Consider the following 57,283-nt stretch of genomic DNA (forward strand, 5'->3'; position numbering starts at 1 on the left):
CCTGGACGGTGTGCACCGGCTGGCCAAGGCGCACTTCCTCCGCCGCCGCTGGATCGAAGCCACCATCGCCACCGCGACCCAGCTGCAGTCCTGCGCTATTTGACAGGATGGGGCCCATGGAAAGCGTGGAGCGTGAGGTGTACGTCGAGGCTCGGCCGGAGGAGGTCTGGGCCATGGTGACGCAGCCCGACGGTCTCGCCCACTGGTACGCGTTCGGCGGTGCGGAGCTCGACCTGCGGCCGGGCGGGCGGCTCGTGCTGCGCTGGGACGAACACGGCGAGTTCCTCGGCTTCGTCGAGAAGGTCGAACCGGGCCGCCGCTTCGCGTACCGGTACGCCGTCGCGCCGGGCGTCGAGCCCGCGCCGGGCAACGCGAACCTGGTCGAATTCACCCTGACCCCCGAAGGCGAAGGCACCCGCCTGCTCGTCGTCGAGTCCGGCTTCGATCGTCTCGACCTGACCCCGGAACAGCAGACCGAGCACGCCGAGGTGTCCGCACAGGCCTGGGAGAACTCCCTCGGCCTCCTGACCAGCTCCGCGACACGCGGCGGTTGGTGATGGTGACGTGTCACCTTACGATTGGTGACATGACATCGAACACTGACGACGAATATGCGCCGAGCACGGCCGGCTGGGTCCGTGATCAGGTGGAGAAGGTCACCGAAGCCGGGACCACTGCCGCGGTCGACATCATGGGGATGCGCGTGGTGCTGCTGACGATGCGCGGCGCCAAGTCCGGCAAGATCCGCAAGGTCCCGCTGATGCGGGTGGAGCACAACGGCGTGTACGCCGCGGTCGCGTCACTCGGCGGCGCCCCGAAGAACCCCGTCTGGTACTACAACTTGAAGGCCGACCCGAAGCTCACCCTGCAGGACGGTGAGACCACGAAGGAGTACGTCGCCCGCGAGATCGAGGGCGCGGAGTACGACGAGTGGTGGCCCCGGGCCGTCGAGGCGTACCCGCCGTACGCCGAGTACCAGACCAAGACCACCCGCAAGATCCCGCTCTTCCTGCTGGACCCGGTCAACTAAGTCCTTGCAAAGATCCGGCGTGGGATGACGGGCGGTGACCGTCGCCGGACCAGGCTTGTGAGACGCTGGCGACGGCTGGGTTCACCTTGACCCGGCCCGGCGCTGCTGCGTCGCTTGAGTTCTGGGAGTCGTCCTGACCACACACGACGCGGTGCAGGAACCGTTCGTCGGGTCGACGCGGTTGCGTCTGGCCGGACTTGCACTGCATGCCTATACCGCGAGCGGAACGGTGCTCGCGTTGCTGATCGTGATCGCCGCCATCGACGGCGACGCGGTCCGCGCCCTCTGGCTCGGACTGGCGGCCCTGGTGATCGACGGGACCGACGGAATGCTCGCGCGTCGGCTGCGGGTGAAGGAAACCATCCCGTGGTTCGACGGCGCGATGCTCGACAACATCGTCGACTACCTGACCTACGCGTTCGCCCCGATCGTCCTCCTGTGGACCGGCGGCTACCTGCCGGCCGGCACCTGGGGCGCGATCCTCGGGGCGCTGCCGTTGCTTGCCTCCAGCTACCAGTTCTGCCGGGTCGACGCCAAGACCGAGGACCATTTCTTCCTCGGCTTCCCCAGCTACTGGAACGTGGTCGCGTTCTACGTCGTGGTGCTCAGCCTGAGCCCGGTCACCACCGGCATCATCCTGGTCGTCTGCTCGATCCTGGTCTTCATCCCGGTGAAGTACGTGTATCCGTCGCGGACGAAGGCGTTCCGCTCGGTGAACCTGCTGACGACCGCGATCTGGCTCGCGTCGTACGCCGTACTCCTCGCGCAGATGCCGAACCCGAACGCGATCGTGGTCGCGGTCTCGCTGTCGTACCTGGTCTATTACGGCGTACTGAGTCTGTACCTCACCTGGCGTCGCAGGGCTGTCGCGTAGATGGTTCTCGGTCTTGGCGCGGCTCTGGGGGCCGCGGTGCTGTTCGGTGTCGGCGCGATCATGCAGGCGGTCGGTTCGCGGAAGGTGCCGACCGAGTCGGAGCTGAGTCCGCGGCGGTTCGGCGGGTTCGTGGTCGCGCTGCTCAAGCAGCCCGCGTTCCTGGGTGCACTCGCGCTGAACCTGGCCGGCTTTGGCCTGCACTTCGTCGCGCTGCGGCTACTCCCGCTGTACTTGGCGCAGGCGGGTATCGCGGTCAGCCTGGTCGTCACCGCTTTGCTCGCGACGCGGTTGATGTCGGATCAGCTGAGCGCGCTCGAATGGTCCGCCGTGGCCGCGGTCTGCGTCGGCCTCGGCGTGCTCGCGGTCTCTGCCGGAGACGCCGGCGCGAACGTGCAGCATCACGGCCTCACGATCGGCATCATCGTCGGCCTCATCACGATCGCCGTACTCGGCGCCACCGCCAGCCGCTCGCAGCACGGTGTCTCGACCGCACTGCTCGGAATGCTGGCCGGTCTCGGGTACGCCGGTGTTGCCATCTCCGCCCGGCTGCTCCAGGACGGCTCGATCTCCGAGCTCTTCCACAGCCCCACGCTCTACACGCTCCCGATCAGTGGAGCGCTCGCTTTCATCCTGTACTCGTTGGCGCTGCAGCGTGGCTCGGTGACGTTGGCAACGACGCCGATGATCGCGCTGCAGACGATCACTCCGGCCGCCGTCGGCGTCTTCGTCCTCAACGACGCCGTTCGCGCCGGTTGGTGGCCCGCAGCGATCATCGGCTTCGCCCTCTCGGCGGCCGGCTCGGTGATCCTGGTCCGCTTCGAGTCGGTCAAGCACTGAGGTCAGCGCGAGGGCCACTTCCAGGGTGGTTCGTCGAGAGGGCCCTGGCCGTCGATGGTGGTGGCGCCGCGGTCTTTGACCAGCTCGATGGTGTGCAGGTCGGGGGAGAGGGCTTGCAGTGAGGAGATGAACGGGCGCGAGTGGGTGACCACGATGACCTGTGCCTCCTTGGCCGCGGTGACGACGAGGTTTGCCAGGGCGGGCAGGAGATCGGGATGCAGGCTGGTCTCGGGCTCGTTGAGGACCAGGAGCTCTGGCGGTCTCGGAGTCAGCAGAGCGGCGACCCACAGGAGATAGCGGAGCGTGCCGTCGGACAGCTCGGCGCCGGACAGCGGCCTGAGGAGACCGTGCTGGTGGAACGCAACCTCGAAGCGCCCATCGGTGTTCACGACGTCGACACGGCTGCCGGGGAAGCCCAGCTCGATGGCCTCGTCGAGCGCGCCGTGCGGGCCGAGCTCACGGATCGTCTGCAGGGCGGCCGCAACGTCCCCGCCGTCCTGGGACAGGACGGGCGTTCGCGTCCCGATCTGCACTCGCCGGGCCGGCGCGTCGGCGTCGGTGCGGAAGTGGTCGTAGAACCGCCAGCCCCGCAGCCTGTCCCGCACCAGCATGAGCTCCGGCGCGCGTTCCGGATCCGCGAACTCGCTGAGCATGCTGTCGAACGTCTGCAGCTGATGACCCGCGCGTTCCCACTCGCCGCCGGACGAACGGATCCGCGCCTCGCGATTGCTCCGATCGACCAGCAGGGCAGCCGGTCGAAGGAACGGACCGGCCCACAACGCTTCCCGCTTGATCTCGGGATCCAGATTGAACTCGGAACGAATCGGCACGGGCAGCCCGAGGTCCATCAGATAGCCGTAGTCGTCACCCGCGAACCCCATCCGCAACGTCACCGGGCCGGTCCGGACCGTGCCCTGCACCGGCCGGTCCTTGCGGACCTGCTCCGGCCCTGCCCACAGCGTCGACTGCAGCCCACCCTCGCGGGCCAGGGCCGCGACGGCGCCGTTGCGCGAGGCATCGGCGAGCAACCGGAGCGCCCGGTACAGGCTGGATTTGCCTGATCCGTTCGCTCCGGTCACCACGTTCAAACCGCCGAGCGGCATGACGATCCGCCGCAGTGACCGGTAGTTCTCCACCGCCAGCGTCGTCAACATGCGCCCAACGTACTGGGGCCTACGGACAGAACTACGGCAGCCTGCGCCAGCGGACCGCGTCGGCGATCACAAACCCGTCGGCGTCGTCGCTGAGCTCCACGTAGCTGTCCAGCCCGGCGTCGAAGGTGAAGGTCCCGAGCGACACCCACTCACCAGTACGCGGATCAGGTACGCCGCGGACGCGCTGGTTGACCGTCACCGTCGTCGTACCGGCAGCGTGGTGTACGACGTACTTCGCGTTCGAAGCGCGGTTCGGATCGGCGGTGTACGACGTGAGGACCTCGTACTGACCGGTGCCGGGGATGGCGGGACGGAAACGGGCCAGGTTGGCGCCGGTGCCCTTGGCGTGGCTCAGGTAGTTGAAGCCGTAGTACCCGAGGATCCCGCGTGCGCTGGCCCACGTCCCGACGGTCTCGAAGCCGAGCCCGCCGTTGTCGACGGTCACCTCCTCGCGGACGTCCGGCGTGGCCGCTGCCTTGGCGAGGGTGAGCTGCTCGAGCGCGACCGCCGTACCGCCGCCTCGGCCTGCACCGGCCAAGGTGAAGCGGATGGAGTGCCGACCCGCCGTGAGCTGGCGACGGTCCAGCAGGACCATGTCGTAGCCCTCGCCGCGGAACGAGGTCAGGTCGAGGGCACTGACCCGCGGCGCGTCCCCGTCGACGGTCACCGTGACCAGTCCGCCGTCGGCCGAGCGGTAGTAGCGCAGCCAGAGCTCGTACGTGTCGGCGTGGTCCACGTGGATCGACTGGTCGACGTACGCGCCGACAGCGCCCGCTGGGAGCCGCGGGTAGTTCATCGGGTACGACGACGTCGAAAGGCCGGGCCCGGTGGCCAGACTGTCGCGTCCTTGGGTCAGCCACTCCAGGTTGAAGCGGGCGACTGCCACCCGGCGCGGGCTGCTGTCAATGTCGCCGTCGCACCCGTACAGCAGGACGATCGTGCCGTCGGACAGCCGAGCGAGGTCGGAGTAGTACCCGCGGAGCTGGCTGATCGATCGGCTGTAGCGGAACGACTTGCCCTCGTCATAGCTCACCGCGACCGTCATGTTCCAGCGCATCGGAGAGTCCGGCCGGCTGAGGAGTACGCGGTTGGCCTGGTCGGTGTACCTGAGGAAGCCCATGTCGCAGCCGTTGAACAGGCCCACGCTGAAGTCCATCACCGCACGCGACCAGCTCAGACCTTCGTCGGTGCTGATGGCGAAGTCACGCGGCCAGTCGTTGCCGGAGCCGGGCCGGCTGTTCATCACGATCGACCCGTCCTCCCGCTGCAGCAGCCTGGCCTCGCCAACCGTCGGCAGCCCCGTCCCGAGCGGTACTTCGCCACCGGCCTTCCAGGTGCGACCGTGGTCGTCGCTGTAGATCGTGGAGGCGCCGTAGTTGCGGTCTGCCGTCGGTACGCCGGTGATGATCGTCCGGTGCGACACGGTGAGCAGCAGTCGGCCGGACTGCAGCTGGATGCCGTGGCCGGGGCCAGGGCCGTGCATCTCCCAGTTGAACGGGAAGCTGTCGAACAGACCGTCCAGACTGTGCCGTTCGCCCCAGGTGGCGCCGTTGTCGATGCTGGAGCGGTAGTGCACGATGCCGGTGTCGGAGGAGCAGCTGGTGTTCTCGGGCAGCCGTGCGCAGAGGTTGTAGAACAGGAAGACCTCGCCGGTGTGGCCGTCGGCAACGAACGTCGGGTTGGCCCAGCTCTCACCGTTGACCGACGCCTCGACCGTCTGCGTCGGCAGCCAGGTCTGTCCGCGGTCCGTGCTGCGCCGGATGAGCAGATCGTGCGGACCGGCGTCACACACCTCGTGCCGGCCCTCGGTGCACGCGATGAGGGTGTCGCTACGCGTCGCGATCAACCCGTAGACGAAGTAGCTGGCCAGCGGGTCGACGGTGTTGTCCCACAACGTCGTCTCGGCGAAGACCGGCGCGGCCGGCTGGTGATGTCCGTGACCGCCGCCACCACGTGGTCCGGTGGCGTTGGCGGATGTCGGCAATGCAGCGGCGGCGGCTCCGGCCGCGATCCCGAGATTCAACGTACGACGACTGATCGGCATCCCACTCTCCTCACGACGGGTGGCAGGACCGTACCGGCCCGGTTCACCCGGGCGCTAGACGCTAATAGGTATTACTCCGGGAAGAAAAGCCAGCGGCCCGCAACCGGTGAGGTTGCGGGCCGCTGGTCGTACGACGGAACTCAGGCCAGTGATTCCTCCCAGGCCTGGTGCAGCCCGGCGTAGTGGCCGTCACGGGTGATGAGGTCGTCCGGTGAGCCGTCCTCGATGATCCGCCCGTGTTCCAGCACCAGCACCCGGTCCGCGGTCTCGACGGTGGACAACCGGTGGGCGATCACGATCGCCGTACGGTCGGCCAGGATCGTCCTCAGAGCCCGCTGGATCAGGCGCTCGCTGGGGATGTCCAGGCTGGACGTCGCCTCGTCCAGGATCAGTACGGCGGGGTCCGCCAGGAACGCCCGCGCGAACGCGACCAGCTGCCGCTGACCGGCCGACAGCCGGGAACCGCGCTTCTCCACCGCGGTCTCGTAGCCGTCCGGCAGCGCCATGATGAAGTCGTGCGCGCCGATCACCTTCGCGGCCTCGACGACCTCCTCCATCGTCGCGTCGGGCTTGCCGAAGCGGATGTTGTCGGCGACCGAGCCGGTGAACAGGAAGTTCTCCTGGGTCACCATGACCACCCGCTCGCGCAGGTCGTCCTCGGACAGGTCGCGCAGGTCCACACCGTCGAGCAGCAGGTGCCCGCCGGTCGGGTCGTAGAACCGTGCGACCAGTTTGGCGATCGTGGTCTTGCCGGCACCCGTCGTACCGACCAGGGCCAGGGTCTGACCGGCCGGCACGTCCAGTTGCAGACCGGGCAGCACGGGTACGCCGTCGACGTACTCGAACCGCACGTTCCGCAGCTCCAGGTGGCCGCGCGCCTTGCCCGGCTTGGCAGGCTCGATCGGCTCCGGAACGTCCGGAGTCTCGTTCAGTACGCCGGACAGCTTCTCCAGCGCCGCCGACGCGGACAGGAACGTGTTGTAGAACTGCGTGATGTCCTGCAGCGGCTCGAAGAACTGCCGCAGGTACAGCAGGAACGCCGTCAGGACGCCGACCGTCACGTGGCCGTGGTAGGCCTGGTAACCGCCGTACGCCAGGATCGCGACGATGGTGATGTTGCCGACGCCCTTGATCGCCGGCATGAACACCGCGTTCAGCCGGAACGACTCGAGGTTCGCCTTCCGGTAGCGGTCGTTGACCCCGTGGAAGATCTCCTCGTTCCGCGGCTCCCGGCGGAACGCCTGGACCGCGCGGATCCCGGTCATCGACTCGACGAAGTGCACGATGACCAGTACGACGGCCTCACGCGTCTGCCGGTACACGACCGCCGACCGCTTCCGGAACCACGCCGTCAGGACCAGCAGCGCCGGGAACGACAGCAGTGCGAGCAGACCGAGCTTGACGTCCAGCGTGAGCAGGATGATCGACGTACCGACCAGGGTCAGTACGGCGGTCACCAGGCTGTCGAACCCGCTCGCCAGCATCTCGTCGATGACCTGTACGTCGGACGTCAGCCGGGAGATCACCCGACCGGAGGTGAACCGGTCGTGGAACGCCGGGCTGAGCCGCTGGAAGTGGTCGAACACCCGCTTGCGCAGGCCGAGCAGGATGGTCTGACCGAGCCGGCCGGACCGCATCAGGAAGATCTGCCGCGCCCACGCCTGGATCAGCGCGGCCGCGAACACCGCGATCACGATCGTGATCAGCTGTTGCGAGCCCTCGCCCGCCAGGATCGGCGGGATGCCGTTGTCGATGCCCAGGTGGACCAGGTACGGCACCGCGAGCCGGGCGCCGTTCTCGACGATCACGATCGCGACCAGCAGCCAGATCAGCTTCTTGTACGGCCGGAGCAGCTCCCCGAGCAGCTTGCGGGAGTCCTCCTTCAGCCGGATCGTCGTCGCCCGGGAGATCTCCCGGTCCGGGTCCTCCTCGAACAGGCCCCGCCAGCTCTGCTCCTCCGGCGGCTGCTGTTCGCGTTCCTTCGCTCGAGGAGGTGTTTGCTGGGTCGTCGTCATGCGTGCACCTCCTCTTCTTCGGCTGCCAGCAGGTGCCGGTACTCCGGCACCGTCGCCAGCAGTTCTTGATGGGTTCCGACGTGGGTGATCGTGCCGCCCTGGAGCAGGGCGACCTTGTCGGCCAGCATCACGGTCGACGCGCGGTGCGCCACCACGATGCCGGTGGTGTCGGCGAGCACGTTCTGCAGCGCCTCCTCCACCAGGGCCTCGGTGTGTACGTCGAGCGCCGACAGCGTGTCGTCCAGCACCAGTACGGCCGGCTTGGCGAGCACTGCGCGGGCCAGTGCGAGCCGCTGCCGCTGTCCACCCGACAGCGACATGCCCTGCTCACCGACGCGGGTCTCCAGCCCCCACGGCAGCTCGTTGGCGAACTGCGCCTGCGCCACCTCCAGCGCCTGCTGTACGTCGGCGTCACTGGCGTCCGGGCGGCCGAGCGTCAGGTTCTCCCGGACGCTCATCGAGAACAGCGTCGGGTCGTCGAACGCGGACGCGACCGCGCTCCGCAGCGACACCAGGGACAGGTCCCGGATGTCGTGTCCGTCGATGGTGATCCGTCCGGCGGTCACGTCGTACAGCCGGGGGACCAGTGCGGTCAGAGTGGTCTTGCCGGACCCGGTCGCGCCGACCAGGGCCAGCGTCGTACCGGGGGTGAGGTCCAGGTTGATGTCGTGCAGCACCTCGGCGGAGTCGTCGGAGAACCGGAACCCGACGTGCTCGAACCGCAGGTGCCCACGCGCGTCGGTGAGCTCCTCCGGGCCGGACTTGATCACCGAGTAGGTGTCGAGGATCTCGCTGATCCGGTCCGCCGCGGTCATCGACTCCTGCGCCATCGCCAGGATCGCGCCGAGCGAGGTGACCGGCCAGACCAGGGACAGCATCAGCGTGATGAACGCGACCAGGGTGCCGAGCGTGATCGCCTGCCGGCCGGCCGCGAGCGCGCCGAGCAGCAGGACGATGACCAGGGTCAGGTTCGGGATGACGCCGAGGAAGCTCCAGAACCTCGACGCGAGCCGGACCTTCTCGACCTCGGTGTCGTACAGCGTGGTCGCCTCGTCGTCGAACTGGCGCTGGACGTGCGGCCGGCGGCCGAACGCCTTGATCACCCGGAAGCCGAGCGCCGACTCCTCGATCCGGGTGGCCAGGTCACCCTGCTGGTCCTGGACCTTGCGGGAGATCCGCAGGTACTTCTTCTCGAACTTCAGCGACACCATGACGACCGGTACGGCGGCCACCAGGACCACGAGACCGAGCGGCCAGTACAGCTGCAGCAGCAGGATCGTGACGACGACCAGTTGCAGGATGTTCATCACCAGGAACAGCAGACCGAAGCCCATGAACCGGCGGATCGTGGACAGGTCGGTGGTGACGCGGGACAGCAGCTGACCGCTCTGCCACCGGGTGTGGAACTCCATCGGCAGCGACTGGAGCCGGACGTACAGGTCGTGCCGGAGAGTCGCCTCCAAATCACTGACCGTTCGGGATTGCGCCCAGCGGCGCATCCACACCAAGATGACCTCGGCGATGCTCAGCCCGAGGGCCAGCAGCGCGAGCGGGACCAGCATGCTCAGCTCGTGGCGGGTGACCGGTCCGTCGATGATGGACCTGGTGACGAGTGGAACGGTGAGGCTGACACCGACGCCCAGCATGGCGGTGGAGAACATCACCGCGAGGCGCCATTTGTGTGGCTTCAGGTAAGGACGCAGTCGCCATAGGTTGCGGCTGCGTTCGGGGACACGGGTGGTAGGGGCAGCGATCGACGGCGCTGTGACAGCGTGCTCTGACGGCATCTGGACGGGCGCACTTCCCATCTACTTCGGTTCACAAGGGGCTTGGGCGACCAGAAAACGGCGCACTTTCCAGTATCGCCCAGTAGGTAAGCGCTTGTCCCGCCAATTCCATTCCCCCCGGATGAAACGCAATAACCCACCCCGGAGCCACGCGGGAGGCCGTCCGGACCTATCACGATCCACAATTAGTACTACGCCAGCGATCGCCCGGCCGGTTCCCCTTCGGGCAGTTCCCGCAGTCCGCGGAGCGGCGAGAAGACGCCGACCAGCAACCCCGCGAGCATGCCGGCGGCGGCGAGCAGCAGCGTCGGGCGGATGTGGAGGGCGGTGGCCAGGACGCCGGAGAGGGCTGCGCCGGCTGTCTGGCCGCCGATGACGAGGGTGCGCCAGGAGGCGGTGACCTGACCCAGGAGGTGGTCGGGGGCAAGGGCCTGGCGGAGCGTGCGCTGGGGGACGCCGAAGAGCGACATGCCCAGGCCGGCGAGGACCTGGCCGAGGAGGATGAGCGGCGTACGACCGGTGAAGAGCAGGACGCCGTTGAGTGAGGCAAGGAAGACGCCGGACAGGTACGAGCGGCCGAGGCCGACCCGTCGGCACCAGGGACCGGCCACGACGGTTCCGGCGACCGCGGCAGCGCCGAACGCGGTCAGCGTGAGTCCTACGAAGGCGGGGGACCGGTGGAGCTCGCGGATCAGGAACAGGACGACCAGTGGTCCCTGCATCGCTCCGGCCATGGCCGCAATACCTGCGGAGATGACCAGCGGCCTGAGCATCGGGTGACCGAAGAGCACGCGCAGTCCTGCCGACAGGCGTACTTCGGACCGCGGTCGTGGGGGCACGCGGTCCGGTTCGCGGATGAGGTACGACGCGACTGCGGACACGACGTACGACGCGGCGTCGATGACGATCGCGAACGGTGCTGTCAGGACCTGTACGAGGAAGCCGGCTACGGACGGTCCGAGGGTCGAGGCAAGGTTCAGGTTCAGCAGGGCGGCGCTGTTGGCCCGCATCAGGTTCTCACGTGGCACCAGTAGCGGGATCATCGTTTGGGAGGCGGTGTCGGACAGCAGTGTGAGCAGTCCGGTCAGTACGGCGACGACGTACAGCTGCTCGATCCGCAGTACGTCCATCGCCGCGGCTATCGGCACTGAGGCGAGCAGGAACAGCCGTCCGACGTCGGTCCAGATCAGCACGCGTCGGCGCGACCATCTGTCCACCCAGACGCCGGCCAGCAGGCCGAACACGAGATGCGGTGCGATCGAGATGGCCGACAGCGCACCCATCTCTACGGCCGAAGCCTGCAGGGTCACGACTGCTACCAGCGGCAGCGCGACAGTGGTGACTGCGCTGCCGGACGCTGACACCAGCTGTCCGATCCACAGCTTCCTGAATTCACCCGTCACGACCCATGCCATGCCTGTGAACCTGTCACCCAGGAGAGTCACTCGACTACATCTGTTCACTCAACGCGAAACACAGGACCCTTTGCAGTGAAGGGCAGCGAGGCACCGCGGGGGATCAGCCAAGCGTGCTCGCGCCGTACTCGGACGACGTCGCATTGACCGTCGGTGATCAGCAGGATCGGACCCTCCGCGGGGAAGTCCTTCGCCCGCTCGAGCAGGTCGACGCCGGGCTGTAGCACCGTCCCGCCACGACCACGGACCTGCACCCGGCCGGCGATGTCGTCCACGGGCACGTAGCCGGCGTCGTACGCCGCCGCGTCGCAGTACACGACCCGCGCGGCCGGTACGTCGCGTGCTCGCGAGTACGACGCGATCGCGCCGAGCGCCTTGCCCAGCAGTTCGCGGTCCATCGAGCCGGACGTGTCGAGCACCACGCCGTACGTCGGAAGTCGGTCGAGCTCGACCGGGCGGATCCAGCCTGGACGCGGGATGTCCGGCGTACCGGACTGGCGTCGGGAGGCACGGGCGTACGTGCGGGTCTTCTCGACGGCTGGCACGTGCTCCTCGAACCAGCGGGCCAGTTGTGCGTCCCAGGCCAGCGGCGGGTGGTCCAGTGCGCGGATCTCCTCGACCAGTCCGGCTGGGAGCGTGCCGCGGGCGGAGTCGTGGTACGCCAGTCCGGTGCTGAGCGCCCGTCGGTAGATGTCGTCCAGCCCGGCGCCGCGTGCGGCCTCGCCTGCGTGCGGTAGCGGGTGGCCCAGTACGTCGCCCAGTCCGACGCCACGCAGGGTCGCCAGCTTCCGGTAGCGACGCAGGTCCGTGGTGATGCGGTCGTAGACCTCCTCGGCAGACATGCCCTTGAGGACCGGGTCGTGCAGCGCGCCGTCCGGCGTGCTGCCCACGCCCATCTCCAGGAGCCAGCCGTTGATCACCAGGTCGGCGGCCACGTTCCACAGGTACGGGTCACGGCCGCCGACCCGCTCGCCATGGCGCAGGGCGGCGTGCAGCATCTCGTGGGCCATCACGAACCGCCACTCGCTCAGCGTCAGGCTGGTGAGCGGATTGACGTAGATCTCGCCGACGGACGCGTTGACCGCCGCCGTGTGGATGTCCCAGCCGCGGGCGAGCTCCACCTCGGCAACGATCGTCATGCTCGACGCGATCGCACCGAGCAGCGGGTACGACGAGACGAACCAGCCGAGCGCCAGGTCCCACTTGTCCCGCCCACGGCCGTTGCCGAGCGAGGAGCGTGCACCGCCGGCGACCTCGACAGCCGCTGCGGCCGCGGCGGACAGTCCGGCGGCGAACAGCTCGCTCCACTCGGGCTTCTTGCCCCAGCCGTTCCAGCGGGCCATCTCGAGGTCGGATCGCCGGCCTGCCACACCGAGTCCGTCGTACTCCGCCGGCACGCCTTCACGCCGCCAGAGGCGTGCCAGCGCGTCGTCGTCCATTCCCGGGAAGGACGCCGGCAGCTCGACGACCGGCGTACCGAGTTTGAGCGACTGGAGGTAGCGGTTGACGGCCACGTCGTTTGCGGCGCACGCGGGCTGGTCCGGCTCCGGCCGGTCGTGGTCAGCGTGGCCGAGGCCGAGGTGGATGAGCAGGTGAGCGAAGACCCACGTCCACTCGTCCGGCGTGGCTCGGCGAGTCCGGTGCGTGCGGATCTGGCCGTTCGAGTCGATGATCGCCCAGGCGTCCGCCGGACAGTCGTCGTCACGGACCGGGCTGCGCGCCCAGTCGGCCATCGGTGCGAACAGCGGCTGCCGTACGACGGCCGTCCAGCCGGCCTGGATCGCCTCCCACGCCGGGTCCCGCTGCTTCTTGCGCTTAGGCACGCGCGGCCACCAGGCGCGGCAGGTCGCGGCTGACCTCGACCAGGAACCACGTCGGCAGCACCGGACGGCCGTCGTCGTCGGACGCGATCACCAGCTGGGCGATCTCCAGCGAGATCTCCGCCAGCTCGACCAGCAGCGCCTTGCCGCGGTGCGCGAGCTGACGGGCCGCGGGGTTGGCGGATGCCTTGTCGGCAGCCAGTTCCTTGATCAGGCGGGCACGGAAGGTCTCGGCGAGGAAGTACAGCAGGTCACGGTCCTCGGGAGCGGCCGGCCAGCCGGTCTCACCCTTGAGTACGGCGTCCAGTCCGAAGGCGTGCCGGACCGTCTTCACGTACGCGCGGAACGTGGAGGCGTGCGTGGCGGACAAGGTGCCGAAGGCAAGTACTCGCAGCGTCTCGTCGGACACGTCATCGCCGTACGAGTGCAGGGCGTCGGACAGCATGTGCCAGCTGCGCGGGGTGGAGAACGGCTCCTCGGTCTTCGGCGGTGCGGTCCACAGGTGGTCGGGGCGGTTGCGCAGGTACTCGAGTACCCACGGGTGGATGCCCGCCGTACCCGCCCACTGCAGCCAGTCGCTCGCGGACGCACGCAGGTGGACGTGGACGAGCCGGTTGACCAGTGCGCTCGCCATCGGACGGGCCAGTGCGTTGTCGGTGGCCCGGTTACCGGCGCCGATCACGACGGAGCCCTCCGGGAGCTCGTACTCACCGATCCGGCGGTCCAGGATGAGCGAGTAGAACGCCTTCTGGACCTCGGCGGACGATGCGTTCAGCTCGTCGAGGAACAGGCAGTACGGCTCGTCCCGGGCGATTGCCACCGGCGGTGCGAACCGGCTGCGGCCGTCGACGATCTGCGGTACGCCGATGAGGTCCTCCGGCGCGAGCTGCGTCCCCAGCAGCGTCACGCACTCCAGACCGAGCGACTCCGCGAACGCCCGCACCAGACTGCTCTTCCCGATCCCCGGCGCGCCCCAGAGGAAGACCGGGCGTACCACTGCGACGTGCAGCAGTACTTCGGGCAGTTCTGCCGCCGATACCGTGATTCCTGCCTGCATTCATTCCTTTCGTGGCTGCCGTCCTTGGTCAGCCCTCCAGGATCCTCTTGGAGTCACGGTGTGTCACTCTGTTTTCCAGGGTGCTTCCGTTACCGGTGGTTACTGACTAGGGTGCGGCCCGTTGTCTTCGGAGTACTGGGGGTCTCTCGTGGTGAGCTTTCGGGTCAAGGCTGCGGCTGTGTGCGCCGTCGTACTGCTGCCGTTGTCGGCGTCGCAGGTGATGGCTGCCGACCCGCCACCGCACCTGGGAGCGGGGGTGCTGGTCCCCGGGCGGTCTGCGATCGACGTGGGGATGTCCGGTGCCCGCGTGGTCGTCTCGAACCCGGTCTACGAGACCAGCAACAACGGGACCACCTGGACCGCGTCCGGCGGCACGAGCGTCGGCAAACCGCTGCAGGTGGAGGGCTCTGCGCTGCTGACGTTCGACGGCAGTACGGCGAAGGTTGGCGGGCTCACGTTCCCCGCAGCGGACGAGGTGGTGCTCGGGAAGGGCGGCAAGCTCGTCTCGCACCGCACGCCGGCCGGAGCGACGGCAGAGGTGTACGACGTTGCCTCGAAGACGAAGCTGGCCGACTACGCCCCGCCGTTCGCCATGTCCGGCGACACCGTGTGGAAGGTGACGTCGCCGGGTCAGCTGGACGGCAAGAACCTGACCACTGGTGACGTGAAGACCATTCTGGTCGCCAGCGCGTGCACCGTCGGCCCGGACGACGTGAACGGCCGGTGGGCCGTGCTGAGCGGCTGCAACCAGGTTGTCGACGTCAGCGGACCGCAGCCGCCGCGCAACCTGTCTGTGACAGCGGACTCCCAGCTGGGCAACGGTTTTGCGGTCCAAGCGTCTGGATCCGACCTGCTGGTCACCGACCTCAACGATCCGGCTCTCGGACAGCGCCGGTACGGACCGATCCGCACAGCCGGCCCCAGCTTCCGCGCGGACGGCTCCGGTCTGGCGAAGATCGTGTACGCCGACTCGGACGGCAACCCGCGGGTGATCACGCTGAGCTGGCTGAGCCCGGACCCGCAGCAGCACCCCGACACGGTCGCGCCCGTACTCACCAGTGCGTCGGCCGGGGACCGCGTCCGCGACAACACCAGCCTGTCGTTCGATTGGGCCTTCAACGACCCGCAGGACCCGAACTCGCCCGCCACCGGCGTGCTGAGCTACGACCTCCGCATCCAGCAGCGCCCCAACCGCACCTCGCCGTACGGCGCGTGGAACCTGGTCCCCGCGTGGCAGGGCCTGAAGACAACCGCAGCGAGCCTGACCGCCCCCATCGGCACAGACACGTGCTGGTCGGTACGAGCACGCGACTACGCAGGCAACGTGAGCGCCTGGAGCACGTCGTACTGCAGCGAAGTAGACGGCACAGCGCCGTCCCTAGTCACCTGGCGCATAGGTGACCGAGTGCAGCTGAGCGGGACCTCAACGGTCCGCTGGGCCTACAAGGACGACACCGACATCGCGTCGTACGACGTCGTCTACAAGACCGCCGCCCCCGGCGTGGCCCTCGGCAAGTGGATCTACCCCGCCACCTGGCAGAACACCCGCATCACGTCCATCACCTGGTCCCCCCGCCTCGGCTGGGACGAGTGCTTCATGGTCCGCTCCCGCGACTATCTAGGCAACCTCTCCGCCTGGGCCCCACAGATCTGCTCGGTGGCCCCCCAGGACGACCGCGCCTTCACCTCAGCCGGCACCGTCACGCGCTCCACCAGCACCCTGGCCTTCCACGGCACCACCACCATCCTGAAAGCCAACGGCGCCTACCTGACCAAGCCCACCGAAGCCGCCCAACGCCTAGCCGTAACCGCCATCCACGGCCCCGGCCAAGGCCGCATAGACATCTACCACGCCAACGTGAAGCTCGGAACCATCTCCCTAGCCGCCACCACCACGACCCGCGTAACGACCTACCTACCAACAACCGCATTCCGCACCGGCCCCGTCAAGATCATCTCCACCAGCACAGCCCCCGCCTCAATAGACGCAGTCGCCTTCCTCCGAGCCCCCTAAAACCCGACCCAAGCACCCGGACCATCCGCCAAACCCGCCCCAAGCGGCCGAGCGATGCGCCAAACCCGACCCAAGCGGCCGAGCGAAGCGAAGGCCCAGGGGGTGCGGGTGGCGGAGCCCCCGCTCGCGCCGAGCGGAGCGAAGGCGCACAAATAAGAGGGCGAGCCCCGGCCTGCGCTTTCCGCAGGCAGGACTCGCCGCTCGCCCGAGCGGGTGACGAGAATCGAACTCGCGTAGTCAGTTTGGAAGACTGGGGCTCTACCATTGAGCTACACCCGCGTGCTCGGACATGATTCCATACGGACCCCGTTGGACTCAAAACGGTACGTCGGCGGGGTGGTGGCGCGAGCACTGGTTCGGGTCGACTAGACTCGTGCGGTCACTGCGGGGCGTAGCGTAGTGGCTAGCGCGCCTGCTTTGGGAGCAGGAGACCGCAGGTTCGAGTCCTGTCGCCCCGACAAAATCCCTGCAGCAATGCTGCGGTCCGGGTTGTCGCCCGGGCTTGCAATGTCATCGAATCAAGGAGAACCGCCACCGTGAAGAGCACCGTCGAGTCCTTGAGCCCGACGAAGGTCAAGCTCATCGTCGAGGTGCCGTTCGAGGAGCTCAAGCCGAGCCTCGACGCGGCGTACAAGAGCATCGCCTCGCAGATCACCGTCCCCGGGTTCCGCAAGGGCAAGATCCCGCCGCAGGTCATCGACCAGCGGGTCGGCCGCGGACCGGTGCTCGAGGAGGCGATCAACGACGCGCTCCCGAAGCTGTACTCGCAGGCGGTGAGTGACAACCAGGTGAAGGCGATCGGCCGGCCCGAGGTCGACGTGACCGAGTTCAACGACAAGGAGAGCCTGCAGTTCTCCGCCGAGGTCGAGGTCCGCCCGGAGATCACCCTGCCGGACCTGGAGGGCCTGGAGGCCCAGGTCGAGGACATCGCGATCTCCGACGACGAGGTCGACGAGCAGATCGAGGGCCTGCGGCAGCGGTTCGGCTCGCTGAACCCGGTCGAGCGCGCGGTGCAGGACAAGGACTTCATCACCCTGGACCTGTCGGCCAGCAAGGACGGCGAGAAGGTCGAGGAGGCGCAGGCGACCGGCCTGTCGTACCAGGTGGGCAGCGGTCAGCTGCTGGACGGCCTGGACGAGGCGGTCATCGGCCTGAGCGCGGGCGAGAAGAAGACGTTCGTCACCCAGCTGGTCGGCGGCGGTCTCAAGGGCGAGGACGTCGACGTCGAGGTGACGGTGACCGCGGTCAAGGAGCAGGAGCTGCCGGAGCTCGACGACGAGTTCGCGCAGACCGCGTCGGAGTTCGACACCGCGGAGGAGCTGACCGCCGACGTCCGGACCCGGCTGGAGCGCGGCAAGCGGCTCGAGCAGGCCGGCGAGGCGCGTGACGCCGTACTGGAGAAGATCCTGACGCTGGTCGACGTGCCGGTGCCGGAGGGTCTGCTGACCGACGAGCTCGCCGCCCGCAAGGAGAACCTGGAGCAGCAGCTCGGGTACTCCGGGATGACGATGGAGCAGTTCCTCGAGGGTGAGGAGCAGACCCAGGAAGAGTTCGACGAGGACCTGAAGAAGCGGTCCGAGGACGCGATCAAGGCGCAGTTCGTGCTCGACCTGGTGGCCGAGCAGCAGGAGCTGAGCGTGAACGACCAGGAGCTGACCGAGCACATCGTCCGGCACGCGCAGCGTTCCGGCGTCAGCCCGGACCAGTTCGCCCAGCACGCGGTCGAGAACAACCTGGTCCCGAGCCTGGTGTCCGAGGTCGTCCGCGGCAAGGCGCTGGCCTACCTGGTCGAGAACGCCACCGTCACCGACGGGTCCGGCAACACGGTCGAGCTGAAGACCCTGCAGCCCGACGGCACGTACGCCGACCCGGAGGCCGAGGGCGCCGACGAGGCGGCCGACGCCGAGGCCCCGGTCGCGGAGCCCGCGAAGGCCTGACGAGACGCCGAACGGCCCGGAACCCTGCAAAGGGTTTCCGGGCCGTTCGTATTTCCTGAAGTACCTGACAAGACAGCGGTCGAGGGGTCGAAAGGGCGCCGAATTCGCTCACAGCAGACGAACTGCGTGGCGGGGGTGCGCCGTGAGCGAACACCTGTGGCCCAGCCTTAGGTCTGTCGCCGCCGACCAGTAATGTCGGCTTTGTGAACGAGACATTTGCAGCCATCCCCACCGCCGCGGGCGGCAACGGAGCCGGCGGACAAGACGACGACATCTACCGCGAGCTGCGGAAGAACCGGATCATCTTCCTGGGGTCCGAGGTTCGCGACGACAACTCGAACGCGATCATCGCGCAGATGCTCCTGCTGAACGCCCAGGACCCCAGCGCGGACATCTGGCTGTACATCAATTCCCCGGGCGGCTCGGTCGACTCGGGTATGGCGATCTACGACACCATGCAGTGGATCTCCAACGACGTCGCCACCGTCGGGATGGGTCTGGCGGCCTCGATGGGCCAGTTCCTGCTCTGCGCCGGCGCGAAGGGCAAGCGCTACTCGCTGCCGCACGCGCGGATCATGATGCACCAGCCGTCCGGCGGTATGGGCGGTACGGCCTCGGACATCAAGATCCAGGCCGAGCAGTCGCTGCACCTGAAGGCGCTGCTGTTCAAGCTGATCGCCGAGCACACCGGCCAGCCGCTCGAGCAGGTCGAGAACGACGCGGACCGCGACCGCTGGTTCACCGCCGAGGCGGCCAAGGAGTACGGCTTCATCGACCACGTCGTGACCAGCGCCGCCCAGCTGAGCCAGGGCAGCCCGAACTCCTGATCTCCCACTCCAGTTAAGGACGCACCATGAATTACTTCATCCCGCAGTGGGAGGAGCGCACGTCGTACGGCATGCGCCGGATCGACCCCTACACGAAGCTGTTCGAGGACCGGATCATCTTCCTCGGCACGCCGATCACCGACGAGATCGCGAACGCGGTGATGGCGCAGCTGCTGTGCCTGCAGTCGATGGACTCCGACCGCGACATCAGCATCTACATCAACTCTCCGGGCGGCTCGTTCACAGCGCTGACCGCGATCTACGACACCGTCCGCTACATCAAGCCGGACGTGCAGACCGTGTGCCTCGGTCAGGCGGCCTCCGCGGCGGCGGTGCTGCTCGCGGCCGGTACGCCGGGTAAGCGGCTCGCCCTGCCGAACAGCCGGATCATCATCCACCAGCCGGCCACCGAGGGCACCTACGGCCAGTCGAGTGACATCGAGATCCAGGCGAACGAGATCCTCCGCCTGCGGGCGCTGCTGGAGACCATGATCGCCGACGCCAGCGGCAAGTCGCACGAGGAAGTCTCCCGCGACATCGAGCGGGACAAGTTCCTGACCGCCGAGCAGGCGATCGAGTACGGCCTGATCGACGACGTCCTGCAGAGCCTGAAGGCCCCGGTCCCGGCCGGCGTCTGACCCGGCCGACAGGCTGTCAAGAGCTCAACGCGTTCGCCACCGGCGTAGTCACAACCCGGTGGCGAGCGCGGTTTTTCGGCCCGGGACGGGGTACCGTCGAGAACGGATCGGGGATAGCTGTATCCATGACAAACCCGCCCCGGTCCGTGCGGCCCACGCCCTCCCGGCTCACGGTTCGACTGCGCATAGAAGGGATCTGTCCCGGTGGCACGCATTGGTGACGGCGGCGACCTGCTCAAGTGCTCGTTCTGCGGCAAGAGTCAGAAGCAGGTCAAGAAGCTCATCGCCGGTCCCGGCGTCTACATCTGCGACGAATGCATCGATCTCTGCAACGAGATCATCGAGGAGGAGCTGAACGAGGGCTCCGAGGTCGGTCTCACCGAGCTGCCGAAGCCGCGGGAGATCTACGACTTCCTCAACGCGTACGTTGTCGGACAGGACGTGGCGAAGAAGGCGCTCGCGGTAGCGGTGTACAACCACTACAAGCGGGTCCGCGACGGTCAGGGCGCCTCGAGCGCGGGCCGGCACGCGAAGGACGAGGCCGTCGAGCTGGCCAAGTCGAACATTCTGCTGATCGGCCCGACCGGCTGCGGCAAGACCTACCTCGCCCAGACGCTGGCCCGGATGCTGAACGTTCCGTTCGCGATCGCGGACGCGACGGCGCTGACCGAGGCCGGGTACGTCGGTGAGGACGTCGAGAACATCCTGCTGAAGCTGATCCAGGCGGCGGACTACGACGTCAAGAAGGCCGAGACCGGGATCATCTACATCGACGAGGTCGACAAGATCGCCCGCAAGAGCGAGAACCCGTCGATCACCCGCGACGTCTCCGGTGAGGGTGTCCAGCAGGCGTTGCTGAAGATCCTCGAAGGCACCACCGCGAGTGTCCCGCCGCAGGGCGGCCGCAAGCACCCGCACCAGGAGTTCATCCAGATCGACACGACCAACGTGCTGTTCATCGTCGGCGGTGCGTTCGCCGGTCTGGACCACATGGTCGAGCAGCGGGTCGGCAAGAAGACCCTCGGCTTCAACACCTCGCGTGAGCCGGAGAAGCCGAAGGAGCTCGGCGGGTACGCCGACGTCATGCCGGAGGACCTGCTCAAGTTCGGGCTGATTCCCGAGTTCATCGGCCGGCTGCCGGTCATCACGACGGTGTCGCCGCTGGACCGCGACGCGCTGATCAAGATCCTGTCGGAGCCGAAGAACGCGCTGGTCAAGCAGTACCGGCGGCTGTTCGAGATCGACAACGTCGAGCTGGAGTTCAGCGACGACGCGGTCGAGGCGATCGCGGACCAGGCGCTGCTGCGCGGCACCGGCGCCCGTGGCCTGCGGGCGATCATGGAAGAGGTTCTCCTCAACGTGATGTACGAGGTGCCGAGCCGTGAGGATGTCGCCAAGGTCGTCGTCACCGGCGACGTCGTACTGGAGAACGTGAACCCGACGCTGATCCCGCGCGACCAGATCGAGCGCACCAAGCGCCGCGAGAAGAGCGCATAGCAAGAAGCGACGAACGGAGGCCGGGGTCCGCTGTACGGTGGACTTCCGGCCTCCTTCTCGTGGTGGACGCGACCGGAGCAGTCACCCGCCTACGGTCGGTGACATGACGCCCAGAAGAATCCTTCGAAGACTGTCTGTCACCGGTATGGCCCTGGTCCTGCTGACGCCGCTGACTTCCGCCGTCGCCCAGGCCAAGACCGAAGTACCGAAGATCGCCTGGGGGAGTTGCGGCACCGACCCCAAGCTCAAGCCGTTCCAGTGCGCAACGGTCGAGGTCCCGACGGACTACGACAACCCGCACGGACCGACCACGACGATCGCGCTGACCCGGCTGCCCGCCGGTGACCAGGCGCACAAGGTCGGCACGCTGTTCACGAATCCCGGCGGCCCGGGCGGTTCCGGTGTGGACTTCGTCCAGCAGGCCGCCCAGGTCGCGTACACCCCGGAGGTACGCGCGAAGTTCGACATCCTCGGCTTCGACCCGCGGGGCGTGAGCCGATCGGATCCGGCGACCTGCTATCCCACGGCCGCTGACGAGGTGAAGGCGTTCGCGAACGTGCCGCCGTTCCCGTTGACGGCGAAGGAGGAGCGCCAGTTCATCGTCGACAGCGCGAAGCTCGCGATCAGCTGCCGGACCACGTCACCCGATCGGCTCGCGCACTTCTCGACCGCGAACGTGGCCCGCGACATGGACCTGCTCCGGCAGGCGGTCGGCGACAAGAAGCTGTCGTACGTCGGCTACTCGTACGGCACGTACCTCGGCGCGACGTACGCCAAGCTCTTCCCGAACAACGTGCGTGCACTCGTCCTCGACGGCACGCTCAGCCCCGAGTGGTACTCCGGCTCGAACGGCGACAAGAACCCGGTCGGTGTCCGCCTCAAGCAGGGCGATGGCGCGTACGACACGTACGAGCAGTTCCTCGCCGAGTGCAAGAAGGCGGCCGCGAACTGCGTCCTCAACACGCTCGGCGACCCGAAGACCGTCGTCGAAGGCACGCTGGAGCGGTTGAAGACCCACCCGGTCGACGTCCCGCTGCCGGACGGCACCACGCTCAAGGTGACGTACGCCGTCGCCGTGGCGATCATGTTCTCGAACCTGTACGACCCGGCCGGCTTCCCGGCCCTCGCCGACATGTGGGCCCAGCTCTCCGCAACCAACCGAGCCAAGGCGACCAAGGCGCCGACAGCGCTGGTCGAGTGGAACCGCCGCAAGGAGGACTACACGACCTCGATCGGCAGTGCGCTGCAGCCGTGTGTCGAGGCCAAGCAGTCCGGCCGCGGTCCGCTGGCGTACCCGGCGTACGCCGATGCCGCCGACAAGCGTGCCCCGCACTTCGGCCGCTACCGCGCCTGGATCGGCATCCAGTGCGAGTTCATGGGCATCCGCGACACCGACGCGTTCCTCGGGCCGTGGAAGAACAACGTCAAGCAGCCCGTGCTCGTCTTCGGCACCCGGCACGACCCGGCCACGCCGTACGAAGCGACTCGTCCGTACGCCGATCTGTACCCGGACGCGCGGATGGTGACGGTCGAGGGCTACGGGCACACCACGCTCGGCAAGAGCACCTGCGCCGACGCGATGATCACCGACTACCTGACTGACCTGAAGGCACCGGCCGATGGCTCGACCTGCACGCAGGATCGCAAGCCGTTCGACCCGACGCCTACAGGGAAGAAAGCACTGACTCCGCTACCGCAATAGTCTCGTCGACCTGGTCCGCGGTGTGCTCGGTGGACAGGAACCACAGTCCGCGCGGGACGATGTTGATCCCGGCAGCGAACAGTCCCGCGTGGAACCGAGCCATCGCGGCCCGGTCGCAGGCAGCGAACGAGCGATAGTCGGTCACCTCGGCCTGGTCGGTGATGTAGGTCTGGAACACCGGACCCGGACCGTCCACCAGCAGCGGTACGCCGTGCTTTGCCGCGGCCGCGCGTAGCCCCGCCATCAATCGTTCGCCGGTCGCGTTCAGCGGCGGGTAGACGTCGTCGCGGTGCTCGTCGAGCTGATGCAGTACCGCGTCGGCGGCCGCCATCCCGACCGGGTGCGAGTTGAACGTGCCCGCGTGCGCAACCTTGCCGTCGGCAATCGTTCCCATCACCTCGGCCGATCCGACCAGCGCGGAGACCTGCATCCCACCGGCCATCGCCTTCCCGAACGCGGCCAGATCGGGTACGACGCCGAGCAGCTCGCCGGCGCCGCCCGGAGCGACGCGGAAGCCGGTGATGATCTCGTCGAAGATCAGCAACGATCCGTACTGCGCGGTCAGCTGCCGCAGCCCTTCGAGGTAACCAGGTCGAGGCGTGATGCAGCCGGTATTGCACAGCAGCGGTTCGAGGATGACGGCGGCGATGTCGTCGCCGTACTGCGTGAACACCTCCGAGACGGCAGCGAGGTCGTTGTACGGGAGGACGATCAGGTCGTCGGCGTCGTGGCGCGGTTGGCCCGCCGTACCGCCGACCGCGGTGGGATGCCGGGCGTCGCCGGCCAGGGCGAGATCCGGGTGGACGCTGTAGAGCACCGGGTCGAGCCAGCCGTGGTAGTTGCCCTCGAACTTCACGATCTTCGGCCGTCCGGTGTGTCCGCGGGCCAGCCGGATCGCGCCGTGCACAGCCTCCGATCCGACGCTGTTGAAGCGGACCAGCTCCGCTGCGGGCACCATGGCGCACAGGCGTTCCGCTACCTGCGCCTCTAGTTCGTGCTGAGCGGCGTACGCGACGCCACGGCGTACCTGAGCCGAGACCGCGTCGGCGACCAGCGGCGCGGCGTGGCCGAGCAGGTTGGGGCCTTGGCCGAGCACGTAGTCCAGGAAGCGGTTGCCGTCCACATCCCAGAGCTCTGCACCAAGCGCGTGATCCACGAACAGCGGCCGGTCGGCACGGCGTGCGTCACTGGAGACCCCGCCCGCGATCACCTGCCGGGCACGCTTGTACAGCTGGTCGGCGCGGTCGTGGGTCCTCTGCACAGGTGCCTCCAGGGCGTCAGTCGAGCTTTTCGGTGAGCAGGCGGAACTGCTGGCGAGGACGGCCGCCGCCGGTCGACCTGGCCGGGGGCAGTGGCCACGCGAGGCCTGCCTCGACCAGCTCCTTGAGCATGCGGCGTCCGGTGCGCTGGGTGACCTGCATGATGGCGGCGACGCTCTCGACGTCGACAACCAGCTGCCGTCCCGGTGTGGCGCTCATGGCGGATGCGATCGACGTGACGATCTCCAGCGCCCGCTGGTCGAGCGGAGCACTGTCGACGGGTGCGGTGTCAGCTGTAGCAGGTCCAGGCTCCAGGTCCAGGCGGTCGCTGCCGCCGTCCAGGTACACCGCAACCTTCCCGCCGGTCGCAACAGACTCCTCAACAGCCATCAGTGCGTTTGCCTCAGCTGCGCGAGCAGTCTGGCCGGTGCCGGCACCCACTGCGACCGGTACGCCGAGCTGTGCGGTCAATGCACTCAGGAAAGGCGCAACCGTGAACTGCTCGGTCAGCCGGACCAGAGCGCCGTGCGTAGTGGTGACAAGGAACATCGTGTCCGACCGACGCGCCACCGATGCGCCCACCGGACGCGCCTCGGCCAGCAGCTTCTGGTGGGTCGACAGCGCCAGCTCCTGCTGCCAGTAGTCACCGGACTCGGCCCCGGACGGAATGACTTGTACGGCGATCATCGCCAGCTGGTGCGCCCCCATCCGTGTGCCCTGACCCAGCAGTACGGCGGTCTCCAGCGCATCCCGCACACTCGACCGCGTCGGCGCGATCCGCAGCACCGGTACGCCGTCCGCACGCAGCTCGCGCTCGACCGACAGGATCGTGGTCAGGGCGACCGTGGTGTGCCGGCGCTCCCACTTGTCCCGGTGGAACGCCGCGAAGCCGTCAACCGACTCCGGTCCCTCGTACGGGACGTCGTACACCTCTGCGGTGTCCAGGCCGATCTCGCCGTACGCCTCGGTGACGTCGGCCAGCGAGAGCGAGTCGATGCTGACTCGGCTCAGGTCGACGCCTTCGATGGTCAGCGAGGCGCGCAGCAGGGCGGCGTACAGCGCGGCGCCGGTCAGTGGGAGGTGGGTGGACGGGACGGTCAGCCAATGGCCGGTGGTCGCCAGGTCGAACGCCCACGGGCCGGGGAAGACGGCCGAGTCGATCCGGTCGCGCAGCCTCAGGTACCGCTCCTCGGCGTCGGACTGGTCGTCGTACCCGCCGGTGAGGAACCGTACGCCGTGTGCGGACCGCTCGGCGACCTCCTGCCCGACTTCGGCCATCGTCTTCACCAGTCGACGCGGCCCGAACAGTCCGACTGTCACGGCCGGTACCCGCTCACCGGCCACCGGCTCCGTCTCGTCACTCATCCGTCTCGTCAACCCCTCGTTCTCCTGGCAGCGGCCGCCACCGGAACAGCTTGCGGGCGTTCCCGCTGAGAACATCTTGACGTTGACTCTCCGTCAGTGGCGCGCACACCACCCGGCCCAGCGACATGCGCTGGTCGATGAAGGGGAAGTCCGAGCCGAACAGGACCCGCCCGCTACCTACCTGGTCGACCATCGCGCTGATCATCGGTCCGGTCATCTGCGACCCGCACACCTCCAGCCACAGCGACTCGTACCGGCTCGCGGCCTCGATCGCCTCGGCCACGCCGGCCGGGGTGATACCGGCGTGGCCGAGCATGACCGCAGCACCCGGGTACCGCTCCGCAACCGTCTGGAACATCGCAGGAGCGTCGTACGGCGACTGGTGCTCGGAGTGACTCAGCACGGGACAGCCGGTCGACTCGGCAAACTCCCAGACGGCGGCGTACCGCGCACCGGTGACGGGGTAGCGATGCAGCGTCGGGTGCACCTTGATCCCGACGAACCGCTCGTCGGCCGCGAGCCGCTCGAGCTCGCGCTCCGGGTCCTGCCAGGGGTTGATCACCGCGTACGCCGCGATGCGGCCCGGGTGCGCGTCGACCGCGGCCAGCGACTGCGAATTGCCGAGGTGCGCATCTTGCTGGATCGCGCGATTCGCTGAGAGCACGGTGACATCGGTGCCGGTCAGGTCCATCACCGCGACCATCGTGGCGGCATCCGGCTCCGGGATGAAGAACAGCGAGTACGGGCCGAGATGCGCGTGGACGTCGATGATCCGGTGCGTCGGCCGGCGCCCGATCACGAGTGCCCTCCGGTGAACAGCCGACTCGCAGTGTCCGACCCGACCAGCCGGACCGTCGCGTCATCGAGACCGGACCACGCCAGCCGTACGACGCTCTCGCCGGGATCACGCAGCCCGAATCCGGTCGCAAAGACCAACCGGTCGGCGAGGTTGTTCGCGGCGAGCCACTCAACGCCTTGGTGGGCGGCGAAATCGACGAGGTCGACGTAGATGTTGGTGTGACCATCAAGTGCGGCCCAGAGCTCGCGGAGCTTGCGGTAGCCGAGGTTCGAGATGACGATCGGGAGCTCCGGGTAGCGCGTTGCGATCGCGGTCAGGGCCGGCCAGGTGATCTCGGCGGCGTCGATGCACAGGGGCAGGCGGTTGGCCTGCAGACCGGCGTACAACTCGTCGAGCAGGCTGGGGGAGAAGCCGTGTGATGCAGGGTGGATACGGAAGGCCGCGACGCCTTCGCTGACGGCGCGATCGACGAGTGCGGTGAGTGAGTCCAGTTCGCCCGGGGTGGCAGGGATCGCGGTCCAGCAGGCGAGTACGCCGCGGTCGGCGAGGCTGTGCGCGATGGCGGAGGCCTCCGCGTTGCCGCCGATCGGATCGTGCAGCCAGGACGCCATCGCACTGACCAGCGCTCCCGACAGCTCGAACCGGTCGAGATGCGCGGCAATCGCATCCCGGTCCGTCGCGGGCTGCAAGCTGGCCGGGTGCGCCCCGGTCACCACCCGCGCATCGAACCACCCGTACGTGACCTCATCCATGAACCGTCCCCCCTTCAACAGTCCACGCGCCGGCGTGCGGCAGCGTCAAGTGCGCCCAGCCGTCGTCGACCTCCGCGTCGATGACGATGCCGTTGAGGCGGAGCTCGCCGGAGGCACGGACCCGCAGGCCGCAGCGTCCGGAGCAGGTGACGACGTACCGCGACCCCTCGACCAGGACGTTGATCTGATCTGTGGAGCGGACGAGGTCAGGTAGCTCCCGCACCTGCCAACCGGTTGCCCAGGACAACTGTCCGTTGGCCGAGCGGGTCCAGCTTGATGCGCCGATCCTGTCGGTTGTGGAGCCTTGCATGATGACCAGATCGCCGTCGACCCGGGTGACCGTGACATCGGGGGCGTCGCCCCGGTGCGGTATGAGGACCGTGGTGAAGTTCCCACTCGAGCGCTCGAGCGACAGCGAATACAGCGGGCCATACTCAGCCGTTCGACTCTCCACGATCGGGTGGCGAGCGACGCCCTCATAAGTCTCCACGGTGGTTGCCGCCGGATCGCCGGCCTCGATCAGCAACAGGCCGGGCGAGCCGGCGTCGTACGTCAAAGGCCCGACCTGCCGCCACGGATGCAGCGCGTGCCACATCGCGCGGAACGTGTGCGGCCCGTCGGCCTTGTCCGTCACGACGACGTACGCCGGTTCCTCGCGCACCATCGCGATCGTGCGTGCCTGCTCCAACCCGTTCCCGTGATGCCGCCCGGAGAAGGCCGCAACCGGACCGGTATCGACCAGTGGATCAACCGACACCCGCCGATCCGTCGACAACTCGAGGTCGTCCACGCGCACCGTGTTGTGCCCGCGGCCCGACTGATACCAACTCAAATAGCCAGGATCGTCGTAGCTCGGCGGCCCGCCCGCCTCCCACAACAACGGCTCACCCCACCCGTCCAGCACCAGATCGAGAACGGCGCGATGCGAATGCGACTCCAGTTCGTGCTCGATATGCGGCCCGTGGTTGATCACCGCCCGCAACTCGTCACCCCGCAGGATCGTGTACCCGGACTCGGGCAATACGGTTGCCAACGGCAAAGGTTTGTCCTGAACCGAGCCGCCACGCGACAGCAGCTCAGCAGGCCAGACGATCCCGCTGTCCTGCAGATGCGGTATCCATCCTCCTGACGACACCAACTCACGCAGCCAGGTGTGCATCGCGGCGAAGCGAGGATGCCCAGCCACCGCCGGATCGATCCGTGCCGCGGTCTGCAGCGCGCTCAGCACCATCCCGTGGTACCCGGGCGACCGCTCGTAGTGCCCGCCATCGGGATAGATGTCCAGCACCAGATGCTCTTCGATCCGCTCGCGCGCACGCTCCGCCCAGGCCGCCGACTCCACGAGTGAGGGCAGTACGGCGCTGACATGCAGCAGCTCGGTAGCGCACACCAGTTGCCAGTTCCCGTGGCGGAACACGTCATGCTCGTCGTACGCCCAGCGCGCCCCACCGACCAGCGTCGCCACCAGCCGCCCCCAGACACGGTCGGACAACGATGACGGGGTCAACACCTCCAGTGTGGGCAGAAGGTTCCGGCACCGAGCCCAGGTGCCAAGCGAGTACCAGATCACATCCAGCCCCGGCCACTCGCCGGTGACCGAGTCGCGCCGCTCGACCCACTCGTCCAGATGCCGCTCGAAGGCGCGCAGGTAACGATCGTCGCCGGTCAGCAACCAGGCATCGACACCAGGCTTCAGCCAGCCGAGGTAGTGGAAGCCGTACAGCTGCGACCGGCCCTTGCCCAGCCCGGTCACGTCCACACCGTCGAGCAACGGCGCTGCAGCTTCTAGTACGCCATCCGACGAGTCTGGCAACGGCCAGGCAGGACGCTGCATCCGAGACCCCACGAAGGCGCGGAGTCCGGCCAGATCATCCGCCGGCGACCCGAACGCCTTCAGCAGGTCGTCCGTACTGATCTGGTTGATCCGCGCGTCGATGTGCCGCGGCTTCTCGGGCCCAGTACTCATGCGACCTCGACCGGCTGGCGGGTCTCGATCGACAGATGCGCGGCCTCGAGTACGGCGGTCACGTCGCGGCTGCTCTCGATCGTGATCAGCGGCTGCCTGCCGGTGAGGCAGCAATCGACCCAGTGCGCGATCGCGTCGGCGTACGCACCGGCCGGGATCCCGTGCATGACGCGCTGCAGCATGTTCCGTGGGTAGCTGTAGCCCTCCGGTCGCGCCAGTACGACGCTCTCCTTCTGCCGGTCCAGCTGTACGACGCCGTTGTCGGCGATCACCGAGACGTACGAATCGACCGTGGTCGGGAACGTGTTCGGATAGATCCACGCCGACTCGAACGTGGCGACCGCTCCGCGCGAGTACTCCGCCTGGATCTGGATCGCGTCCGGGGTGTCGATCCCGAGCGACCGCAGCTTGCCCCAGCGAGCGGTCGCGTAGACCTGGCGTACTTGATCGCGGAGCAGCCACGAGACCAGGTCGATGTCGTGGCTGGACAGGAACCAGGCACACGTCGTGCGCTCGGCCCAGGACAGCATCTCGGTCGGTACGAAGATCGTGTCGTCCTTGCGCGCGTACGCGACCGCGGCCTCGCCGAGATCCGCGAGCAGCTCGTACGCCTGTGCGTACGCCGGAACCCAGCGGTGGTTGAACAGACACATCGCGATCACGTCGTTCTCGCGGATCGCCTTCACTGCGGCGTCGGCCTCTGCGACCGAGGTGGTCATCGGCTTCTCGACCAGGATGTGCTTCCCGGCCTCGGCCGCGCGCACCATCATCTCGCCGTGCATGTCGTCCGGAGTCGTGAGTACGACGGCATCCACCGCGTCATCGGCGAGGAGTGCGTCGAGGTCGGGATGGATCGTGGGCCGTGCCGCGCCCCGTTCGGCGATCTCGTCGGCCAGCCGCCCGGCCGAATCCGCCGACCGACTCGTCACCGCAGTGATCCCGGCGTCGGTCCGGCCGGACAACGACAGCGCGTTGCCACGCCCCATGATCCCGGCCCCGACGATCCCGATCCTCAGCACGCTCATTTCCCCTTCGCCAGAGTGTCGTTCCACGCCTTCTCGGCGTCGTCCAATGCCTGCTTCGCCGTCTTGGTACCCGACATGTACGCGCGGATCTGGTCGTCGAACAGCTGTCGCAACTGCTCGTCGTTCCCCGATCCCATCGACGCGTCCACGCTGGTCTTGAACGTGTCGACCAGGATCTTGCGGGCCTGGTCGGCCGGCGTGTTCCCGGAGATGTCGGTGAAGAACGGATCCGCGAGCGCCTTCACCGACGACGGGTAGATCGGCACGAGCTTGCAGAGTGCGAGCTGCTGCTCGGGCGCCGCGACGTACTTGAGCCACGCGGCCGCCGCGGCCTGGTTGTCCGACTTCGCCGGGATCCCCATCACCTGCTGGCCGGACATGTAGTACTTGCCGTCGGCACCGGTCACCGGCGGGCCGACCACGATCGACGAGTAGACGGCGGGCGCGTTCTTCTCGACGTTCAGCAGTGAGCTGGAGACGGCGGCCGGGTTGAACGCGATCAGCTTGTTCTCCAGCGACTGCGGCAGGTCCCGCGGGTTCTCACTCAGGCTGCCGGGCGCGATCGCGCCGGATGCGAACAGCGGCTTGAACTTCTCCACCAGTGCGAGGGTCTCCGGCGTGTTGAACGCGGCCGTCTTTCCGTCCTCCGAGAGCAGCGGGATCTCGTCGGCCTGCACCACACTCGAGTACGCCATGAAGTTGGTCGCCGACTTGCCGGTCGCGTCGTGGTACTTGGTCGCGAGTGTCAGCGCATCGTCGTACGTCTTCGGCGGCTTGGCCGGATCGAAGCCGGCCTTGGCCAGCAGATCCTTGTTGTAGAAGGAGAGCGACGTACCGCCGTTGTACCAGGGGATCGCGATGCGTTTGCCGTCGACAACCAACGGGTCGGCCAGGTTCGGCAGGTAGGCGGCGACGTCGTCCTGGCTGAACAGCGAGCTCAGGTCCGCCATCGACCCGGCGAACAGTCCGGTGGTGGCGGAGGTGAAGTTGACGACGTCCGGCACCTTCCCGCTGGCGATCGCGGCCAGCAGTTTGGTGGTGATGTCCGCGCCCGGCACGTCCACCCAGTTGATGTGGACCTTCGGATGGTCCTTCTGGTAGGCGTCGATCCACTTCTGGATGTCGGGCCCGTAGTTCTTCTGCAGGTTGATCGTCCACCACTCGACGTCACCGGAGTACGCGTCGCTGGACTGCTGCTTCGGCTCGTCGCCGCCGGCCGGGCTGCCCGAGACACAGCCGGACAGAGCCAATGCGAGAGCGGCGCCCACCGCGAGGTACCTGAGCAGGGATCGGGCCATGAGTGGCTCCTCAGAACGGAATGTCCTAAACCTGGCTTACAGACACCACAGTGTTCGACATCTTTTGACCGGAGTCAACGGACGGTCGCAGAAATTTCTCAGAGTTAGCGCTTCCCGCTGGCGTGCGCGTGAGCTACGGTTCCGGACATCAAGGAATCTGAAAGCTGGGTTTCAGACATTAGGGGCGACCCATGCGAGGACGTGTAGTCGGGCAGCACTGGTACACGCCGTACGTGTTCATGCTGCCCGGGCTGCTGTTCTACGCCGCGATGTTCGCCTGGCCGGCCGTGATCGCGATCCAGTTGGCGTTCTCCGACTACGACATCGTCCATCCGGTCCGCTTCACCGGGCTGGACAACTTCATCCGGCTCGGCCAGGACCCGCGGGTCTGGATCGCCCTGCGGAACTCGCTGCTGTTCGTGCTGATGTTCCTGCCGTTGACCGTGATCGCGCCGCTGTTCCTGGCCATGCTCGTCAACCTCAAGCTGCGCGCGATCCAGGCGTTCCGGATGCTCTACTACCTGCCGGTGATCACGTCGATGGTCGCGGTGGCGGTCGCCTGGCGGTACGTCTTCAACCGCGAGGGCGTCGTGAACTGGCTGCTCGGCCTGTTCGGCGCCGGGCCGATCGACTTCCTGCTGGATCGGCACTGGGCGCTGCCGACCGTCGTACTGCTGGAGGCGTGGAAGAACGCCGGGTTGTTCATGATGATCTACCTGGCCGGGCTGCAGGCCGTGCCGTCGGACCAGGTCGAGGCGGCGACGATCGACGGCGCGAACGCGTGGCAGCGGCTGCTGCATGTCGTCGTACCGGCGCTGCGGCCGACGTTCGCGGTCACCCTCGTGCTCAGCATGCTCGAGGCGATGCGCGCGTTCGAATCCGTCTACGTGCTGACCCGCGGCGGACCGCTCGACTCGACTCTCACGCTCGGCTACTACATCTGGTCCAAAGCCTTCCAGGACTACGACATGGGCTACGCGAGCGCGGTCGGCCTGCTGTTGTGGGCGATCACGATCGTGCTGGCCGGCTTCAACCTCCTGGTGACCCGACGGAGGGACGGCTGATGGCCCGCCGCCTGTACCGGAACCGGCCCCGGATCAACATGCGTCGCGTCGGCCTCTACGTGCTGCTGATCGCGGTTGCGGCGCTGTTCGTCGGGCCGTTCCTGATCCTGCTCAGCTCGGCGACCAAGCCCGCCAGCCAGGACGTGTTCGGGTTCCCGCCCGACCTGATTCCGCGGCCGCCGGTCGCCGACTGGTTCCGCGAGGCGTGGACGACGATCCCGTACGCGCGGTTCCTGGTGAACTCGGTGATCTATGTCGGCATCACGGTCCCGATCTACCTGGTGATCTCCGCGCTGACGGCGTACCCGCTGGCCAGGATCGCGTTCCGCGGCCGCGGCGTGTTCTTCATGCTGTTCCTGTCGATCATGTTCCTGCCCGGTGAGCTGATGCTGATCCCGCGGTTCCTGGTGATGAGCGAGCTCGGGCTGACCGACACGTTCGCCGCGGTGATCCTGCCCGCGGTGCTGTCGTCGCTCGGGATCTTCCTGCTTCGGCAGGCGTTCTCGCAGATCCCGGACGAGATCGTCGAAGCGGCCCGGATGGACGGCGCGAACGAGTTCGCGATCTTCTGGCGGATCTGCGTACCGATCGTCGCGCCGACACTGGCCGTGCTCGCGATCCTCGGCTTCGTCTCGGTCTGGAACAGCTTCATCTGGCCGCTGGTCGTGCTGACCAGCCAGTCGAAGTACCCGATCGCGCTCGGGATCGCCTACCTGAGCGGCGTCGCCGGGACCGATGTCCGCGGTCTCGCGGCCGGGACCGTGATCTCGCTGGTCCCGGTGATCTTCGTCTTCCTCCTGCTGCAGAAACGCATTCTCAACAGCATGGGCGGTGCAGTCAAAGGCTGAGCCGCCCTCCCGTCCACCTGTGAGGCCTTCATGCAACCGTTCAGCCGCCGCACGCTCATTCTCGGAACGACAGCCGGTGGTGTCGCCGCCTGGGCCGGCATCCCGGCCCTGTCGGCATCCGCCGATCCACTCGTCTACGACTCGCCCGAAGCCTTCGACGTCGCGCAGGCTGGCTACCTGGCATCCGATCCGCAGGACAACGAGGCCGGTGTCTACGCCTGGGGTGAGTCCTACTTCCTGCTCAGCCTGCTCCGGATGTACGAGGCATACCAGGACGAGCGCTACCTGCGCACGTTCGAGGACCGCGCCCGGCACCTGATGAAGACCACCGACCACGCCCGCCACGTCACGGACTACGCCGGCCGGTCCGGCAAGGTCTGGCGTACGGCGGGCAACTACACCGCCGGCCACGGCGTCCTCCCTGACGGAGATGGCAACCCGGCCATCCAGCTCCGCTGGGCCGGCTCCAGGTCCGCCGAGTCGACCGCCGAGGTCTCGAACGTTGCCGACGGCACCTTTGACCTCGTACTCCGCAACCCGGCCACCACGACCGTCGTCACGCTGCCCGGCGTCAGCCTCGATCCCGCCGCACCGACGTACGCCGTGACCGCGGTCAACAACGCCTACACGGCAGGGCTGCGCTGGACCGCGGCCGAGCTCCGCACAACTCCGGCAGCGGCGCCCGCGCCCGCAGCGGCGACGATCACCTTCCAGCCGCAGTACTACGTCTTCGCCGTGCACACCGGCATGGTCGCGTTCCCGTTGGCGCGCTATGCCCGGATGGTGTTGCAGTCGCGCAAGCTCCGGTCGCGGCAGAAGTTCGCGCGGGAGGTGCTCGACGCGGCCACGGCAGCCGTTGCGTTCCACGATCCCGAGTGGGTCTCGCGGCCGGACGGTACCGGCGACTACGTGTGGCCTAAGGGTGCGCCGATCCCGTTCGACGGGACGATCCAGCCGTACAACCAGAGCCAGGGCATCGGCCAGGTGCTGGTCGAGCTGTTCCGGGCCACCAAGCAGCCGCGCTACAAGACGTGGGTCCAGCAGATGCTGAAGGCGTACCAGCCCGCGCTCCGGCTCGTCGACGGCGCGTACGTGTGGACCTACTGGCCGCCGTACAGCGAGCTGTATGCCGGTTACCCGAAGACCGCTGGGATCTCGGAGTACACACCGTCGTATCCGGCGTCCAAGCAGATCGAGGATCTGAGCCACGCGGCGATCAGCACCGAGTTCGTGCACGCGGCGTACGACGCGGGGATCGACGGGGGAGCGGTCACGGACGTGACGGTCTTCGCCAGGACTTTCACGCAGAAGCTGATCCGGTCCGCGAACGAGGTCTGGTTCCGCGTCGACGGGACCGGCGACGCCGTACCGGCCAACGCGGTGCAGTGCGCACGATGGGGCGAGTACGCCGAACAGGACCTGCTGATCTACCAGCAGTCCCTGCGCGTGTACGACGCCGTACAGCTGATGCCGGTGCAAGGCTCGCACGCATTGGGTATCGCGTACCTGAACTGGGCGAAGAACTCTGGTTGGAGGAACAAGTGAGACTGCTCCGGATCCACACCGACGACGGTCTGCGCGACGCCGTACTCGACGGGGACGGCCGGGTCCGGCCGTTGCCGGGCGCCGCGGAGCCGTTCGACCTGGACCGGCTGCGAGCGCGGTCGACCACGGCCGAGCCGGCTGTGGACTTCGAGGAGGTGAACCTCGCCGCGCCGTTGAGTCCCGGGAAGATCGTGTGCGTCGGCCTGAATTACGCCGACCATGCGGCCGAGGGCGGGCAGGAGGCGCCGGCCGAGCCGATCCTGTTCATGAAGGCGCCCGACACGGTCGTCGGAGCGCGTGACGACGTGATCATTCCGCGGGGTAGCGAGAAGACCGACTGGGAGGTCGAGCTCGGTGTGGTGATCGGCCGCACCGCGTCGTACCTCGCCGATGAAGCCGGGGCGATGGAGCACGTCGCCGGGTACGTGCTCGCCAACGACGTGTCCGAGCGGCATTTCCAGCTCGAGCGCGGCGGCCAATGGGACAAGGGGAAGAACTCGGCGACGTTCTGCCCGCTCGGTCCGTGGATCCTGACCGCGGACGAGGTGCCGGATCCGCAGGCGATCAAGCTCGGGCTGGACGTGAACGGCGAGGTGCTTCAGGACAGCTCGACGGCCGAGATGATCTTCGGCGTCGCGCACCTGGTCCACTACATCTCGCAGTTCATGACGCTGTACCCGGGTGACGTGATCAGCACCGGTACGCCGGCCGGCGTCGGCGCAGGCCAGAAGCCGCCGCGGTTCCTCCGCGCGGGCGACGTACTCCGGACCTGGGCCGACGGCCTGGGCGAACAGCACAACCGGCTTCGTTAGCTCCTCAGCGCGGCGGCGATCGAGTCCGCGATCGGTGTGGTGGGACGACCGATCAGCCGGGTGAGGTCGCTGCCGCGGCCGGCCAGCAGGCCGCGCTCGATCGCGGCGTCGACACCCACGAACAGCTGTGCCACCGGCTCCGGCAGCCCGGCGCCGACCAGCACCTGCGCGTGGTCCTCCGCCGAGAGGTTGCTGTAGGCAACCTCTTGGCCGGACTGCCTGGCGAGCTCGGCGGCGTACTCCGTCAGCGTCCACGCGACGTCGCCGTTCAGCTCGTACGCCTTCTTCTCGTGCACGTCCCCGGTCAGTACGACGGCCGCCGCGGCCGCGTAGTCCCGGCGCGCGGCCGAGCCGATCCGGCCGTCGCCGGCGCTGCCGACAACACCGTTCGCCAGCTGGACGGGGATCTGGTCGGTGTAGACCTCGTTGTACCAGCCGTTGCGGAGGAACGTGTACGGCAACCCCGAGTCGAGGATCGCCTGCTCGGTCGCGCGGTGATCGGCGGCCAGGTCGAAGTCGGCCTCCGGACCGCCGAGCGCGCTGGTGTACGCGATCCGCGCGACGCCGGCATCCTTCGCGATCGCGATGATCGACTTGTGCTGGTCAAGACGGTTCGGCTCGAGGCCGGAGATCAGCAGAAGGGTGTCCCCGGCGCCGATCGCCTTCGCCAGCGCGGCCGGGTCGTTGTAGTCGGCGATCCGGACCTCGACGCCGCGGTCCGCGATCGGGGCGGCCTTCTCGGCGTTCCGCGCGACCGCGACGACCTGGCCGGCGGGGACCCGCTGCAGCAGCTCGTCGATGACGAGGTTGCCCAGGTGACCGGTTGCTGCGGTGACGACGATGCTCATCTGTACTCCTAGTCGTTGGCTTCTGTCACCGACAGTAGGCCGAGCGATCGAGCGGATCTATGTCCATCAAGCGCTGATTTATGTCTCATCGTCTTGATGAGTGCGCGTATGATGAAGGACATGGATGTGCTCGCAGATGTCGTCGGTGCGATGAAGACCGGCCCGGCCACGTCCGGGCGCACCGACGTGCGGGGTCCGTGGGGGCTGCGGTTCGTGCATTCGTTCGGCGCCACGTTCCACCTGATCCTGCAAGGTACGGCGTGGTTGCTGCCGCCGGACGGCGACCCGATCCCGCTCGGACCGGGCGATGCGGTCCTGCTCCCGCGCGGGCTCGACCACGCGCTCGTCGACCATCCCGACTCGCCGACAGTCGCCTTCGACCCGACCGTCGAGGAGCCGCCGCAAGGTCAGGGCGCCCGCGCGCTGCTGCTGTGCGGCACCTATCGCCTCGATCGCGAGCGCCCGCACCCCGTGCTCACCAAGCTGCCCGACGTGGTCGTCGTACCGGCGGACCCGGGTCGCCACCGTTCGTTGCATACGGCAATCAGCATCCTCGGTGAGGAGCTCGACGCGCAGCGGCCCGGCTCGGCCGCCGTCGTACCGGCGCTGGTCGACGCGTTGCTCGTGCTGATCCTGCGGGCCTGGCTCGAGGACCACGAGTGCTCAACCGAAGGTTGGGCGCAGGCGCTGACCGATCCGTCCGTCGTGCAGGCTCTGGAGTTGATCCACGAGAAGCCGGGGGCCGCGTGGACGGTCGCTGATCTGGCCGCCGATGTCGGGTTGTCGCGGGCTGCGTTCGCGCGCCGGTTCACCGAGGCGGTGGGCGAGCCGCCGCTGACCTACCTGTCCCGTTGGCGGATGACGACGGCGGCGCGGCTGTTGCGTGATCACGATCGCCCGCTCGCCACGGTCGCGAAGGAGATCGGCTACACGTCGGAGTTCGCGTTCGCGAAGGCGTTCAAGCGCGACTTCGGCGTACCGCCGGGGACCTACCGCAAGCAGCTCACGCCGGCCTGACCGTCAGATCCTCAGGGCGCAAGGTCGCGACCAGTTCGCCCCGGCTGCGTACGCCGACCTTGGTGAACGCCGACTTCAGGTGGTCCTGGATCGTGTGCGGCGAGATCGACAACCGGTCGGCGATCTCGGTCGTCGTGTGCCCGGAGATGACCTCCAGGCAGATCTCCCGCTCGCGCGTGGTCAGGCCGTACGCCGCCAGCAGCATCCCGACCAGGTGATGACCCGACGCCGGCTCGATCGTGACCACGACTTCGTCGTCGCCGTCTCCGAGCAATCGGCTGCCCTGCAACACGACCCATCCGCCTGACGCCGACTGCACCCGCGCCTGGAACGTCCCGCCGGCCGCCACCCGCGTGCCGGTGACCACCGCGCGCAGCAGTACGTCGAACCGCCCGGGCGCGATCTCGTTCAGCTCGTCCTGCCAGGTCCGCGCGGCCGCGGTGATCGCCCGAGGTTCGCCGTTCGGCCCGGTGACGACGATCGACGGGCCGACCCCTCCGCGGTACCCGTGCGCATCGGTCCGCACTGCGACCCGCGTCGCCGCACCGATCACCGGCGCCACCGACCCGAGGAACTCCACCTCGCGGTCGTTGAAGTCAGGCCCGCTCCGGACGAACCCGGCCGCACCCCAGCAGTCGCCGTCGACGGTGAACGTGGTTCGCACCTCGTGCTCGATCCCGAGCGGCCGCCACACCTCGTTCAGTCGCCTGTGCCCGACAACCTCGCGGTGCGGCAGGTCGGACAGCCGCGCGACCCGGCGATCGTTCCGGGCCAACTCGGCGAACGAGTTCGGGACGCTGCCGGCGTACTCCGTCTCCGCCAGCCTCGGCTCGTACTCCGAGGGGATCCGCGCCTGACCGCTGGTCATCGAACTCATCACCAGCGTTCCCGGATCCAGGCCGGCCCAGCAGGTCAGCTCGCTGCCGACGACCCGTTCGACCACCTCGATCGCGGCCGCGTGCAGCCCGGCGACGCCCATCCCCGACGTCGCCAGTGCCGCGATATCCCGGCGCGCAGCCCGGGCCCGGCCCTCCCACATGGGCTCAGTATGCGCCGCCGTACCGGGGCCGCCTATCCCGGAAATGTGGGGATTCCGGCCGGCGCTCGAGCCCAGCCGGACGGGATTTCGGCGAGGGCCGCGGCTTCCTACCGTCGCGGTCATGACCGAATCAGTGCATCTGAGCAATGCCGGCAGCGGGGTCGAGCACACCGCTCCGGATGCGACCGTGACCGTCAAGATCGGCGCCGAACACACCGACGGGCAGTACGAGCTCTTCGAGATCGACGCGCCCCGCGGCGACGCGACGCCACCGCACAGCGAGTCCTGGAGCAAGGCGTTCTACGTGCTGCAGGGCCGGATCCTCGTCCAGGCAGGCGATCAGGGCTACGACCTCGGCCCGGGTTCGTCGATCAGCATCCCGGCCGGCACGCTGAACACCTTCTCGGTGCTCACCCCGGCGGCGAAGTTCCTCACCATCAGCCAGACCGGCCGGATGAGCGAGCTGTTCGGGAGCCCGGCATGAGTACGGCGGCGCAGGTCCTGGCGATCGTCATCGCGGTGATGCTGACCGCGGTGTTCGTGATGGAGTCGATCCTCTACCGGCACCCGAAGCTGTATCCGCTGTTCCTCACCAAACCGACCGACTTCGACGCGGTCCGGCTGTGGACCGTGAACCTGGGCTGGTACAACCTGACCACCGCGGCCGCGCTGGTGATCGGCGTCGTCCTCGCGGCGAACGGACACGAGTCGGCGGGCAACGCGCTGGTGACCTTCACCGCGGCGCAGCACACGTTCCTGGCCGTCGTACTGGTCGTCTCCGAGCGCCGGTTGTGGTTCAACGCGCTCCTGGAAGGCATTCCTGCCGCGGTTTTGCTCATCCTCATGCTGTAGGAAAGTTACGAACTCTGCGCAATCATGGGCATGAAACACCGTGCACACTCAAGGTTCCCGGATGGTCACCGAGCGTTCGACATTCCGGGGGCCTGCCGCCCTGAGTACCCGTGAAGGTGAGGTCCATGAGCCCAATCAGTCGCAGGACCCTTGTTCTCGGCGGACTCGCCGCGGCTGGTGTCGGCGCCCTCCCGGCTGCCGCCCAGTCGTCAGTGATCACCGCTACCGCCGCCGTCCCGTACCCGTTCCAGCTCGGCATCGCATCCGGTGAGCCGGACGCGAACAGCGTCGTGCTCTGGACCCGCCTGGCCCCGTCGCCGACCAACGCCGACGGCCAGGGCGGGATGGCGAACGCCGATGTCGCCGTGGACTGGCAGGTGTCGACCACCGACACCTTCAGCACGCTGGTCGCGTCCGGCACCGTCACCGCGAAGTACGCCGCCGCGCACTCGGTGCACGCCATCGCCGGCGGCCTCAACCCCGATTCCGACTACTTCTACCGATTCCGTGCCCAGGGCCACGTCTCGCCCGTCGGCCGGACCCGCACCACGCCGGCCATCGGCACCGCAGGCCGGAACCTGGTGATGGCGTTCACCTCCTGCTCGCACTACGAGGAGGGCTACTTCACCGTCTATCGCCGGATGGCCGAGGAGAACCCTGGCGTCATCCTGCACCTCGGCGACTACATCTACGAGTACGGTCCGACCACGGGCCGCCCGCGACTCCACCTCGGCAACGAGGTCGTGTCGCTCGCGGACTACCGCCGGCGGTACGCGCAGTACAAGACGGACCCCGACCTGCAGGCTGCGCACGCGGTCGCGCCGTGGATCGTCGTACCGGATGACCACGAGGTGGAGAACAACTACGCCGGCACCGTGCGCGAGAACAACACGCCGGCGCTGACCGCGGCGCAGTGGACCGCGCGGCGTTCGGCGGCGTACCAGGCGTACTACGAGAACATGCCGCTGCGGCCTGCTCAGGTGAACAGCGGCAACAGCATCCAGCTGTACCGGCGGCTGCGGTGGGGGAGTCTGGCGACGTTCCACATGCTCGACACCCGGCAGTACCGCAACGACCAGGCCTGTGGTGACGGATGGAAGCTGTGCTCGGACGCTGATCTGGCCAGCCGCAGTCTGCCTGGCAACCCGCAGGAGACCTGGCTGCTGGACGGTCTGGGGCAGCACCTGGGTACGTGGGACATCATCGGCCAGCAGGTGTTCTTCGCGCGCCGGTTCAACTCCACCGGCGCGAGCATGGACTCCTGGGACGGGTACCGCGCTTCGCGGGCGCGGATCCAGCAGGGCTGGGTGGATCGGTCGGTCCGCAACCCCGTCGTACTCACCGGGGATGTGCACCGGGCGTGGGCCAACGACCTCAAGGCCGACTACAACAACGCGAACTCGGCGACGATCGGCACTGAGCTCGTCACCAGCTCGGTCACCTCGAGCGGTGACGGCGACGCGTCCACCGCGGTGCCGGATGCCGGTACGAACCCGTGGCTGAAGTTCTACAGCAACCGACGTGGGTACATCCGCGCAACCGTCAGCCCCACCGAGATGCGAGCCGACTTCCGGAACGTGGCAAAGGTGTCGGAGCACGGCGCCGCTGCGGCGACAGCGAAGTCGTTCGTGATCGAAGAGGGCCAGCCCGGACTGCAGGCGGTGTGACATGAAGAAGATCCTTGCTCTTGGGGTTCTCGCAGCCACCGCGCTGGTTGCCACAGCCACACCCGCCGACGCTCAAATCGCCGCACCCACGTGGGTCACGGCGAACAGTGTGTCCACCGGTGACCAGGACAACGCGTCCATAGCGATCAACCGGAGCGGGTACGTCGCCGTGGCGTGGGAGGACGACCGCGACACCGACAACGCGACCGACAACGTCCACAGCGACATCTGGGTGCGGCTGTTCCACAACGGCACAGCTGTGTACGAGAAGAAGCTCTCTGTCGGTGGCGACAGCGGAGTGACCAACTGGCGCCACCTGCACCCGGACGTCGGCCTCGACGACAAGGGCAATGCGGTTGTGGTGTGGCAGGACGACCCGGACGGCAACGGCTTCTACAACATCCCGTACCGCGTCCTGAACACAGCCGGCACGGTGACCGCGTCCGGCAACGCCAACACGAGCGCGACTGGTCAGCAGATCAACCCGCGGGTTGCTGTGGACCCGGACGGCGCACCGTCCACTGCCGCAGTCGCGTTCACCGTTGCGTGGGAGGACATCCAGACCGGTACGCCGGCCACCGTGAAGGCGGCCGGCTACACCGGACCGACCACGCGCGCCTGGGAGGTCACCGCGTCGCAGACGACCGGGCAGCACCACAACCCGGATGTGGCCATGTCGGCGTCGGGTGACGCCGTCGTCGTCTGGGACGAGGACGGCGACGCCAACGCCGACTACAACATCGGCCTGATCCGTCTGGGCCGGACGAACGGCGCAGCCACCCTGTCCCGCCGGGTTGCCAACGCGACGACCACAGGTCAGCAGACGCACGCAGCCGTGGCCGCTAACTTCAACGGCGACTTCGCGGTCGCATGGCAATCAGGTACGGCGCTCAGCACGCGCTCGTTCGACTCGTCCGGCGCCGCGCGGTACGCCGACGCACAGGTCGCGGCCGGCGGCATCGCACCGTCGATCGGCATCGACGACCAGGCGCAGAGCGTGGTCGGCTGGACGGTCCAGGCCACCGACCTCGACGTGTGGATCCGTGGCTTCGGCACGGACGGCACGGACACCGGCCGGCTGTCGTCGCAGCAGCTAAGCTCTGCAACGGCTGGCCGGCAGGAGCAGATGTCGGTCGCGGTCTCGCCGTACGCCGAAGTTGCTGTCGCCTACACCGACGACAACGACGGCAACACGTACGACCAGGTCATCCTCGGCACCGAAATCTCCAACAACAGCTGGTGATTCAGCTGATCGAGAACCACAGGATCGCAGCCAGCACCAGCTCGACCCAGAAGTAGAACCAGATCGGATAGAAGGCGGCCGGCCGGTCGAACACCCGCCCGATCAACCGGCCGGCCGCCATCCCGGCCAACGCAACAGCGACGGCGATCACCGCCCCACGGCGGATCCCGTCGTCCAGCAGTGCGACGACCAGCATCCCGGCGACGGCAAGCCCGAACCCGCCGTACACGGCCCGTACTTCGCTGCGTGCGTTCGGCCCGCTGACCTGGATCCCGAACGGCCGCACGAGCGCGGCGGGTGCGGCGAGTCCGTAGATCCCCATGCCGGCGAAGAAGACAGCGACGACGATGATCCCGATCACTTGCCGAAGGCTACTTCGTGGACGGGCTGATCGTGCTGAGGACGGCGTTGGCCGACGTCACCACGTCGAGGCTGGTGATGTCTTGCAGGGGGATGGACGTGCTGGCCGGTACCTGCGCCTGGTAGCTGCCGTTCGACGCCCACCAGCCGGCGGTCTCGGTGGTTCCGTTGCGGCTGTGGACGATCAGCATGCAGTGCTCGTCCGGCCGCAGGTCTTTCAACCGGAGCTGGATGTCCGTACCCCAGCCATGACTGGTCAACTTCGCGGTGGTGTCGATGCCGCCGACTCCGTCCGTCGCTGTCCAGGTAGCCGAGGCCGGAGCTGACAGCAGGCCCCAACCAAGCACACCGCTGACCATGGCCGCCGACGCTGCCGCCAGCACCCAGCGCCGCGGCCGCTTCTTCTTCGTGAGCGTGAGCGGCGCCGGCTCCGGCTGGTCCGTCTCGAGGTCTTCAACCGGTACGGCGTGCAGCAGGCCCGGGAGGTGGGCGAACTGCAGCAGCGTCTCGCGGCAGGTCGCGCAGGTCGCGAGGTGCTCCTCGGTCGCGCGACGTTCGGACGTCTCCAGCGCACCGAGCACGTAGGCGCTGATCGACATCGTCTCCGGGCACGTCATGAGCCGGTCACTCCTCGTTCCTCCAGCGCCGCGCGGAGTGCGTGCAGCGCGTAGTAGCTCCGCGACTTCACCGTCCCCGGCGGTACGCCGAGCACCACCGCCGCCTCGTTGACGGTCCGCCGCTTGTAGAACAGCTCGACGATCACCTGCCGGTGGTCGTGGCTCAGGCCGCGCATGACCTCGATCACCTGCCAGACCTGCAGCACGTGGTCGATGTCGTCGCCGAGCGCCGCGAACTCACGGTCGTCGATCGGTACTTCGGTCACCCGGGCCGCCTGTTTGCGGTGCCCGGAGATCACCAGGTTGCGTGCGACCGTGAAAAGCCAGCGGCCGGCCCGGTCCGGGTCCAGTTCCGACGCGTGCGACCAGGCCCGCGCCATCGTCTCCTGCACGATGTCCTCGGCGTACTGACGGTCGCCGCCCACCGAGCGCAGGACATAGCCGTAGAGCGGCCGCCGGTACTTGTCGTACAACGCGCGGATCACCGTGTCGTCATCCACACCTCAGAACTACGCACAAGAGCGATAGAAGGTTCAACTGAACCTGTCGGCGGTATCCCGCGTATCTGCTGGTGAAAGGAGATAGCGATGAAAACGACAGTATTGTTGCTCGGAGCAACGGTGGCCGCGGTGGGAACGCTGGCTGCGTGTGGCGGCGGATCGAGCGCTCAAACGACGACCGGCGGGGCTGCGGCAGGGGCCGCGGTATCGGTCCAGAACGTGAGCGGCGTCGGTCAGACGCTGGTCGACTCGTCCGGCAAGACGCTGTACTTCGCCGACCAGGAGGCCGGCGGGATGGTGAAGTGCACCGGCAACTGCTTGAGCTTCTGGATGCCGGCGACCGGTACCGCTACCGACGCGAAGTCGGTGACCGGTCTGGGCGTGATGAAGCGCTCCGACACGGGCGCGGATCAGCTCACCTTCCAGGGCAAGCCGCTCTACACCTTCAAGCTCGACTCCGGCGCCGGCAAGGCCCAGGGCAACAACGTGACCGACTCATTCTCCGGCACGAGCTTCACCTGGCACGCCGCGACCACCACCGCGGCCGCAGCCCCCACCCAGCCCCCGTCCAACTCGTCAGGCGGCGGCTACGGCTACTGACGCTTGTACACCGCAGTCAGCCGTCCACGCGCGATGGCGTCGGCAGTGAAGCGGTAGTGGTGCGTGCCGCTCGGCGGGCAGGGACCGGCGTACGACGGTTCGCCCGCGGAGTTGTTCGCCTGCATGGCGCCTGGCGGCGTGGAGCCCTCTGACAGCTCGGTTGTCTGCGGTGCGAGATCGAGCAGCACCCAGTGCGTGAAGGTGCCGTTGGGCGCATCCGGGTCGCTACCACCGCAGCCGGCAGTCAGTAATAGGCGCTCGTCAACAGCATCAGACGCACGCCATCACGGTATCGGTTTACTTGCGCGGGACCAGCTTGATGACCGGTAGTTCTCGGTCGGTTTTGACCTGGTACTCCGCGAACCGTGGTGCGGCGGTGGTGATGCGATCCCACGCTTCCGCTCGCTCGGCGCCGTGGAGTTGCTCGGCGTGGACCTCGAGGGTCTTGCCGTCGATGTCGATCTGGATGTCCGGGTTGGCGGCGAGGTTGTAGTACCAGGCGGGGTTGCCGGGAGCGCCGGCGGCGGAGGCGACGATCAAGCGGCTGCCGTCGGCGCCCGGGAACCAGCCGACCGGCGTACGCCGTTCCTCGCCGGACTTGCGCCCGATCGTCCGCAGTACCAAAGCGTCGAAGCCCATGAACTTCGCGCCGCGGCCGATCCGGCGGGCCATCAGGCCGTTCATCCAGCGCATCACCCGTCCCTTCGGCTGACGCGCGCCGCGGGTGCCGGCCTTCGTGTCGAAGCTCATCGCGAACTCACCTCGCCGTGCACGGTGCGCGTCGTGCTGACCGTGTCGTCGTACCCGAAGGGCTTGCCCTCGAGGTTGAAGCTCCAGGAAGTGGTCGGCGTGATCCGCAGGTAGTTGCCCGGGCCGAAGCGGCCGGTGCGCTCGACCAGCTCGGCCTCGCCGTAGATGCGCAGGTAGCGGGGGATCCAGGGATCGGTCGAGGGGAGGTCGTCGAGGATCACGGCGACCTTGGTGTTGCCGGCCCGCACGTTGCGGAACTTCCGGGTGCGCACCGGGTCGACGCCGCCGATGTAGAGGTGCGTGCCGTCGTACTCGAACCCCACCGGTACGGCGTCCGGCTGCCCGTCGGCCCCGACCGTGGCCAGCCGCGCGATGCGCTGGGACCGCAGGTACTCGAGCTCCTCGTCGCTGAAGGACATCGGACCTCCTCAATAGTTAATGGCATTTACTGTATGCATCGTTAACTATACATGCCCTGTACCGTGGAGCTGTGAGTGAGACGGAGGTCGCCCCGGCGGCCGTCCGCACGGGTCCGCTGCACAGCGTCGACCCGGCGGCCGGCCAGCTGGACGCGGCCGCGGGGCTGATCCAGCTGACTTCGCTGGTGCAAGGCATCTACGCGCGGGTTTCCGAACGGCACGATCTGACGCCGGTCCAGGCCAAGCTGCTGTGTGTGCTGCTCGGCGGTCCGCGTGGGATGGCTGAGCTGGCGGCTTGTTTCGGCGTCGAGAAGGCGGCGCTCACCGGGCTGATGGACCGGGCCGAGAAGCGCGGGCTGGCGGAGCGTTCTCCGGTCCCCGGCAACCGGCGGGCCCTGCAGGTCAACCTCACCGACGCCGGTAGGCGGGCCGCTACGGCCTTCCACGCGGAGGTCGGCGAGGCGCTCAACAAGCTGCTGGCGGACCTGAGCCCGGCCGATCGCGAGCAGTTCCGCGCCACCATGGCCGGCATCGTCACCAGTTGCCGCAGCGGCTGCTGACCGTCCACGCGCTGAACCGCGGTGCCGCGTGGATAGCGGTTTCCGATACGATCTGGGCGTGTCTAAGCCGTTGAGAACCTGAGGTGTCCGCCGTCATCGGTGCCTTCGGCGCGCTGGTCGCGGTCGCCGTCCTCGGGTACGTCGTCGGCCTTCTCGGCGTACTGCGGTCGCAGGACGAGCTCGTGCTGTCCCGGCTGGCGTTCTTCGTCGCGACGCCGGCGTTGCTGTTCACGACGGTCGCGCGGGCAGACCTGCGGGCAATCTTCTCGGTCGTGCTGGTCACCAACCTGCTGAGCCTGTTCGTGGTCCAGGTGGTGTTCGTCGTGGTCGCAGTGGCGATCTGGCGGCGCACACGGTCCGAGACCACGATCGGTGTGCTCGCGTCGTCGTACGTGAACGCCGGGAACCTCGGCGTACCGGTGGCGGCGTACGTGCTCGGGAACGGTGCGTTGGTCGCACCAATCGTGTTGTTCCAGGTCGTGATCATGGCGCCGATCGCGTTCGCCGTACTCGACCACGATCGGCAGGGGACCGGGCGGCGGGTGTCGGTGCGGACGATGGTGACAAGGCCGTTGCGCAATCCGCTGACCGTCGCGTCGTTGCTCGGGTTGCTGTTCTCGCTGCTGGGTGTGCGATTGCCGGACCTGGTGATGCGGCCGATCGACCTGGTCGCGGCGGCGGCCGTGCCGGTTGCGTTGATCGCTTACGGGTTGAGCTTGAGCGCCGGGACGAAGGATTCGGTCAGCCTGCAGCGGGACGTCGTACTGGCGGTAGGACTCAAGACCTTCGCCCAGCCGCTGGTCGCCTACACCATTGCCCGCTGGGTCCTGGACCTTCACGGGACCGCACTCCTGGCGCCGACCCTGCTGGCCGCTCTGCCGACAGCCCAGAACGTTTACGTCTACGCGGTCCACTACAAGGCGAGCCGGACGCTCGCACGCAGCGCGGTCCTGCTCAGCACGCTGCTGTCGATCCCGGTGATGATTCTGATCGCGGGTCTGCTGGCCTAGCGCATGGCTTTGAAGGCCTCTTCGGCGACGGGCTCGACCTGGTCGACGTTGACGCCTTCGTTCGCGGACTGGGCGATGACCGTGAGGGTGTTGGAGCCGCGGTAGCACTGGGTCGGCAGGTTGCCGGACGACTCGACGCAGGTGGAGCTGCCGATCTTCTTGATGTTGTCCGCGGTCGCGCCGGAGTCGGCGACGGTCTTGTCGATGTCGACCTTGCCGCGCAGCGCGATGATCACGAACATCCGGTTGCCGTCGATGGTCCCGTACGCCTCGACCGTCGCCTGCTTGCCGTTGTTGATCCGGCTCAGTGCCTGGCGCGTCTGGTCCAGCTGCAGCTGGTTACGGATGTTCGCGTCGGTGATCCGGTCGAGTCCGGCCAGCTTGGCCGGCGGGGTGATCCCACGCTCGGTGTTGAGCCGGTTGAGCGGCCCGAGACCCCAGATGTAGCCGAGCAAGGCCAGTGCGAGCAGGATGACGAGCGCCGCGACGACGGTCACCCACGGACCGCGGACCTTGATCCGCCGCCACCACTTCTTCTTGGGTTGCTCGGTCTTCTTGTCCCCAGGTGTTTCCCCAGCGGGTTTCTCGGCAGTTGCCGGGACGGCGGCCAGCTCGGCGGTGTCCGCGCCGGCGTCGGCCGTGGTGACGGCCTTCTCCGTCGGCTTCGGATCCGCCGGGTTGGTGGGGTCGCTCATGGGGTGGCTCCTCGGACGTTCGGTCACGGGGTTCGGACCCGATGCTTCCACATCAGCACAAACCGGTCTCGCAGGGTAGTCGTTCGGCGACACGTGCCGGTGCCCGCCTCCAGCAGGAGACGGGCACCGGGAGCGTGCTCAGAGTGCGGCGACGACCTTGACCGCGTCGGAGTCGTCGGCGTGCCAGACGATCTCGCCGGTGATCCGGCCCGCGGCCCGCAGATCCGGCTCGGCGCGCTCGGCCAGCTCCAGCCGCGCGGCCGGACCGGTGACCTCGACCTTGCTGACCTCGGTCTTCATCGAGACCTGCGCCTCGGACTTCGCCCCGCGGATCCCCGCGAGAACCTCCGAAACGGCGTCCAGAACCTCAGGCTCCTGCGCGGCGACCGCGAGATCGACATCCGGCTGCGGCCAGCTGGTCAGGTGGATCGAACCCTCCTGCCACCACGACCAGACCTCCTCGGTCGCGAACGGCAGGTACGGCGCGAGCAGCCGCAGCTGGACCGACAACGCAACGGCCAGCGCCGCCTTCGCGGAGGCCGCCGCGGCCTCGCCCTGACCGCCGTACGCCCGCTCCTTGACCAGTTCGACGTAGTCGTCGCAGAACGTCCAGAAGAACCGCTCGCTGATCTCCAGCGCGCCGGTGTAGTCGAACCGCTCGAAAGCCGCGGTGGCGTCGGCGACGACCGACCGCAGCTGCTGCAGCATCGCCAGGTCGACCGGCTCGGTGACCGCGGTCGCGTCGGCGACGACGACCGCGGACGGGTCGTCCTCAGTCGCGCCGAAGCCGAGGACGAACTTCGACGCGTTCAGGACCTTGATCGCGAGCCGCCGCCCGACCTTCATCTGCGACTCGTCGAACGGCGAGTCCATCCCCGGCCGGGCCATCGCCGCCCGCCACCGGACCGCGTCCGCGCCGAACTTGTCCAGGATCTCGGTCGGGACGATCGCGTTGCCCTTGGACTTCGACATCTTCTTGCGGTCCGGGTCGACGACGAACCCGGAGATCATCGACCGCGCCCACGGCAGCGTGCCGTTCTCGAAGTGGGCCCGGACGACGCGGGAGAACAGCCAGGTGCGGATGATCTCGTGCGCATGCGTGTTCAGATCCATCGGGAAGGTACGCCGGAACAGGTCGTCGTCCCGCTCCCAGCCGCAGGCGATATGCGGCGTCAGCGACGACGTCGCCCAGGTGTCCATCACGTCGGGGTCGGCCTCGAACCCGCCCGGCTTGCCGCGCTGGGACTCGTCGTACCCCCGCGGTGCCTGGGAGGTCGGGTCGATCGGCAGCTCGGCCTCGGACGGCATCAGCGGGTGCGCGTAGTCGGGCTCGCCGTCGGCGTCCAGCGGATACCAGACCGGGAACGGGACGCCGAAGTACCGCTGGCGGGAGATCAGCCAGTCGCCGTTCAGCCCCTCGACCCAGTTCAGGTAGCGGTGGCGCATGTGCTCGGGCACCCAGGCGAGCTCCTCGCCGCGCTCGATGAACTCCTGCTTGAGCGCGTCGTCGCGGCCGCCGTTGGTGATGTACCACTGCCGGGTGGAGACGATCTCGAGCGGCTTGTCGCCGTTCTCGTAGAAGTTCGCCATCCGCTCGGTGGGCTTCGGCTCGCCGTCCAGGTCGCCGCTCTCGCGCAGCTTCGCCACGATCAGCTCGCGGGCGCTGAAGACGGTCTTGCCGGCCAGCTCGCCGTACAGCTCGGCGGAGCCTTCGAGCCAGGCCGGGGTCTCTCGCAGGAACCGGCCGTCGCGACCGATCACGGTCCGGACCGGCAGCTGCAGCTCGCGCCACCACTGGATGTCGGTCTGGTCGCCGAAGGTGCAGCACATCGCGATACCGGCGCCCTTGTCCATCTCGGCGGCCGGGTGCGAGAGGACCGGGACCTCGACGCCGAACAGCGGCGACTTCACCGTCGTGCCGAACAGGTGCTTGTAGCGGTCGTCGTCGGGGTGCGCGATCAGGGCGACGCACGCCGGGATCAGCTCCGGGCGGGTGGTCTCGATGTAGATCGGGCCGTCGGCGCCGTGGAACGCGATCCGGTGGTAGGCGCCCGGATACGGCCGGGCCTCCATCTCGGCCTGCGCGACCGCGGTCTGGAACGTGACGTCCCAGACCGTCGGCGCCTCGGCCAGGTAGGCCTCGCCGCGGGCGAAGTTGCGCAGGAACGCCCTCTGCGACGTCCGCCGGGAGTCCTCGGAGATCGTGGTGTAGAGATGGTCCCAGTCGACGCTCAGGCCGACCGTCCGCCACATCGACTCGAACGCCTGCTCGTCGATATGGGTGAGCTCACCGCACAGGTCGACGAAGTTCTGCCTGGCGATCGGGAGCTGCCGCTTCGGGTCCGGTTTGGCCGGCGGGGTGAAGTCAGCGTCGTACGGCAGTGAGGGGTCGCACTTGACGCCGTAGTAGTTCTGGACCCGGCGCTCGGTGGGCAGGCCGTTGTCGTCCCAGCCGATCGGGTAGAAGACCTTCTTCCCCCGCATCCGCTGGAACCGGGCGACCAGGTCGGTGTGGGTGTAGCTGAAGATGTGCCCGACGTGCAGCGACCCGGAGACCGTCGGCGGCGGCGTGTCGATCGAGAACACGTCGGCCCGCTCGGCGGTGCGGTCGAAGGCGTAGGTCTGCTGCTCCTTCCATACGGCAGCCCACTTCTCCTCGAGGCCTTCGAGGGTGGGCTTGTCTGGAACACGGGACGTCTGGCTCATGCGCACAATCGTAGTGGTTGTCAAGGGGTGCTCCGAACGCTTATCCACAGCCCCCACCTAGACTGGGCGTTCTGATGAGCGACCTCTCTTACGCCGACGTGTCGGCCCTGCTCCAGGCGCGCTGGCCGGAGCACAAGATCGAGCCTTCCCTGGACCGGGTTCGGCGGCTCGTCGAGCTGCTCGGCGACCCCCAGAAGGCCTACCCGGTGGTGCACCTGACGGGGACCAACGGCAAGACGTCCACGGCCCGGATGATCGACACCCTGCTCCGCGAAGCCGGGCTGCGGACCGGCCGGTTCACCAGCCCGCACCTGGAGTCGGTGCGCGAGCGGATCACGCTGGACGGCGAGCCGATCAGCGAGGAGCGCTTCGTCGAGGCGTACGCCGAGATCGCGCCGTACCTGGACGTCGTCGACGCCGAGCAGGAGCACCCGCTGACGTTCTTCGAGGTGATGACCGGCATGGCGTACGCCGTGTTCGCGGACGCACCGGTCGACGTCGCGGTGATCGAGGTCGGCCTGGGCGGGTCCTGGGACTCGACCAACGTCGCCGACGGCACGGTCTCGGTGATCACGCCGATCGCGGTCGACCACGCGCACATCCTCGGCGCGGATCCGGTCACGATCGCCGGCGAGAAGGCCGGCATCATCAAGACCGGCGGTACGACGGTGATGTCGCAGCAGAGCCTGGAGGTCTTCGAGGTCCTGCTCCGCCGGGCCGCCGAGGTCGGTTCGCAGGTGGCCCGCGAGGGGATCGAGTTCGGCATCGTCAGCCGGACGCTCGCGGTCGGCGGCCAGGTCGTCTCGATCAAGGGCCTCGGCGGTGAGTACGACGAGCTGTACATCCCGCTGCACGGTGAGTACCAGGCGCACAACGCGGCCGCAGCCGTCGCCGCGGTCGAGGCGCTGCTCGGCGCCAGCCCGGAGTCGGACGGCCGCGTCACCACCGAACTGCTGCAGGCCGGCTTCGCCAACGTCACCAGCCCGGGCCGGATGGAGGTCGTCCGGCAGAGCCCGACGGTCATCGTCGACGCCGCCCACAACCCGCACGGCGCCGAGGCAACCGCGGCGACGGTCTCGGAGGCGTTCCAGTTCGAGCCGCTGATCGGCGTCCTCGGCTGCATGAAGGACAAGGACGTGTACGGCGTCCTCGAGGCCTACGAGCCGATCATGGAAACGGTCGTCTGCACCCGGAACAGCTTCGTCGAGCGCTCGATGCCGGCCGAGGAACTGGGCGAGCTCGCGGCCGAGGTGTTCGGCGAGGAGCGGGTGCTGGTCCGGCCGCACCTGATCGACGCGATCGACGACGCGATCCGGCTGGCCGAGGAGAACGCGGTCGCGCTCGGCTCCGGCGGCGTACTGATCACCGGCTCGGTCATCACCGCCGGCGAGGCGCGCAGCCTGCTGGTCCGCAAGTCGAAGGCCGATCAGGAATGAGGTCGCTCGCGTCGATCGTGCTCGGGTTCGAGTCGATCGTGCTCGCCCTCGTCACGCCGGTGATGATCTCGGTCGCCGACGTCCGGCCCGCGGTCGCCGTACCGGTCTGCCTCGGACTGGCGGTGCTCGCGATCGTCGCGGCCGGCCTGCTCAGGTTCCAGGTCGGGTACGTGCTCGGCTCGGTGGTCCAGGTCGGCGCGGTCGGCATCGGCTTCGTCGTCCCGGTGATGTTCGTCCTCGGCGCGGCGTTCGCGGCCTTCTGGGTCGCCGCGATCGTCCTCGGCCGGCGCATCGAAGAGGCCAAGAAAGCGCACGAGCAGTTAGGCTCAGCCGCCCACCCAAGTTCGAGAGAGAGTTGACAGATGTCGCAGCGCACCCTGGTCCTGCTGAAGCCCGACACGGTCCGCCGCGGCCTGGTCGGTGAGGTGCTCGGCCGGTTCGAGGCCAAGGGGCTCCGGATCGTCGCGATGGACCTGCGCACGATCGACGGCGAGCTGGCCGACCAGCACTACGCCGAGCACGTCGAGAAGGCCTTCTACCCGCCGCTGCGGGACTTCGTCACCAGCGGACCGCTGGTCGCGATGGTGCTCGAGGGCGACGAGGCGATCGAGGTCATCCGCGCGCTGAACGGCGCCACCGACGGCCGCAAGGCTGCCCCCGGCACGATCCGCGGCGACCTCTCGCTGTCCAACCGCGAGAACCTCGTCCACGGCTCCGACTCCGAGGAGTCCGCGAGCCGCGAGATCAAGATCTGGTTCCCCGACCTGCCCTGACCCCGGTTTAGACCACTCGGGACGCTGAAAGCGTTTTGAAAGCACGGCACCCCACCATTTCGGCGTCGGCCGCCACGGCCGATCCGATCTGGAGGGGTGACGAGTGGGGAGTGGGTCAGGCAAGTGGGGTGTGCGCCGGGTCGTACCCGGTGTGCTCGCGGCGTTGCTGCTCGCCGCATCGCTGGTACAGAGCTCGGTAGCCGTCGCGCGGCCCGCGGAGGGCACTACCGATCCGGAAGTGCGGGCGAGCGCCGAAGCACGGCGTACCGGCAAACCGGTCGAGGTGAAGCGGACGGCGACCACGAGAGTGGTTGCGAACCCCGCTGGGACGTTCACGGCAACGTTCAACGCGGCGCCGGCCGGAGTACCTGGGCAGCCGACGGCGCCCGGGATGAGCGGCTGGGCGATTGTCTTCCGGGGGAAGCCGGGCAACAGCTACTGGGGTGGCGACGGCGACGGCGTCGCGAAGGTCGGCCAGTGCTACGACGACGGCTGGTGCAACGGGATCCAGGCTGCTCGTTCGTACTTCCAGTACGACACCGGCTGGCTGAACGGCCGCGAGATCCTCAGCAGCTCGTTCAAGGCACTGGAAGTACACGCGCCGAGCTGCTCGCCGCGCTGGGTGGAGGCTTGGGGCACCCGGCCGGTCTCGCCGGGGACGACCTGGAACAACCAGCCGCCCGCAGTGATGGGCATCGGCTCCTACAACGTCGCCGCGGGCCGTACCGGCTGCCCGTCGCAGTACCTCGAGTACAACACCACCGGCTTCGTGCAGTGGTCTACCAACCCTGCCAACGGGCTCGGCTCGACCACGGTGATGCTCCGGGCCAACAACGAGGAAGACCAGCTGGCCTGGAAGAAGTTCGGTACGACGCCGGTCCTCAGCGTCACCTACAACACCCGCCCGAACACGCCGGTCGAGCTGGCGGTCGAGAACGACCGGGTGTGTGGCAGCGGCGAGATCCGGATCAACCCGCAGTTGTACGCCCCGCCGCCCGCGCCGAATCGGGGTCCGCGTCTGTGGGCGACGATCAGCGACCCGGACGGGGGCAGCGTCGCCGCGCGCTACCGCATCTACGAGCGTGACCACACCACACTGCTGCACTCCGCCGAGACGACTGGTCTCAACTCACCAGGCCGGTTCAGCATCGACACTCCGGCGTCGCTCAACGTCGACAACCGGAAGTTGTCGTTCCAGGTGATCGGCTGGGACGGTCTGCACGAGTCGAAGTCCGCATCGGCCTGGTGCGACTACACGATCGACAAGACGGCACCGCAGTACGCGCCGGGCGTTTCGTCGCCGACGTACAAGGAGTGCCCGGACGAGGTGGTCTGTCCGGCCAGCGGCGCTGCCGGCTTCACCGGGGGCTTCGAGTTCACGGCTGATGCACGCGACACGGATGTGGCCGGCTTCCGCTACACGCTGCAGGGAGCTGACCAGACGGGCGACACCCCGCAGCAGGACAAGTACGTCGCTATCGGCTCGGACGGCGTCGCCCGGACGCTCGTGACACCTGGGTCCGACGGGCTGCAGGTGTTGACGGTCCGCGCAGTCGACCAGGCGGGGAACGTGTCCCTGGTCGAGAAGAAGTTCCGGTTCTGGGTCGGCCGCGGTACGCCGCCTGTCGCACAGTGGCGGCTGGACGGCCACGGCACGGACACCGCGGTCGTCGATGATCGCCCCGGCCGGCTGGACGGGGTGAAGCCGGCCGGGGACGCGGTCGCTTGGCGAACCGGACGGATCGGCGATGCGCTGTGGACGAACGGCACGCCGGCCGGGTACGTCGCGCTGGGCGCCAAGTCCGCCATCAACACCAGCAAGTCGTTCACGGTGTCGGCGTGGGTGAAGCTGGACCAGGTCGACGGTCAGTACCGGACTGCGGTCAGCCAGGACGGGTCGTCGATCAGCGGCTTCTTCCTGCAGTACAACCCGCAGCGTCAGCGGTGGAACTTCGTCCTGCCGCAGACCAACAACGACAACGCCGTACGTGAGCTGTCCGAGTCTGCAGCACCTGCAGTCGCGGGTCGGTGGACTCATCTGGTCGGTGTGTACGACGACGGCGCCAAGCAGGTCCGCCTGTACGTCGACGGCGTACCGGGGTCTGTCGGAACGCATGCAACGCCGTGGGCTGCGACGGGGCTCGCCCAGCTCGGCCGGGCGCAGGTGGCGAAGCAGGCCACGAACAGCTGGCTCGGCTCGATCGACGACGTACGGCTGTACCAGCGCGTGCTGACCGCGCCCGAGATCAACGACCTGGCAGGCCGTCCGACGACCGAGGAGCTGTTCTGGCCGATGGACGAGGCCGACGGCAGTCAGCTGTCGGATGCCTCCGGCAACTACCGGCTCGGCGCGATCCGCGAGGACGCGACCCGTACTGCGGGTGCCGTCGGCACCGGAGCGGTTCGGCTGAACGGTACCGGACAGGGCATCAGCACCGGCAGCCCCGTCGTCCGGACCGACTCCGGCTTCGCGGTGAGCGTACGGGTGAAGCTGGACGCGGCGGACGGCACCAGCCGGGTCGTGATGAGTCAGGACGGCGCTCAGCGCAGCGGGTTCGCCCTGCAGTACAACGGCAGCAACCGCAGGTGGGCCTTCTCCGTCGATCAGGCGACTGTCGAGTCCGACACGGTCGCGACAACGGACTGGACCCAGCTCACGGGTGTGTACGACCAGGCAGCCGGACAGATCCGCCTGTACGTCGACGGCGAACAGCCGGGCAACGTCGAGAGCGCAGCGGCGAGTGCGAACAGCACCGGTACGTTCCGTGTCGGCTCTGGTCAGCTCGGGGCGACGCCGTTCCTTGGCGAGGTCGACGACATCCATGTGTGGACAGGTGCGCGGACCGGCGACCAGGTGCAGCAGGAGTTCGACAACCCGGTGACCAAGCGGCCGAATCCGTACGGCGGGCAGTTGGCCAGGTACCTGACCAACGAAGGCATCAGCATCGTCACCACCGGTCCGGCGCCGCAGGGCTCGCACTACGTCGGTTCACTGGGCTCGATGGCATCCGAAGGCCTGACCGTCAACTCATGCCTCAACAACACCCGGGACTATTTCCTCAGCAGGAGTGCCACGTGTGAGAACAAGGCCGTCCTCGGTCCGGTCGGTCAGTTGTGGACGTCCAAGCCGGCCGGGTTCGAGACGCTCCCGGTCTACCGCTGCATGGTCCCGAACACCCGGCACTTCGCGTCCAACGACTCGAACTGCGAAGGTGCGACCAACGAAGGCCTGCTCGGCTACGCCAAGGCCACCGCACCGCTGATCCGGAACCTGGCCACCAACTACCCGTACGACCACACCACGACCGTCGGACGCGTGCCGGGCAACTACAAGCCCGAAGGCATGCAGGGCTACGTGTCCATGGTCCCGCAGGCCGGCACCACCGCACTGATGCAGTGCAAGACCGGCGAGGACACATTCAGCTCGACCGATCCCCTCTGCGAGGGAAAGACGGTCGTCGGTACGACGGGCTACATCTGGACCGCGCCGCCCGACGGTGTCGTGAGCCACCCGCTGTTCCGTTGCCGCGCGAGCTGGAACGAGCTCTTCGACACCGGCGACCCGAACTGCGAGGGCCAGACCAAGGAAACCCAGCTCGGCTACGTCACCACGCGATCCTGAGGAACGACGATGACTTCTCTCTGGAAACGGCGCCACGTCACCGCGCCACTCATCGCAGGCCTGCTGGGTGCGGCACTCGTCGTACCCAATCAGGCCGTCGCACAACCTGAGGCCGCTCCGGCCGTGCAGCCGCAACAGGTGGCCTCGGTACCCGGCAAGGACTTCGTGCCGGCCGTCCAGAAGGCTCCCTCAAAGGCGCAGAGCCGCACCACGGCATCGGCATCGGCATCGGCGTCGGCCAGTGGGACCGGGGACTACAAGGCGACTTCACTCGCGCCCTCCGGCACCTGGGAGGTGAACGGAAACAGCGGTGGGTTCACCTGGGCTTACGACCTGCGGACGCCGCCGGTGCCAGGTGGCCTCGAGCCGGACCTGTCCGCGGACTACTCGTCGCAGTCCACCGACGGCCGGACTGTTGCCACCAACAACCAGCCGTCGTGGCTCGGTGAGGGCTGGGACCTCGGTGCGGGGTCGATCGAGCGAAGCTACACGGCGTGCGCCGACGATCTCGGCGGCAACAACGCGCAGCGCAAGACCGGTGACCTCTGCTGGGAGACCGACAACGCCACGGTGTCGCTGGGGAAGCAGTCCGGTCAGCTCGTCCGCGAGAACGGCGTCTGGCACCTCAAGGACGACGACGGGACCAAGGTCGAGCGGCTGACCGGTGCGGCCAACGGCGACAACGACGGCGAGTACTGGAAGCTGACGACGCCCAGCGGGACGCAGTACTTCTTCGGTCTGAACCGTCTGCCCGGCTGGGCGACCGGCAAGGAGACCACCCAGTCCACGTGGACGGCTCCGGTCTACGGCAACGACAGCGGTGAGCCTTGCCACCAGGCGACGTACGCCGCCTCCTCCTGTCAGCAGGCCTACCGCTGGAACCTCGACCAGGTCGTCGACCCGCACGGCAACGCCATCAGCTACTTCTACGACGTCGAGACGAACTCGTACGCGCAGAACCTCGGCGCGACGACCGGAACGTACATCCGCGGCGGCGTGCTGCGGCGGATCGACTACGGCACCCGCTCCGACAACGCGTACGCCGGAGCGCCTGCTCGGGTCGTGTTCGACAGCGCCGACCGGTGCGCGCCCGGCCAGAACTGTGCGACCCACAACGCGACCTCGTGGCCGGATGTGCCGTGGGACCTGGAGTGCAGGACCGCTACGTGTACGACGGTCGCGTCACCG

General features: G+C 68.0%; 52 protein-coding genes and 2 tRNA genes (2 of these 54 only partly in view). 29 read left to right on the plus strand and 25 right to left on the minus strand.

The window, feature by feature from the left end:
* The 5 genes from FDA38_RS09290 to FDA38_RS09310 form a co-directional block, all read left to right on the plus strand.
* A protein-coding gene (locus tag FDA38_RS09290; protein ID WP_233714610.1) for a hypothetical protein crosses the window boundary here: on the plus strand, positions 1–103 show its 3' end. It extends 359 nt beyond the left edge of the window; only the last 103 of its 462 coding nucleotides appear in the window; the start codon falls outside the window, past its left edge; it ends in the stop codon at positions 101–103.
* A 13-nt stretch (positions 104–116) separates the two neighbouring features.
* Complete coding sequence (locus FDA38_RS09295; RefSeq protein ID WP_137253609.1) at positions 117–557, plus strand: SRPBCC domain-containing protein; 441 nt, start codon at positions 117–119, stop codon at positions 555–557.
* Positions 558–586: 29 nt separating this feature from the next.
* Positions 587–1,030, plus strand: a complete 444-nt coding sequence (locus FDA38_RS09300) for a nitroreductase family deazaflavin-dependent oxidoreductase (RefSeq protein WP_137253610.1) — start codon at positions 587–589, stop codon at positions 1,028–1,030.
* A gap of 151 nt (positions 1,031–1,181) precedes the next feature.
* The gene (locus tag FDA38_RS09305) at positions 1,182–1,904 is read left to right on the plus strand and encodes a CDP-alcohol phosphatidyltransferase family protein (protein WP_137253611.1); all 723 of its coding nucleotides are present in this window, start codon (positions 1,182–1,184) and stop codon (positions 1,902–1,904) included.
* Positions 1,905–2,741, plus strand: a complete 837-nt coding sequence (locus tag FDA38_RS09310; RefSeq protein ID WP_202877600.1) for a DMT family protein — start codon at positions 1,905–1,907, stop codon at positions 2,739–2,741.
* A 2-nt stretch (positions 2,742–2,743) separates the two neighbouring features.
* On the opposite strand, the gene FDA38_RS09315 is transcribed toward FDA38_RS09310, so the two are convergent.
* From FDA38_RS09315 to FDA38_RS09345, 7 genes are all read right to left on the minus strand, one after another.
* Positions 2,744–3,895: an AAA family ATPase gene (locus tag FDA38_RS09315; protein WP_137253612.1), complete on the minus strand. Its 1,152-nt coding sequence runs from the start codon at positions 3,893–3,895 to the stop codon at positions 2,744–2,746.
* 31 nt (positions 3,896–3,926) lie between these two features.
* Positions 3,927–5,939 carry a golvesin C-terminal-like domain-containing protein gene (locus FDA38_RS09320; protein ID WP_137253613.1) on the minus strand — a complete coding sequence of 671 codons (2,013 nt, stop codon included), beginning with the start codon at positions 5,937–5,939 and terminating at the stop codon, positions 3,927–3,929.
* A 140-nt stretch (positions 5,940–6,079) separates the two neighbouring features.
* Positions 6,080–7,954 (minus strand): ABC transporter ATP-binding protein, encoded by a 1,875-nt coding sequence (locus FDA38_RS09325; RefSeq protein ID WP_137253614.1) that lies wholly within the window; start codon positions 7,952–7,954, stop codon positions 6,080–6,082.
* On the minus strand, positions 7,951–9,615 hold the full coding sequence (locus tag FDA38_RS09330; protein ID WP_233714611.1) for an ABC transporter ATP-binding protein: 1,665 nt from the start codon (positions 9,613–9,615) through the stop codon (positions 7,951–7,953). Before FDA38_RS09330 ends, FDA38_RS09325 begins: the two co-directional genes overlap by 4 nt.
* A 317-nt stretch (positions 9,616–9,932) precedes the next feature.
* Positions 9,933–11,156 carry an MFS transporter gene (locus FDA38_RS09335; RefSeq protein WP_137253616.1) on the minus strand — a complete coding sequence of 408 codons (1,224 nt, stop codon included), beginning with the start codon at positions 11,154–11,156 and terminating at the stop codon, positions 9,933–9,935.
* Between the two features lie 44 nt (positions 11,157–11,200).
* On the minus strand, positions 11,201–12,979 hold the full coding sequence (locus FDA38_RS09340; protein WP_202877601.1) for a vWA domain-containing protein: 1,779 nt from the start codon (positions 12,977–12,979) through the stop codon (positions 11,201–11,203).
* Positions 12,972–14,033: an ATP-binding protein gene (locus FDA38_RS09345; protein WP_137253617.1), complete on the minus strand. Its 1,062-nt coding sequence runs from the start codon at positions 14,031–14,033 to the stop codon at positions 12,972–12,974. The genes FDA38_RS09340 and FDA38_RS09345 overlap by 8 nt, the downstream gene beginning before the upstream one ends.
* Before the next feature lie 151 nt (positions 14,034–14,184).
* On the opposite strand from FDA38_RS09345, the gene FDA38_RS09350 reads away from it, so the two are divergent.
* Positions 14,185–16,047, plus strand: a complete 1,863-nt coding sequence (locus FDA38_RS09350) for a phage tail protein (RefSeq protein WP_137253618.1) — start codon at positions 14,185–14,187, stop codon at positions 16,045–16,047.
* A gap of 208 nt (positions 16,048–16,255) precedes the next feature.
* Here the strand turns inward: FDA38_RS09350 and FDA38_RS09355 are convergent.
* Positions 16,256–16,326 (minus strand) — tRNA-Gly (locus FDA38_RS09355).
* A 106-nt stretch (positions 16,327–16,432) separates the two neighbouring features.
* On the opposite strand from FDA38_RS09355, the gene FDA38_RS09360 reads away from it, so the two are divergent.
* The 6 genes from FDA38_RS09360 to FDA38_RS09385 all read left to right on the plus strand — a co-directional run bounded on the left by FDA38_RS09360 (position 16,433) and on the right by FDA38_RS09385 (position 22,648).
* A tRNA-Pro gene (locus FDA38_RS09360) sits at positions 16,433–16,505 on the plus strand.
* Positions 16,506–16,583: 78 nt separating this feature from the next.
* The gene (gene tig / locus FDA38_RS09365; protein ID WP_137253619.1) at positions 16,584–17,984 is read left to right on the plus strand and encodes a trigger factor; all 1,401 of its coding nucleotides are present in this window, start codon (positions 16,584–16,586) and stop codon (positions 17,982–17,984) included.
* A 203-nt stretch (positions 17,985–18,187) separates the two neighbouring features.
* Positions 18,188–18,811 carry a ClpP family protease gene (locus FDA38_RS09370; protein ID WP_137253620.1) on the plus strand — a complete coding sequence of 208 codons (624 nt, stop codon included), beginning with the start codon at positions 18,188–18,190 and terminating at the stop codon, positions 18,809–18,811.
* Between the two features lie 26 nt (positions 18,812–18,837).
* Positions 18,838–19,449: an ATP-dependent Clp protease proteolytic subunit gene (locus FDA38_RS09375; protein ID WP_137253621.1), complete on the plus strand. Its 612-nt coding sequence runs from the start codon at positions 18,838–18,840 to the stop codon at positions 19,447–19,449.
* Between the two features lie 204 nt (positions 19,450–19,653).
* Entirely contained in the window at positions 19,654–20,946 is a 1,293-nt protein-coding gene (clpX, locus tag FDA38_RS09380; RefSeq protein WP_137253622.1) for an ATP-dependent Clp protease ATP-binding subunit ClpX, read from the plus strand.
* Positions 20,947–21,049: 103 nt separating this feature from the next.
* On the plus strand, positions 21,050–22,648 hold the full coding sequence (locus tag FDA38_RS09385; protein WP_137253623.1) for an alpha/beta hydrolase: 1,599 nt from the start codon (positions 21,050–21,052) through the stop codon (positions 22,646–22,648).
* On the opposite strand, the gene FDA38_RS09390 is transcribed toward FDA38_RS09385, so the two are convergent.
* The 7 genes from FDA38_RS09390 to FDA38_RS09415 are packed head-to-tail and all read right to left on the minus strand — an operon-like array spanning position 22,611 to position 31,112.
* Positions 22,611–23,909, minus strand: a complete 1,299-nt coding sequence (locus FDA38_RS09390) for an aspartate aminotransferase family protein (RefSeq protein WP_170989641.1) — start codon at positions 23,907–23,909, stop codon at positions 22,611–22,613. The two genes, FDA38_RS09385 and FDA38_RS09390, sit on opposite strands and share 38 nt — an antisense overlap.
* Before the next feature lie 16 nt (positions 23,910–23,925).
* A complete protein-coding gene (locus tag FDA38_RS42130; protein WP_170989642.1) occupies positions 23,926–25,272 on the minus strand; it encodes a hypothetical protein in 1,347 nt (448 codons plus the stop codon).
* Complete coding sequence (locus FDA38_RS09395) at positions 25,265–26,071, minus strand: amidohydrolase family protein (RefSeq protein WP_137253625.1); 807 nt, start codon at positions 26,069–26,071, stop codon at positions 25,265–25,267. Before FDA38_RS09395 ends, FDA38_RS42130 begins: the two co-directional genes overlap by 8 nt.
* The gene (locus FDA38_RS09400; protein WP_137253626.1) at positions 26,068–26,823 is read right to left on the minus strand and encodes an amidohydrolase family protein; all 756 of its coding nucleotides are present in this window, start codon (positions 26,821–26,823) and stop codon (positions 26,068–26,070) included. Before FDA38_RS09400 ends, FDA38_RS09395 begins: the two co-directional genes overlap by 4 nt.
* The gene (locus tag FDA38_RS09405; protein WP_137253627.1) at positions 26,816–28,789 is read right to left on the minus strand and encodes a heparinase II/III family protein; all 1,974 of its coding nucleotides are present in this window, start codon (positions 28,787–28,789) and stop codon (positions 26,816–26,818) included. Before FDA38_RS09405 ends, FDA38_RS09400 begins: the two co-directional genes overlap by 8 nt.
* Complete coding sequence (locus FDA38_RS09410) at positions 28,786–29,814, minus strand: Gfo/Idh/MocA family protein (RefSeq protein ID WP_137253628.1); 1,029 nt, start codon at positions 29,812–29,814, stop codon at positions 28,786–28,788. Before FDA38_RS09410 ends, FDA38_RS09405 begins: the two co-directional genes overlap by 4 nt.
* The gene (locus FDA38_RS09415; RefSeq protein ID WP_137253629.1) at positions 29,811–31,112 is read right to left on the minus strand and encodes an extracellular solute-binding protein; all 1,302 of its coding nucleotides are present in this window, start codon (positions 31,110–31,112) and stop codon (positions 29,811–29,813) included. The genes FDA38_RS09410 and FDA38_RS09415 overlap by 4 nt, the downstream gene beginning before the upstream one ends.
* 191 nt (positions 31,113–31,303) lie before the next feature.
* Here FDA38_RS09415 and FDA38_RS09420 point away from each other — a divergent pair, with 191 nt between their 5' ends.
* The 4 genes from FDA38_RS09420 to FDA38_RS09430 are packed head-to-tail and all read left to right on the plus strand — an operon-like array spanning position 31,304 to position 35,381.
* Positions 31,304–32,176: a carbohydrate ABC transporter permease gene (locus FDA38_RS09420; RefSeq protein ID WP_137253630.1), complete on the plus strand. Its 873-nt coding sequence runs from the start codon at positions 31,304–31,306 to the stop codon at positions 32,174–32,176.
* Entirely contained in the window at positions 32,176–33,024 is an 849-nt protein-coding gene (locus FDA38_RS09425) for a carbohydrate ABC transporter permease (RefSeq protein WP_137253631.1), read from the plus strand. The genes FDA38_RS09420 and FDA38_RS09425 overlap by 1 nt, the downstream gene beginning before the upstream one ends.
* Positions 33,025–33,054: 30 nt before the next feature.
* Positions 33,055–34,569 carry a hypothetical protein gene (locus FDA38_RS42135; protein ID WP_170989643.1) on the plus strand — a complete coding sequence of 505 codons (1,515 nt, stop codon included), beginning with the start codon at positions 33,055–33,057 and terminating at the stop codon, positions 34,567–34,569.
* A complete protein-coding gene (locus tag FDA38_RS09430) occupies positions 34,566–35,381 on the plus strand; it encodes a fumarylacetoacetate hydrolase family protein (protein ID WP_170989644.1) in 816 nt (271 codons plus the stop codon). The genes FDA38_RS42135 and FDA38_RS09430 overlap by 4 nt, the downstream gene beginning before the upstream one ends.
* Here the strand turns inward: FDA38_RS09430 and FDA38_RS09435 are convergent.
* Entirely contained in the window at positions 35,378–36,229 is an 852-nt protein-coding gene (locus tag FDA38_RS09435) for an SDR family oxidoreductase (RefSeq protein WP_137253633.1), read from the minus strand. The genes FDA38_RS09430 and FDA38_RS09435 overlap by 4 nt on opposite strands.
* Before the next feature lie 120 nt (positions 36,230–36,349).
* Between FDA38_RS09435 and FDA38_RS09440 the strand changes: the two genes are divergently transcribed.
* A complete protein-coding gene (locus FDA38_RS09440) occupies positions 36,350–37,246 on the plus strand; it encodes an AraC family transcriptional regulator (RefSeq protein WP_137253634.1) in 897 nt (298 codons plus the stop codon).
* Here the strand turns inward: FDA38_RS09440 and FDA38_RS09445 are convergent.
* Positions 37,233–38,285, minus strand: a complete 1,053-nt coding sequence (locus FDA38_RS09445; protein WP_137253635.1) for a helix-turn-helix transcriptional regulator — start codon at positions 38,283–38,285, stop codon at positions 37,233–37,235. The genes FDA38_RS09440 and FDA38_RS09445 overlap by 14 nt on opposite strands.
* A 121-nt stretch (positions 38,286–38,406) precedes the next feature.
* Here FDA38_RS09445 and FDA38_RS09450 point away from each other — a divergent pair, with 121 nt between their 5' ends.
* From FDA38_RS09450 to FDA38_RS09465, 4 genes are all read left to right on the plus strand, one after another.
* Positions 38,407–38,769 carry a cupin domain-containing protein gene (locus FDA38_RS09450; protein WP_137253636.1) on the plus strand — a complete coding sequence of 121 codons (363 nt, stop codon included), beginning with the start codon at positions 38,407–38,409 and terminating at the stop codon, positions 38,767–38,769.
* The gene (locus tag FDA38_RS09455) at positions 38,766–39,137 is read left to right on the plus strand and encodes a DUF1304 family protein (RefSeq protein ID WP_137253637.1); all 372 of its coding nucleotides are present in this window, start codon (positions 38,766–38,768) and stop codon (positions 39,135–39,137) included. Before FDA38_RS09450 ends, FDA38_RS09455 begins: the two co-directional genes overlap by 4 nt.
* A gap of 125 nt (positions 39,138–39,262) precedes the next feature.
* The gene (locus tag FDA38_RS09460; protein WP_137253638.1) at positions 39,263–40,804 is read left to right on the plus strand and encodes an alkaline phosphatase D family protein; all 1,542 of its coding nucleotides are present in this window, start codon (positions 39,263–39,265) and stop codon (positions 40,802–40,804) included.
* A 1-nt stretch (position 40,805) separates the two neighbouring features.
* A complete protein-coding gene (locus FDA38_RS09465; RefSeq protein WP_137253639.1) occupies positions 40,806–42,047 on the plus strand; it encodes a hypothetical protein in 1,242 nt (413 codons plus the stop codon).
* Between the two features lies 1 nt (position 42,048).
* Here the strand turns inward: FDA38_RS09465 and FDA38_RS09470 are convergent, their stop codons facing one another.
* From FDA38_RS09470 to FDA38_RS09480, 3 genes are read right to left on the minus strand one after another with little or no spacing between them, the layout of a single operon-like run.
* Positions 42,049–42,408 carry a DUF4345 domain-containing protein gene (locus tag FDA38_RS09470; RefSeq protein WP_233714612.1) on the minus strand — a complete coding sequence of 120 codons (360 nt, stop codon included), beginning with the start codon at positions 42,406–42,408 and terminating at the stop codon, positions 42,049–42,051.
* 10 nt (positions 42,409–42,418) lie between these two features.
* Positions 42,419–43,024 carry an anti-sigma factor family protein gene (locus FDA38_RS09475; protein ID WP_137253640.1) on the minus strand — a complete coding sequence of 202 codons (606 nt, stop codon included), beginning with the start codon at positions 43,022–43,024 and terminating at the stop codon, positions 42,419–42,421.
* The gene (locus FDA38_RS09480; RefSeq protein ID WP_137253641.1) at positions 43,021–43,524 is read right to left on the minus strand and encodes a sigma-70 family RNA polymerase sigma factor; all 504 of its coding nucleotides are present in this window, start codon (positions 43,522–43,524) and stop codon (positions 43,021–43,023) included. The genes FDA38_RS09475 and FDA38_RS09480 overlap by 4 nt, the downstream gene beginning before the upstream one ends.
* Positions 43,525–43,611: 87 nt before the next feature.
* On the opposite strand from FDA38_RS09480, the gene FDA38_RS09485 reads away from it, so the two are divergent.
* A complete protein-coding gene (locus tag FDA38_RS09485) occupies positions 43,612–44,124 on the plus strand; it encodes a COG4315 family predicted lipoprotein (protein ID WP_137253642.1) in 513 nt (170 codons plus the stop codon).
* Here FDA38_RS09485 and FDA38_RS09490 read toward each other — a convergent pair.
* The 3 genes from FDA38_RS09490 to FDA38_RS09500 are packed head-to-tail and all read right to left on the minus strand — an operon-like array spanning position 44,118 to position 45,293.
* On the minus strand, positions 44,118–44,372 hold the full coding sequence (locus tag FDA38_RS09490) for a YbhB/YbcL family Raf kinase inhibitor-like protein (RefSeq protein ID WP_137253643.1): 255 nt from the start codon (positions 44,370–44,372) through the stop codon (positions 44,118–44,120). The genes FDA38_RS09485 and FDA38_RS09490 overlap by 7 nt on opposite strands.
* A 49-nt stretch (positions 44,373–44,421) precedes the next feature.
* Entirely contained in the window at positions 44,422–44,874 is a 453-nt protein-coding gene (locus FDA38_RS09495) for a nitroreductase/quinone reductase family protein (RefSeq protein WP_137253644.1), read from the minus strand.
* Positions 44,871–45,293 carry a PPOX class F420-dependent oxidoreductase gene (locus tag FDA38_RS09500; protein WP_137253645.1) on the minus strand — a complete coding sequence of 141 codons (423 nt, stop codon included), beginning with the start codon at positions 45,291–45,293 and terminating at the stop codon, positions 44,871–44,873. Before FDA38_RS09500 ends, FDA38_RS09495 begins: the two co-directional genes overlap by 4 nt.
* A gap of 71 nt (positions 45,294–45,364) precedes the next feature.
* On the opposite strand from FDA38_RS09500, the gene FDA38_RS09505 reads away from it, so the two are divergent.
* Both FDA38_RS09505 and FDA38_RS09510 read left to right on the plus strand, forming a co-directional pair.
* The gene (locus FDA38_RS09505) at positions 45,365–45,853 is read left to right on the plus strand and encodes a MarR family winged helix-turn-helix transcriptional regulator (protein WP_170989646.1); all 489 of its coding nucleotides are present in this window, start codon (positions 45,365–45,367) and stop codon (positions 45,851–45,853) included.
* An 83-nt stretch (positions 45,854–45,936) separates the two neighbouring features.
* Positions 45,937–46,863 (plus strand): AEC family transporter, encoded by a 927-nt coding sequence (locus FDA38_RS09510; protein WP_137253647.1) that lies wholly within the window; start codon positions 45,937–45,939, stop codon positions 46,861–46,863.
* On the opposite strand, the gene FDA38_RS09515 is transcribed toward FDA38_RS09510, so the two are convergent.
* Both FDA38_RS09515 and valS read right to left on the minus strand, forming a co-directional pair.
* Positions 46,860–47,558 (minus strand): hypothetical protein, encoded by a 699-nt coding sequence (locus FDA38_RS09515; protein WP_233714613.1) that lies wholly within the window; start codon positions 47,556–47,558, stop codon positions 46,860–46,862. The genes FDA38_RS09510 and FDA38_RS09515 overlap by 4 nt on opposite strands.
* A 138-nt stretch (positions 47,559–47,696) precedes the next feature.
* Positions 47,697–50,264: a valine--tRNA ligase gene (gene valS / locus FDA38_RS09520; protein WP_137253648.1), complete on the minus strand. Its 2,568-nt coding sequence runs from the start codon at positions 50,262–50,264 to the stop codon at positions 47,697–47,699.
* A gap of 74 nt (positions 50,265–50,338) precedes the next feature.
* Between valS and FDA38_RS09525 the strand changes: the two genes are divergently transcribed.
* From FDA38_RS09525 to FDA38_RS09545, 5 genes are all read left to right on the plus strand, one after another.
* Positions 50,339–51,700, plus strand: a complete 1,362-nt coding sequence (locus tag FDA38_RS09525) for a bifunctional folylpolyglutamate synthase/dihydrofolate synthase (protein WP_137253649.1) — start codon at positions 50,339–50,341, stop codon at positions 51,698–51,700.
* The gene (locus FDA38_RS09530) at positions 51,697–52,059 is read left to right on the plus strand and encodes a DUF4233 domain-containing protein (protein ID WP_137253650.1); all 363 of its coding nucleotides are present in this window, start codon (positions 51,697–51,699) and stop codon (positions 52,057–52,059) included. Before FDA38_RS09525 ends, FDA38_RS09530 begins: the two co-directional genes overlap by 4 nt.
* Before the next feature lie 3 nt (positions 52,060–52,062).
* Positions 52,063–52,473 (plus strand): nucleoside-diphosphate kinase, encoded by a 411-nt coding sequence (ndk, locus tag FDA38_RS09535; RefSeq protein ID WP_137253651.1) that lies wholly within the window; start codon positions 52,063–52,065, stop codon positions 52,471–52,473.
* A gap of 103 nt (positions 52,474–52,576) precedes the next feature.
* Positions 52,577–56,095 (plus strand): LamG-like jellyroll fold domain-containing protein, encoded by a 3,519-nt coding sequence (locus FDA38_RS09540; protein WP_137253652.1) that lies wholly within the window; start codon positions 52,577–52,579, stop codon positions 56,093–56,095.
* A gap of 9 nt (positions 56,096–56,104) precedes the next feature.
* Positions 56,105–57,283, plus strand: the beginning of a protein-coding gene (locus FDA38_RS09545) for an RHS repeat-associated core domain-containing protein (protein WP_202877602.1). The gene runs 4,422 nt beyond the window's last position; only the first 1,179 of its 5,601 coding nucleotides appear in the window; it begins with the start codon at positions 56,105–56,107; its stop codon lies beyond the right edge, outside the window.

The sequence above is a fragment of the Kribbella jiaozuonensis genome, assembly GCF_005233875.1.
Taxonomy (GTDB): Bacteria; Actinomycetota; Actinomycetes; order Propionibacteriales; family Kribbellaceae; genus Kribbella; species Kribbella jiaozuonensis.

Bases quoted from the DNA above. Each gene is read 5' to 3' on its own strand.
- FDA38_RS09425 (WP_137253631.1), top strand. From the start codon at position 32,176: ATGGCCCGCCGCCTGTACCGGAACCGGCCCCGGATCAACATGCGTCGC.
- FDA38_RS09325 (WP_137253614.1), bottom strand. From the start codon at position 7,954: ATGACGACGACCCAGCAAACACCTCCTCGAGCGAAGGAACGCGAACAG.
- FDA38_RS09385 (WP_137253623.1), top strand. From the start codon at position 21,050: ATGACGCCCAGAAGAATCCTTCGAAGACTGTCTGTCACCGGTATGGCC.
- FDA38_RS09400 (WP_137253626.1), bottom strand. From the start codon at position 26,823: ATGGATGAGGTCACGTACGGGTGGTTCGATGCGCGGGTGGTGACCGGG.
- FDA38_RS09415 (WP_137253629.1), bottom strand. From the start codon at position 31,112: ATGGCCCGATCCCTGCTCAGGTACCTCGCGGTGGGCGCCGCTCTCGCA.
- FDA38_RS09300 (WP_137253610.1), top strand. From the start codon at position 587: ATGACATCGAACACTGACGACGAATATGCGCCGAGCACGGCCGGCTGG.
- FDA38_RS42135 (WP_170989643.1), top strand. From the start codon at position 33,055: ATGCAACCGTTCAGCCGCCGCACGCTCATTCTCGGAACGACAGCCGGT.
- FDA38_RS09310 (WP_202877600.1), top strand. From the start codon at position 1,905: ATGGTTCTCGGTCTTGGCGCGGCTCTGGGGGCCGCGGTGCTGTTCGGT.
- valS (WP_137253648.1), bottom strand. From the start codon at position 50,264: ATGAGCCAGACGTCCCGTGTTCCAGACAAGCCCACCCTCGAAGGCCTC.
- FDA38_RS09335 (WP_137253616.1), bottom strand. From the start codon at position 11,156: ATGGCATGGGTCGTGACGGGTGAATTCAGGAAGCTGTGGATCGGACAG.
- FDA38_RS09495 (WP_137253644.1), bottom strand. From the start codon at position 44,874: ATGAGCTTCGACACGAAGGCCGGCACCCGCGGCGCGCGTCAGCCGAAG.
- FDA38_RS09445 (WP_137253635.1), bottom strand. From the start codon at position 38,285: ATGTGGGAGGGCCGGGCCCGGGCTGCGCGCCGGGATATCGCGGCACTG.
- FDA38_RS09485 (WP_137253642.1), top strand. From the start codon at position 43,612: ATGAAAACGACAGTATTGTTGCTCGGAGCAACGGTGGCCGCGGTGGGA.
- FDA38_RS09475 (WP_137253640.1), bottom strand. From the start codon at position 43,024: ATGACGTGCCCGGAGACGATGTCGATCAGCGCCTACGTGCTCGGTGCG.
- FDA38_RS09405 (WP_137253627.1), bottom strand. From the start codon at position 28,789: ATGAGTACTGGGCCCGAGAAGCCGCGGCACATCGACGCGCGGATCAAC.
- FDA38_RS09530 (WP_137253650.1), top strand. From the start codon at position 51,697: ATGAGGTCGCTCGCGTCGATCGTGCTCGGGTTCGAGTCGATCGTGCTC.
- FDA38_RS09295 (WP_137253609.1), top strand. From the start codon at position 117: ATGGAAAGCGTGGAGCGTGAGGTGTACGTCGAGGCTCGGCCGGAGGAG.
- FDA38_RS09315 (WP_137253612.1), bottom strand. From the start codon at position 3,895: ATGTTGACGACGCTGGCGGTGGAGAACTACCGGTCACTGCGGCGGATC.
- FDA38_RS09435 (WP_137253633.1), bottom strand. From the start codon at position 36,229: ATGAGCATCGTCGTCACCGCAGCAACCGGTCACCTGGGCAACCTCGTC.
- FDA38_RS09410 (WP_137253628.1), bottom strand. From the start codon at position 29,814: ATGAGCGTGCTGAGGATCGGGATCGTCGGGGCCGGGATCATGGGGCGT.
- FDA38_RS09455 (WP_137253637.1), top strand. From the start codon at position 38,766: ATGAGTACGGCGGCGCAGGTCCTGGCGATCGTCATCGCGGTGATGCTG.
- FDA38_RS09420 (WP_137253630.1), top strand. From the start codon at position 31,304: ATGCGAGGACGTGTAGTCGGGCAGCACTGGTACACGCCGTACGTGTTC.
- FDA38_RS09515 (WP_233714613.1), bottom strand. From the start codon at position 47,558: ATGAGCGACCCCACCAACCCGGCGGATCCGAAGCCGACGGAGAAGGCC.
- FDA38_RS09465 (WP_137253639.1), top strand. From the start codon at position 40,806: ATGAAGAAGATCCTTGCTCTTGGGGTTCTCGCAGCCACCGCGCTGGTT.
- FDA38_RS09525 (WP_137253649.1), top strand. From the start codon at position 50,339: ATGAGCGACCTCTCTTACGCCGACGTGTCGGCCCTGCTCCAGGCGCGC.
- ndk (WP_137253651.1), top strand. From the start codon at position 52,063: ATGTCGCAGCGCACCCTGGTCCTGCTGAAGCCCGACACGGTCCGCCGC.
- FDA38_RS09375 (WP_137253621.1), top strand. From the start codon at position 18,838: ATGAATTACTTCATCCCGCAGTGGGAGGAGCGCACGTCGTACGGCATG.
- FDA38_RS09330 (WP_233714611.1), bottom strand. From the start codon at position 9,615: ATGTTCTCCACCGCCATGCTGGGCGTCGGTGTCAGCCTCACCGTTCCA.
- FDA38_RS09345 (WP_137253617.1), bottom strand. From the start codon at position 14,033: ATGCAGGCAGGAATCACGGTATCGGCGGCAGAACTGCCCGAAGTACTG.
- FDA38_RS09460 (WP_137253638.1), top strand. From the start codon at position 39,263: ATGAGCCCAATCAGTCGCAGGACCCTTGTTCTCGGCGGACTCGCCGCG.
- FDA38_RS09450 (WP_137253636.1), top strand. From the start codon at position 38,407: ATGACCGAATCAGTGCATCTGAGCAATGCCGGCAGCGGGGTCGAGCAC.
- FDA38_RS09440 (WP_137253634.1), top strand. From the start codon at position 36,350: ATGGATGTGCTCGCAGATGTCGTCGGTGCGATGAAGACCGGCCCGGCC.
- FDA38_RS09320 (WP_137253613.1), bottom strand. From the start codon at position 5,939: ATGCCGATCAGTCGTCGTACGTTGAATCTCGGGATCGCGGCCGGAGCC.
- FDA38_RS09500 (WP_137253645.1), bottom strand. From the start codon at position 45,293: ATGTCCTTCAGCGACGAGGAGCTCGAGTACCTGCGGTCCCAGCGCATC.
- FDA38_RS42130 (WP_170989642.1), bottom strand. From the start codon at position 25,272: ATGAGTGACGAGACGGAGCCGGTGGCCGGTGAGCGGGTACCGGCCGTG.